Annotated in this window: 58 protein-coding genes (2 of these 58 cut by a window edge); 17 read left to right on the top strand and 41 right to left on the bottom strand. The window is 60.3% G+C overall.

Features of this window, described 5'->3' with window-relative positions; genetic code table 11:
* The 3 genes from BN1130_RS18420 to BN1130_RS18410 all read left to right on the top strand — a co-directional run.
* Positions 1-442, top strand: partial view of a Bax inhibitor-1/YccA family protein gene (locus tag BN1130_RS18420; protein WP_042043790.1) — the 3' portion only. 215 nt of this gene lie to the left of the window's left edge; only the last 442 of its 657 coding nucleotides appear in the window; the start codon falls outside the window, past its left edge; the stop codon is at positions 440-442.
* Between the two features lie 129 nt (positions 443-571).
* The gene (yccS, locus tag BN1130_RS18415) at positions 572-2,728 is read left to right on the top strand and encodes a YccS family putative transporter (RefSeq protein ID WP_042043789.1); all 2,157 of its coding nucleotides are present in this window, start codon (positions 572-574) and stop codon (positions 2,726-2,728) included.
* A gap of 20 nt (positions 2,729-2,748) precedes the next feature.
* Positions 2,749-3,093, top strand: coding sequence for a TusE/DsrC/DsvC family sulfur relay protein (locus BN1130_RS18410; protein WP_042043788.1), 345 nt, complete (start codon positions 2,749-2,751; stop codon positions 3,091-3,093).
* Between the two features lie 82 nt (positions 3,094-3,175).
* Here the strand turns inward: BN1130_RS18410 and dedD are convergent, their stop codons facing one another.
* From dedD to BN1130_RS18375, 7 genes are all read right to left on the bottom strand, one after another.
* A complete protein-coding gene (gene dedD, locus BN1130_RS18405) occupies positions 3,176-3,904 on the bottom strand; it encodes a cell division protein DedD (RefSeq protein WP_042043787.1) in 729 nt (242 codons plus the stop codon).
* A 50-nt stretch (positions 3,905-3,954) separates the two neighbouring features.
* Positions 3,955-5,223 (bottom strand): bifunctional tetrahydrofolate synthase/dihydrofolate synthase, encoded by a 1,269-nt coding sequence (folC, locus tag BN1130_RS18400; protein ID WP_042043786.1) that lies wholly within the window; start codon positions 5,221-5,223, stop codon positions 3,955-3,957.
* Positions 5,224-5,225: 2 nt separating this feature from the next.
* Entirely contained in the window at positions 5,226-6,089 is an 864-nt protein-coding gene (gene accD, locus BN1130_RS18395) for an acetyl-CoA carboxylase, carboxyltransferase subunit beta (protein ID WP_042043785.1), read from the bottom strand.
* A gap of 118 nt (positions 6,090-6,207) precedes the next feature.
* Positions 6,208-7,017, bottom strand: a complete 810-nt coding sequence (truA, locus tag BN1130_RS18390) for a tRNA pseudouridine(38-40) synthase TruA (protein WP_042043783.1) — start codon at positions 7,015-7,017, stop codon at positions 6,208-6,210.
* Between the two features lie 109 nt (positions 7,018-7,126).
* Positions 7,127-9,190 carry a FimV/HubP family polar landmark protein gene (locus BN1130_RS18385; RefSeq protein ID WP_042043782.1) on the bottom strand — a complete coding sequence of 688 codons (2,064 nt, stop codon included), beginning with the start codon at positions 9,188-9,190 and terminating at the stop codon, positions 7,127-7,129.
* Positions 9,191-9,435: 245 nt separating this feature from the next.
* A complete protein-coding gene (locus BN1130_RS18380) occupies positions 9,436-10,452 on the bottom strand; it encodes an aspartate-semialdehyde dehydrogenase (RefSeq protein ID WP_042043781.1) in 1,017 nt (338 codons plus the stop codon).
* Positions 10,453-10,582: 130 nt separating this feature from the next.
* Entirely contained in the window at positions 10,583-11,710 is a 1,128-nt protein-coding gene (locus BN1130_RS18375; RefSeq protein WP_042043780.1) for a 4-phosphoerythronate dehydrogenase, read from the bottom strand.
* Positions 11,711-12,126: 416 nt separating this feature from the next.
* Between BN1130_RS18375 and BN1130_RS18370 the strand changes: the two genes are divergently transcribed.
* Complete coding sequence (locus BN1130_RS18370) at positions 12,127-12,849, top strand: phosphatase PAP2 family protein (protein WP_042043778.1); 723 nt, start codon at positions 12,127-12,129, stop codon at positions 12,847-12,849.
* A gap of 236 nt (positions 12,850-13,085) precedes the next feature.
* Here the strand turns inward: BN1130_RS18370 and BN1130_RS18365 are convergent, their stop codons facing one another.
* Positions 13,086-13,922: a MetQ/NlpA family ABC transporter substrate-binding protein gene (locus tag BN1130_RS18365; protein ID WP_042043777.1), complete on the bottom strand. Its 837-nt coding sequence runs from the start codon at positions 13,920-13,922 to the stop codon at positions 13,086-13,088.
* A 398-nt stretch (positions 13,923-14,320) separates the two neighbouring features.
* Between BN1130_RS18365 and BN1130_RS18360 the strand changes: the two genes are divergently transcribed.
* Complete coding sequence (locus tag BN1130_RS18360) at positions 14,321-14,692, top strand: VOC family protein (protein WP_042043776.1); 372 nt, start codon at positions 14,321-14,323, stop codon at positions 14,690-14,692.
* A 103-nt stretch (positions 14,693-14,795) separates the two neighbouring features.
* On the opposite strand, the gene BN1130_RS18355 is transcribed toward BN1130_RS18360, so the two are convergent.
* Positions 14,796-14,993, bottom strand: coding sequence for a lipoprotein (locus BN1130_RS18355; RefSeq protein WP_052448262.1), 198 nt, complete (start codon positions 14,991-14,993; stop codon positions 14,796-14,798).
* A 272-nt stretch (positions 14,994-15,265) separates the two neighbouring features.
* Here BN1130_RS18355 and BN1130_RS18350 point away from each other — a divergent pair, with 272 nt between their 5' ends.
* The 4 genes from BN1130_RS18350 (at position 15,266) to BN1130_RS21385 (ending at position 17,330) form a co-directional block, all read left to right on the top strand.
* Positions 15,266-15,805, top strand: coding sequence for an isochorismatase family protein (locus BN1130_RS18350; protein WP_042043774.1), 540 nt, complete (start codon positions 15,266-15,268; stop codon positions 15,803-15,805).
* Between the two features lie 5 nt (positions 15,806-15,810).
* Positions 15,811-16,020: a hypothetical protein gene (locus BN1130_RS18345; RefSeq protein ID WP_042043772.1), complete on the top strand. Its 210-nt coding sequence runs from the start codon at positions 15,811-15,813 to the stop codon at positions 16,018-16,020.
* Positions 16,021-16,319: 299 nt separating this feature from the next.
* Positions 16,320-16,862: an SGNH/GDSL hydrolase family protein gene (locus BN1130_RS21390; RefSeq protein WP_306382054.1), complete on the top strand. Its 543-nt coding sequence runs from the start codon at positions 16,320-16,322 to the stop codon at positions 16,860-16,862.
* Between the two features lie 93 nt (positions 16,863-16,955).
* Positions 16,956-17,330: an SGNH/GDSL hydrolase family protein gene (locus BN1130_RS21385; protein WP_052448260.1), complete on the top strand. Its 375-nt coding sequence runs from the start codon at positions 16,956-16,958 to the stop codon at positions 17,328-17,330.
* Positions 17,331-17,400: 70 nt separating this feature from the next.
* Here BN1130_RS21385 and ppsA read toward each other — a convergent pair whose 3' ends face one another.
* The gene (gene ppsA / locus BN1130_RS18335) at positions 17,401-19,773 is read right to left on the bottom strand and encodes a phosphoenolpyruvate synthase (RefSeq protein WP_042043771.1); all 2,373 of its coding nucleotides are present in this window, start codon (positions 19,771-19,773) and stop codon (positions 17,401-17,403) included.
* Positions 19,774-20,077: 304 nt separating this feature from the next.
* Here ppsA and ppsR point away from each other — a divergent pair, with 304 nt between their 5' ends.
* Entirely contained in the window at positions 20,078-20,890 is an 813-nt protein-coding gene (gene ppsR, locus BN1130_RS18330) for a posphoenolpyruvate synthetase regulatory kinase/phosphorylase PpsR (RefSeq protein WP_042043770.1), read from the top strand.
* Positions 20,891-21,019: 129 nt separating this feature from the next.
* Here the strand turns inward: ppsR and BN1130_RS18325 are convergent, their stop codons facing one another.
* Positions 21,020-21,286, bottom strand: a complete 267-nt coding sequence (locus BN1130_RS18325; RefSeq protein ID WP_042043769.1) for a hypothetical protein — start codon at positions 21,284-21,286, stop codon at positions 21,020-21,022.
* A gap of 427 nt (positions 21,287-21,713) precedes the next feature.
* Between BN1130_RS18325 and BN1130_RS18320 the strand changes: the two genes are divergently transcribed.
* Positions 21,714-23,090 (top strand): amino acid permease, encoded by a 1,377-nt coding sequence (locus BN1130_RS18320; protein ID WP_042043768.1) that lies wholly within the window; start codon positions 21,714-21,716, stop codon positions 23,088-23,090.
* 136 nt (positions 23,091-23,226) lie between these two features.
* Here the strand turns inward: BN1130_RS18320 and BN1130_RS18315 are convergent, their stop codons facing one another.
* The 20 genes from BN1130_RS18315 to trmJ form a co-directional block, all read right to left on the bottom strand.
* On the bottom strand, positions 23,227-23,469 hold the full coding sequence (locus BN1130_RS18315; RefSeq protein ID WP_042043767.1) for a zinc ribbon domain-containing protein: 243 nt from the start codon (positions 23,467-23,469) through the stop codon (positions 23,227-23,229).
* 167 nt (positions 23,470-23,636) lie between these two features.
* A complete protein-coding gene (gene der, locus BN1130_RS18310) occupies positions 23,637-25,121 on the bottom strand; it encodes a ribosome biogenesis GTPase Der (protein WP_042043766.1) in 1,485 nt (494 codons plus the stop codon).
* A 74-nt stretch (positions 25,122-25,195) separates the two neighbouring features.
* The gene (bamB, locus tag BN1130_RS18305) at positions 25,196-26,389 is read right to left on the bottom strand and encodes an outer membrane protein assembly factor BamB (protein WP_042043765.1); all 1,194 of its coding nucleotides are present in this window, start codon (positions 26,387-26,389) and stop codon (positions 25,196-25,198) included.
* A complete protein-coding gene (locus tag BN1130_RS18300) occupies positions 26,382-27,032 on the bottom strand; it encodes a YfgM family protein (RefSeq protein ID WP_042043764.1) in 651 nt (216 codons plus the stop codon). Before BN1130_RS18300 ends, bamB begins: the two co-directional genes overlap by 8 nt.
* 3 nt (positions 27,033-27,035) lie before the next feature.
* A complete protein-coding gene (hisS, locus tag BN1130_RS18295; RefSeq protein WP_042043817.1) occupies positions 27,036-28,313 on the bottom strand; it encodes a histidine--tRNA ligase in 1,278 nt (425 codons plus the stop codon).
* A gap of 162 nt (positions 28,314-28,475) precedes the next feature.
* Complete coding sequence (gene ispG, locus BN1130_RS18290; RefSeq protein ID WP_042043762.1) at positions 28,476-29,591, bottom strand: flavodoxin-dependent (E)-4-hydroxy-3-methylbut-2-enyl-diphosphate synthase; 1,116 nt, start codon at positions 29,589-29,591, stop codon at positions 28,476-28,478.
* Between the two features lie 9 nt (positions 29,592-29,600).
* A complete protein-coding gene (locus BN1130_RS18285) occupies positions 29,601-30,527 on the bottom strand; it encodes a RodZ domain-containing protein (protein WP_042043760.1) in 927 nt (308 codons plus the stop codon).
* Complete coding sequence (gene pilW / locus BN1130_RS18280) at positions 30,517-31,293, bottom strand: type IV pilus biogenesis/stability protein PilW (RefSeq protein WP_042043758.1); 777 nt, start codon at positions 31,291-31,293, stop codon at positions 30,517-30,519. The genes BN1130_RS18285 and pilW overlap by 11 nt, the downstream gene beginning before the upstream one ends.
* Positions 31,294-31,320: 27 nt before the next feature.
* A complete protein-coding gene (gene rlmN, locus BN1130_RS18275) occupies positions 31,321-32,424 on the bottom strand; it encodes a dual-specificity RNA methyltransferase RlmN (protein ID WP_042043756.1) in 1,104 nt (367 codons plus the stop codon).
* A gap of 171 nt (positions 32,425-32,595) precedes the next feature.
* Positions 32,596-33,024: a nucleoside-diphosphate kinase gene (gene ndk, locus BN1130_RS18270; protein WP_042043753.1), complete on the bottom strand. Its 429-nt coding sequence runs from the start codon at positions 33,022-33,024 to the stop codon at positions 32,596-32,598.
* Positions 33,025-33,404: 380 nt separating this feature from the next.
* Positions 33,405-34,688, bottom strand: coding sequence for an aminopeptidase PepB (gene pepB / locus BN1130_RS18265; protein ID WP_042043752.1), 1,284 nt, complete (start codon positions 34,686-34,688; stop codon positions 33,405-33,407).
* Positions 34,685-35,974 carry an aminopeptidase PepB gene (pepB, locus tag BN1130_RS18260; protein WP_042043751.1) on the bottom strand — a complete coding sequence of 430 codons (1,290 nt, stop codon included), beginning with the start codon at positions 35,972-35,974 and terminating at the stop codon, positions 34,685-34,687. Before pepB (BN1130_RS18260) ends, pepB (BN1130_RS18265) begins: the two co-directional genes overlap by 4 nt.
* A gap of 184 nt (positions 35,975-36,158) precedes the next feature.
* A complete protein-coding gene (gene fdx / locus BN1130_RS18255; protein ID WP_005907038.1) occupies positions 36,159-36,497 on the bottom strand; it encodes an ISC system 2Fe-2S type ferredoxin in 339 nt (112 codons plus the stop codon).
* Between the two features lies 1 nt (position 36,498).
* Positions 36,499-38,346 carry a Fe-S protein assembly chaperone HscA gene (hscA, locus tag BN1130_RS18250; RefSeq protein ID WP_042043749.1) on the bottom strand — a complete coding sequence of 616 codons (1,848 nt, stop codon included), beginning with the start codon at positions 38,344-38,346 and terminating at the stop codon, positions 36,499-36,501.
* Positions 38,347-38,374: 28 nt separating this feature from the next.
* Positions 38,375-38,893: a co-chaperone HscB gene (gene hscB, locus BN1130_RS18245; protein WP_042043748.1), complete on the bottom strand. Its 519-nt coding sequence runs from the start codon at positions 38,891-38,893 to the stop codon at positions 38,375-38,377.
* A gap of 9 nt (positions 38,894-38,902) precedes the next feature.
* The gene (gene iscA, locus BN1130_RS18240; protein WP_005907034.1) at positions 38,903-39,226 is read right to left on the bottom strand and encodes an iron-sulfur cluster assembly protein IscA; all 324 of its coding nucleotides are present in this window, start codon (positions 39,224-39,226) and stop codon (positions 38,903-38,905) included.
* Positions 39,227-39,241: 15 nt separating this feature from the next.
* Positions 39,242-39,628, bottom strand: a complete 387-nt coding sequence (gene iscU / locus BN1130_RS18235; RefSeq protein WP_005907033.1) for a Fe-S cluster assembly scaffold IscU — start codon at positions 39,626-39,628, stop codon at positions 39,242-39,244.
* Between the two features lie 43 nt (positions 39,629-39,671).
* Positions 39,672-40,886: an IscS subfamily cysteine desulfurase gene (locus BN1130_RS18230; RefSeq protein ID WP_042043745.1), complete on the bottom strand. Its 1,215-nt coding sequence runs from the start codon at positions 40,884-40,886 to the stop codon at positions 39,672-39,674.
* Between the two features lie 52 nt (positions 40,887-40,938).
* Entirely contained in the window at positions 40,939-41,442 is a 504-nt protein-coding gene (iscR, locus tag BN1130_RS18225) for a Fe-S cluster assembly transcriptional regulator IscR (RefSeq protein ID WP_042043744.1), read from the bottom strand.
* 89 nt (positions 41,443-41,531) lie between these two features.
* The gene (gene trmJ, locus BN1130_RS18220; protein WP_042043743.1) at positions 41,532-42,260 is read right to left on the bottom strand and encodes a tRNA (cytosine(32)/uridine(32)-2'-O)-methyltransferase TrmJ; all 729 of its coding nucleotides are present in this window, start codon (positions 42,258-42,260) and stop codon (positions 41,532-41,534) included.
* A 157-nt stretch (positions 42,261-42,417) separates the two neighbouring features.
* On the opposite strand from trmJ, the gene BN1130_RS18215 reads away from it, so the two are divergent.
* Positions 42,418-42,825 (top strand): hypothetical protein, encoded by a 408-nt coding sequence (locus BN1130_RS18215; RefSeq protein WP_042043741.1) that lies wholly within the window; start codon positions 42,418-42,420, stop codon positions 42,823-42,825.
* Here BN1130_RS18215 and ubiT read toward each other — a convergent pair.
* Entirely contained in the window at positions 42,778-43,311 is a 534-nt protein-coding gene (ubiT, locus tag BN1130_RS18210) for a ubiquinone anaerobic biosynthesis accessory factor UbiT (RefSeq protein ID WP_042043740.1), read from the bottom strand. The genes BN1130_RS18215 and ubiT overlap by 48 nt on opposite strands.
* A gap of 185 nt (positions 43,312-43,496) precedes the next feature.
* Here ubiT and ubiU point away from each other — a divergent pair, with 185 nt between their 5' ends.
* A complete protein-coding gene (gene ubiU, locus BN1130_RS18205) occupies positions 43,497-44,492 on the top strand; it encodes a ubiquinone anaerobic biosynthesis protein UbiU (RefSeq protein WP_042043739.1) in 996 nt (331 codons plus the stop codon).
* Between the two features lie 79 nt (positions 44,493-44,571).
* The gene (locus BN1130_RS18200) at positions 44,572-45,444 is read left to right on the top strand and encodes a U32 family peptidase (RefSeq protein ID WP_042043738.1); all 873 of its coding nucleotides are present in this window, start codon (positions 44,572-44,574) and stop codon (positions 45,442-45,444) included.
* Between the two features lie 58 nt (positions 45,445-45,502).
* On the opposite strand, the gene nlpI is transcribed toward BN1130_RS18200, so the two are convergent.
* From nlpI to queA, 7 genes are all read right to left on the bottom strand, one after another.
* Complete coding sequence (gene nlpI, locus BN1130_RS18195; protein WP_306382045.1) at positions 45,503-46,453, bottom strand: lipoprotein NlpI; 951 nt, start codon at positions 46,451-46,453, stop codon at positions 45,503-45,505.
* 90 nt (positions 46,454-46,543) lie between these two features.
* A complete protein-coding gene (locus tag BN1130_RS18190; RefSeq protein ID WP_042043736.1) occupies positions 46,544-46,912 on the bottom strand; it encodes a rhodanese-like domain-containing protein in 369 nt (122 codons plus the stop codon).
* Between the two features lie 187 nt (positions 46,913-47,099).
* Positions 47,100-48,047, bottom strand: a complete 948-nt coding sequence (secF, locus tag BN1130_RS18185; RefSeq protein ID WP_042043734.1) for a protein translocase subunit SecF — start codon at positions 48,045-48,047, stop codon at positions 47,100-47,102.
* A gap of 9 nt (positions 48,048-48,056) precedes the next feature.
* Complete coding sequence (gene secD, locus BN1130_RS18180; protein ID WP_042043733.1) at positions 48,057-49,910, bottom strand: protein translocase subunit SecD; 1,854 nt, start codon at positions 49,908-49,910, stop codon at positions 48,057-48,059.
* 18 nt (positions 49,911-49,928) lie between these two features.
* Complete coding sequence (gene yajC / locus BN1130_RS18175; protein WP_005899993.1) at positions 49,929-50,261, bottom strand: preprotein translocase subunit YajC; 333 nt, start codon at positions 50,259-50,261, stop codon at positions 49,929-49,931.
* A 57-nt stretch (positions 50,262-50,318) separates the two neighbouring features.
* Positions 50,319-51,452 carry a tRNA guanosine(34) transglycosylase Tgt gene (gene tgt / locus BN1130_RS18170; protein ID WP_042043732.1) on the bottom strand — a complete coding sequence of 378 codons (1,134 nt, stop codon included), beginning with the start codon at positions 51,450-51,452 and terminating at the stop codon, positions 50,319-50,321.
* A 75-nt stretch (positions 51,453-51,527) separates the two neighbouring features.
* Positions 51,528-52,574, bottom strand: coding sequence for a tRNA preQ1(34) S-adenosylmethionine ribosyltransferase-isomerase QueA (gene queA / locus BN1130_RS18165; RefSeq protein WP_042043731.1), 1,047 nt, complete (start codon positions 52,572-52,574; stop codon positions 51,528-51,530).
* Between the two features lie 231 nt (positions 52,575-52,805).
* Here queA and BN1130_RS18160 point away from each other — a divergent pair, with 231 nt between their 5' ends.
* The 3 genes from BN1130_RS18160 to ahpF all read left to right on the top strand — a co-directional run bounded on the left by BN1130_RS18160 (position 52,806) and on the right by ahpF (position 56,258).
* Positions 52,806-53,270 (top strand): CBS domain-containing protein, encoded by a 465-nt coding sequence (locus BN1130_RS18160; protein WP_042043730.1) that lies wholly within the window; start codon positions 52,806-52,808, stop codon positions 53,268-53,270.
* Positions 53,271-53,965: 695 nt separating this feature from the next.
* Positions 53,966-54,532 carry an alkyl hydroperoxide reductase subunit C gene (gene ahpC / locus BN1130_RS18155; RefSeq protein ID WP_017411392.1) on the top strand — a complete coding sequence of 189 codons (567 nt, stop codon included), beginning with the start codon at positions 53,966-53,968 and terminating at the stop codon, positions 54,530-54,532.
* A 142-nt stretch (positions 54,533-54,674) separates the two neighbouring features.
* A complete protein-coding gene (gene ahpF / locus BN1130_RS18150; RefSeq protein WP_042043729.1) occupies positions 54,675-56,258 on the top strand; it encodes an alkyl hydroperoxide reductase subunit F in 1,584 nt (527 codons plus the stop codon).
* A 96-nt stretch (positions 56,259-56,354) separates the two neighbouring features.
* On the opposite strand, the gene BN1130_RS18145 is transcribed toward ahpF, so the two are convergent.
* Both BN1130_RS18145 and BN1130_RS18140 read right to left on the bottom strand, forming a co-directional pair.
* On the bottom strand, positions 56,355-56,837 hold the full coding sequence (locus BN1130_RS18145; protein ID WP_042043728.1) for a GNAT family N-acetyltransferase: 483 nt from the start codon (positions 56,835-56,837) through the stop codon (positions 56,355-56,357).
* A 107-nt stretch (positions 56,838-56,944) separates the two neighbouring features.
* On the bottom strand, positions 56,945-56,959 hold the 3' portion of the coding sequence (locus BN1130_RS18140; protein WP_042043727.1) for an MFS transporter. The gene runs 1,248 nt beyond the window's last position; only the last 15 of its 1,263 coding nucleotides appear in the window; its start codon lies beyond the right edge, outside the window; the stop codon is at positions 56,945-56,947.

The following is a 56,959-nucleotide window of genomic DNA, read 5'->3' as shown; positions in this document are numbered from 1 at the left end:
TGGCATGGGCCTGGTATTCACCTTCGCCCTGACCGGCCAGCTCGGTTACAGCCTTGGCCCCATCATCAACATGTACATGAACAATGGCGGCGGCGAGATAGTGATGACGGCGCTGGGCGGCACGGCGCTGACCTTCTTCGGTCTGTCTGCCTATGCCCTGACCACCAAGCGGGATCTCTCCTTCATCGGCGGCATGCTGTTCGTCGGTTTCTGGGTGCTGCTGGTGGCCATGGTCGCCAACATCTTCCTGCAGATGAGCGCCCTGAGCCTGGCCCTGTCCGCCATGTTCATGCTGTTCTCATCCGGTGCCATCCTGCTGACCACCCAGCAGATAGTGCGCGGCGGCGAGACCAACTACATCTCTGCGACCGTGACGCTCTATGTGTCCATCTACAACATCTTCCTGAGTTTGCTCAGCCTGCTCGGCGGCAACCGCAACTGATGACCACCAACCCCGCTTCGGCGGGGTTTTTTATTGCATGCTCCCCGGCCAGCCTGATCCAAATCAGGGTCATTTGATGGCGTTCGCGTTACACTGCTGACCTCGTATCGCAAGAGACTCTCTGCCCCCATGCCTGTTGAATACTCCGGCCTGCTGCGCCGCCTGCTCACCGACAGCCATGTCTACTTTGCCCTCAAGGTACTCATCGCCATACTGGGTCTGCTCGCCATCGCCCTCGTCGTGGGCGACATCCAGCTCACCGTGCTGCTCTCCCTCGGGGTGGTCGCCGGGGCCATCGCCGAAACCGATGACAGCCTCTGGGGACGGGTCAAGAACCTGACCATGACGCTGGCTTGCTTCTTATTCGCCTCCCTCTGCGTCCAGTATCTGTTTCCGACACCCTGGTTGTTTGCCCTCGGGCTGGCGGGCTCCACCTTCCTGTTCGTCATGGTCGGCGCCCTGGGGCAACGTTACGCCACCATCAGCTTCGGCTCGCTCTTGATCGCCATCTACACCATGCTGGGGGCCGCCAAGGCGCCGGATCTCTTCTACCAACCGCTGGTGCTGACTGCTGGTGCCCTCTGGTACGGGGTGGTGTCGCTCATCTGGCTCTGGCTCTTGCCCTACAAGACACTGCACGAACAGCTTGCCCAGAGTTACTTTGCCCTCTCCCGCTACCTGCGGGAGAAATCCCGCTTCTTCCCCGCCGATGAACATGGCGCCCAGGCCATTCGCCACAACCTGGCCCAGCTCAATATTCAGCTGGTCGGCTCCCTCAATCTCACCAAGACGGCGCTCAATGCCAGGCTGCATAGCCAGCGCCGCCAACCGGCCCCCGAACTCGCGGGTCTATTGCGCCTCTATCTGCTGGCCCTTGAGATGCACGAGCGTGCCACCTCGAGTCACTACCCCTATAGCCAGCTCGAGGCCGAGCTGAAGCAGGGGCTGGTCATCGATGGCTTCCAGGAGGTGCTGCTGCAACTGGCGGAAGCCTGCCAGCAGCTCGGCTACGCCATCCTGGTGCACAGCCCCTACCGCCATCCCAAACGCATTCGCTGGGCTTTGGAAGCCCTTGGTGATCAGCTCGAGTTCACCCATCTCAAGCAGCACTATCCCAAGAGCCTGCTGACACCGATGAAGTTCCTGCGCCGCAATCTGGCCAGCATCAATCAGCTGCTGACCAGCGCCGAGGAGCTGCAGAACCCGTCGGCGACGCAAGGAAGCCTGCCCCCCCTGGCCAGGCCGCCTCACATCCCCCTGCTGACCCAGTTGCGCCAGCACCTGAGCCTCGACTCCATGGTATTTCGCCATGCCTTGCGGCTGTCGCTCGGACTGGTGGTGGGTTATGGCATCTTGCAGGCCTTCCACCTGGACAAGGGTTACTGGATCTTGCTGACAGTGCTCTTTGTCTGCCAACCCAGCTACAGCGCGACCCGCCGCCGCCTGATGCAGCGCATGCTCGGCACCTTCGCAGGCCTGCTGGTCGGCGTGCCCATTCTCTGGCTGCTGCCCACTCTCCATGGTCAGCTGGTGGTGATGGGGCTGGCCGCCTTCTTGTTCTTCACCCAGGTGCGCAGCAACTACAGCGCCGCCGTCTGCTTCATCACCCTCTATGTGTTGATGGCATTCAACCTGCTCGATGGCATCGGCTTCGCCATCCTGGGGCCCCGCCTGCTCGACACCCTGCTCGGCTGCCTGCTCTCCTATGCCCTGGTCGCCTGGCTCTGGCCTGACTGGCAGTACAAGCGCCTGCCGCAGCTCATCGCCAACTCGCTGTCGGCCAATGCCCGCTATCTGGAAGCCGTGCTCGCCAGCTTGCACCTGCGCCGCGATGAATCCCTCGACTACCGCATCGCCCGCAAGAATGCCCACCTGGCCGACAGCGAACTGGCCATGGCCTGGCAGAGCATGCTGGTCGAACCCCAGCGCAGGCGCCGCTTCCTGGATCTCTGTTTCACCCTGACCTGGCGCAACCATGCCCTGCTCTCCTACATCTCGGCGCTGGGTGCCCACCGGGATCAACTAGAACCCATCCCAGGGCTCAGCCAGATCAGCCGCCACCTGAGTCATACCCTGGCCCTGGCCGCTGGCCAGCTGGCCGGTGATGACCCCCTGGCGGAGCAAGCCAGCTGTCCCCTGCCCACCCAGGAGAGCACGGAGGAGCAACTGATGTTGAGCCAGCAGTTGAATCTCATCAGCCAGCTGGCCGATGAGCTGCTGGCGCTGGCCAACCAGAGCCGGTTGCTCGCGGCGTCCCAAGACGCTACCATGCCGACCCCATCCTGACTTGCCCCAAGGAGGCACGCATGTCTGATAATCCGGTGCTGACATTCAACGGGCGCACTATCGAGACCGATACCAAGGGCTATCTGCTCAATGTGAATGACTGGAGTGAGGAGCTGGCCGTGGTGCTGGCCGCCCAAGAGAGTATCGAGCTGGGCGAATCCCATTGGGAAGTGGTGCGCTTCGTGCGGGCCTTCTATCTGGAGTTCAATACCTCCCCCGCCATTCGCGCCCTGGTCAAGGCGATGGAGAAGCAGTTCGGCCCCCAGAAGGGCAACAGCCGCTATCTCTACAAGCTGTTCCCCCTGGGGCCCGCCAAGCAGGCGACCAAGATAGCGGGTCTGCCCAAGCCGGTGAAATGCATCTAAGACAGCCAATAAAAAGACCGCGCCAAGGCGCGGTCTTTTTATTTGAGCTCTGTGCACAGATGTCGGTGGTTATCCCCTCTCATCAGGGGTTATACGCTACCACTGAGCCGCTCAGGCCGGTCTGCTGGCTCACCTTGGCCTGGATGCTCTGCAGCTTGGCCTTGGAGACATCCGGGCCGATGAAGACCCGGTTGATCTGACCCTGTACCGGAGTACGGGGCACCGTATGGGCCGAGTAACCCGAGGCTCGCAACTTGCCCACCAGCGCATTGACGCTGTCCTTGTTGCGGAAGGCGCCAAGCTGGAGGATCCAGCTGCCCTGAGCCGGTGCCGGCGCGGCCTGAGCCACCAGCTGCTTGCTCTGCAGCAGGTCGTCCATGCTCTTGATCTGTGGCTTGACGGGCTCCGGCTTGACCTGAGGCTTGGGCTTTGGCACGGGCTTGGGTTGCACCTTGACCGGCTCTGGCTGCTTGGCCACCACGGGCTCCGGCTTGACAACCGGCGGGCTGACCACGTGCGGCGCGCCACCTTGCTGGCCCAAGGTCACAGGGGACGAGACCTCCTCGACCTGCCACTGTTCGGCGGCCCTGGCCTGCTGCTTGCTCACCTCATGATCGCTGGGCAGGGTACTGGCGGCGGAGACCTGAAGCGCGGGCTTGGCGGGCTCGAGCTCGGGGCGCAGCGGGATAGTCGCGAACGCCTCATCCTTTTGCGCAATTTTCTGGCCATCGAGCATATCCGGCAAGAAGATGACCACCAGAGCCACCAGGATAACCGTGCCCACCAATCTGTTTTGGAACTTAGAAGCCAAACCTTACTCCTACCCTTGTGTTGCTATCCAGCCCGGCGCCCGTGGCGCATTCAGGCCGGTTGTGTCGCCAGAATATCGGCGACAGTGTAAAACGATCCAAAGACAATGACCACATCAGCGGGACTCGAATCAGCCAGTGCCTGCTGATAAGCCTCGGACACGGCATCATATTGGGTCGCGCTCCCCTTCCCCTGCCCCAGGGCATCCGCCAGCTGGCCTGCGGTCGCGGCCCGCGGCCCGGTGAGGCTCGCCAGATACCAGCAATCAACCAGGCCATCGAGCTCGGCAAGGGACCCCGCCATGTCTTTGTCCTTGAGCATGCCGACCACGGCGCGGCGTACCCCGCGGCACGGGATGGCGCTCAACTGACTGGCCAGATAGGCCGCAGAGTGGGGATTGTGGGCCACATCGACGATGACCAGCGGATCCGTCTGCAAGCGCTGCATCCGGCCCGCAAGACGCGCCTCACTCAAGCCCTGGCGAATGGCCGACTCGGGCAACGTCAGTCCGAGCCGCTCCAGGGCGGCCAGCACTGTCACCGCATTCATCAGCGGCAAGGCGGGAATTGGCAGGCCTTGATAGCATTGCAGCCCCCGATAATCCCAGCCAGCCGCGGCATCGTCATGGGCTTGACCACTGAAATCACGGCCTACCTGATAGAGATGAGCGCCCAGGCGCGCCGCTTCGCTGGCAATGGTGGCGGGGGGATTGGGCTCACCGCTGATGGCGGCTCGCCCCTTGCGGTAGACTCCCGCCTTCTCCACCGCCACTGCCTCGCGGGTATCGCCGAGCCAGTCGCAATGATCCAGGGCGATGCTGGTGATCATGGCCACATCGGACTCCACCACATTGGTGGCATCGAGCCGGCCCCCCAGTCCTACCTCCAGCAATACCACATCCGGGGCATGGCGGCGAAACAGCCAGAGCGCGGCCAGGGTGGCAAACTCGAAGAAGGTGAGCGCTATCTCGGCGCGGGCCGTTTCCACCTCGGTGAAGGCGGCGCAGTGCTCCTGCTCGCCCAGCTCCTGGCCATTGAGGCGCACTCGCTCGGTAAAACGCAGCAGATGGGGGGATGAGTAGACCCCGACCCGGTAACCGGCGGCCATCAGGATACTGGCCGCCATGGCACAAGAAGAGCCCTTGCCATTGGTACCGGCGACGGTGAGCACCTTGCCGGGCAAGGTGGTCAGCCCCATGCGCCGTGCAACGATGCCGACCCGTGTCAGACCCATGTCGATGTTGACCGGATGGATCTGCTCCAAATAAGAAAGCCAGTCGACCAGCGACCGGCTTTGAGATTGTTGCATGTTTGAACTCATGTTCAGTCTTCGACGACCTGGGTATTCATCAGCTTGGCGAGCAAGCTGGCCAGACGATCGCGCATCTCGCGGCGGTCGATGATCATGTCGATGGCACCCTTCTCCAGCAGGAACTCGGAGCGCTGGAAGCCTTCTGGCAGCTTCTCGCGCACCGTCTGCTCGATGACACGGGGGCCGGCAAAGCCGATCAGCGCCTTGGGCTCACCCACGTTGATGTCACCCAGCATCGCCAGACTGGCAGAGACGCCACCCATGGTCGGATCGGTCAGCACCGAGATATAGGGCAGACCCGCCTTGGTGAGCCTGTCCAGCGCCGCACTGGTCTTGGCCATCTGCATCAGGGAGAACAGGGCTTCCTGCATCCGCGCCCCACCGGAGGTGGAGAAGCAGACCAGGCCGCGGCCCTCCTTGATGCTCTCCTCGACGGCACGCACGAAGCGGGCACCGACCACGGAGGACATGGAACCCCCGATGAAGGAGAACTCGAACGAACAGGCGACCACGGGCACCCCCTTGAGGGTTCCTTTCATCACCACCAGCGCATCTTTTTCCCCCGTCTCTTTCTGGGCGGTGGACAAACGATCCTTGTAGCGCTTGGAATCCTTGAATTTCAAAATATCCTGCGGCTCCAACTCGGCGCCGATTTCACTGCGACCATCAGCGTCGAGGAAACACTCGAGGCGGGCACGGGCGGTAATGCGCATGTGATGGTTACATTTGGGGCAAACCTCGAGGTTGCGCTCCAGCTCTGCCCGGTAGAGCACCTGTTCACAAGATCCGCACTTGGTCCACACCCCTTCCGGGATGTTATGACGACGGGGGGTAGTGATCTTGCTCTTGGGAAGGATCTTCTCAAGCCAGCTCATGGAATTCCTTAATGCTTTTGTGCCTGACAATACGCATCGAGCCTTGATAGTTCAATGACTTACGGCTCGATGGCAATAAACGACGGATCATTAAACCACAATTTTTCGGGCGCAGTTACTAAAAACTGGTCGTACCCGGTGCCGAGTCCGGCAGCCAGAGCGGGCCGAGCGGCAGCCTGGGCAGTCCCTGTTCGGCGGGATAATCGACGTCGACCAGATAGAGACCACCGGCTTTGGCGGTGGGGCCTGCCATGTCGCGATCCTTGGCGGCCAGCACCTCGGCTATCCACTCCACGGGTTTGAGTCCCTGCCCCACCAGCAGCAAGGAGCCGGTGACGTTGCGTACCATGTGGTGCAAGAAGGCATTGGCACGGATATCCAGCACTATGTAGGGGCCGCTGCGACTGACGCACAGATGGGTCACATTGCGCCAGGGGCTCTTGGATTGGCAACCTGCGGCGCGAAACGAGGTGAAATCCCGCTCGCCGAGCAGGCTCTGGCCCGCCTGATGCATCAGGGCCGCGTCCAGAGTCTCGTGGTAGTGGCTGACGCCGCTGCCGAGGATGGCGGGGCGGAAGTTGTGGTTATAGATGACATAGCGGTAGCGACGGGCGGTGGCGCTGAAGCGGGCATGGAAGCCCTCATCCACCTCCTTCACCCAGCGCACCCCGATGTCGGGGGGCAGGTTGGAGTTCACCCCGAGCGTCCAGGCGCTCTCGCTGCGGATGGCCTGGGTATCGAAGTGGATCACCTGACCGGTGGCATGCACCCCGGCGTCGGTGCGCCCGGCGCACTGTATGCTCACCTCGTGGTTGGCGATGCGGCTGAGGGCCTTCTCCAGCTCCTGCTGGACGCTGATCACTTCCCGTTGACGCTGCCAGCCAAAATACCGGCTGCCGTCATATTCAATACCTAAGGCAATTCGCATGAGTCTGATTATCGCTCTGTGAGAGAAAACGCGGCGAATTATACCCACACCGCCGCCAATATCCCAAAAAGAAGGGCGACCCTGGGGTCGCCCTGCTTGCATCCGGCCATCAGGCCAACCGCTTGAGCAGCTTCTCGGCCTCGCTGCGTTGCTTGTCGTTGCCCTGCTCGGACGCCTCGACCAGCAGCTCGCGGGCGCTCTCCTTGTCATCTATCTCGAGGTAAGCCCGGGCCAGATCCAGCTTGGCACCCACGCCGCCATCATCGGCATCCACGTCGAAGCCGCCAGACTCTGGCAATACCTCGGGGAAACCATCCAGCCCCACATTCAGGGAGAAGCCCTGGTACGGCTCCTGCTCGCTCTGGTTGGCATTGGCATCGGCCAGCAGGCTGTCTATCTCGACAAAATCATCGGCCGCGGCCTGGGCCCTGGGTTTGAGCTCCTCGCTAGGCTCGACTTGTGCGAAGGCATCCTCGAAATCGGCAAGGGCCAGCTCATTGGGATCCTTGACGGGCTCAGGGCTCATGCCCCACTCAGCCAGCAATTCGTCGGCGGTCTGGGATGCTTGATGGACACTGGGCGCCGGCTCGTCGTCCAGGCTGGTGTCGAGGTCGCTGAAGTCCAGCTCCGGCAGATCATCCTCGTCACGGGCCCCACGGCCAGCAGGGGATTGGGCGGCGAAGCGATCCTCTTCGGCATCAAGCTCGGCATTGAGATCCGCAAACAGTGCGGCCTGCAGCTCCTCCTCGCTCATCAGCGCCTCATCGGCAGCCGGGTTGAACTCGCTGGCGAGATCCATCTCGGGCCGCTCGGGTCGCTCAAACTGCTCGTCGGCGGCGAGATCAAGCTCGGGCACCAGCTCAGGATCCCGCATCTCGGACTCCCGCACCTGCTCCCCTTCGTCGCTAAAGACCAGATCCAGATCCTCCTCAGGCTCATGGGCTGCGCCTTCATTGAGGTGGGGCGCGGCACGGGCGACAGGCTCTTCATCAATGTCGGCGCCGATGAGCTGATCGAACTCGCTCATCTCCTGCCCCATCACCACGGAGGTGGTCTCGGAGAGGTTCTTCTCCTGCTCTTCCAGCTCGCGGCGAGCACGGGCCCGCAGCCAGAGGGTTACCAGCGCCAATACCAGCAGCACGGGCAACAGGATGACCATGGCCAGGTTCAGAGGGGATGCGAGCAAGTCCGTCAGCCAATTCTGGGGCGGGGGGGCAACGGCCACAGGTGGCACGGGATTGGCCCTGAGTTCGGCCACCTCTTTTTGCAAGACAAGCTGATCTTGCAGCTGCGCCTTGAGGGTCTCGACCTCTTCGGTCAGGGACTGCAACCGCAGCTTGAGCCTGTGGTTCATCTCGGTGACTTGACCTAGCTGGGCATTGGCATCTTCCAGTGCCAGGGCCATCTCGGTACCTGGCTTGCCCTGAACGGTTTCGGTGGCGACCGGCAAGGGCGCAGGGGCACCGCTGGCGGCATTGGCCAATACCGGTACCGTTGGCTGTGCGCCGCTGGCGAGGGGGTTGACCTCACCGCCTGCCTTGGCGGCGGTCACCGCCAACACCGGGGCCACAACCGGGGCAGGAATGGGGGCAGCCGATGGGGCGGCGGGCTTGGTGGTCTGCTTGGGGGCTGGCTTGACAGGCTGCCTGGCCTGGGGCTGGGCACTCTGCTTGCTGGCGAGATACTTGGGACTCAAGCCTTTCCAGCTGGCGTTATCGCTGTTGAAACGTTGGCGAGCCTGGGCGTCCGTATGGCGGCGCGCTTCGGCTTCGCTTGGCAGGGTGATGCTGGACCCCACCAAAATATGATTGATGTTGCCATCGGCGAAGCTGCCGGGGTTCTTGTCATAGATGGCAACCATGGTCTGATAGACGCTCACCCGATTGGAGGGGCGATGCTTGCTCGCGAGACTCCAGAGCGTATCGGTGGGACGAACCGGGCCATAGCGGCGGCCGCTCTGAGGGGCTGCTGCTTGTGGCTGGCGCACAGGCTGGGCCTGACGCTGCACCGGCGTCGCGGGCTGAGTCGGCTGGATCACCTGACTGGCAGGCTCATCCGGTCCCTTCAACTCCACGAAGAAGGGATCCCGGCTGGCCTCTTCGGCGGAAGCAGAAGTGGTGTTGAGCAGACTTAACGCGAGAAGCGTCGCCAGTGTTATGCGGGATTGTCCCATGTTCGTTCCTTCGTATGACGGCCTATCACATTGAAAAATCTGGATAGTTGCCCCAAAACAGTCGGTTCAATATAAATCAGGCTCGAGTCTCAAGCCAGTCATCCGACGCAAATAGCACCCAATTCGTGCCCGAGTGTAGGGGCAAAGTTAATTAATTGATATTAAGGGGGAATGTCGAGGCCGCTTCCTGCAACTTCGATCACACTCGGCCCCCCTTGGACGAGAGGCCGAGTGTCGACAGGAACTTACAGGTAGTCGCGGATCAGCAATTCGGCAATTTGCACACTGTTGGTTGCCGCGCCCTTACGAACGTTATCGGCCACGATCCACATATTAATACCGCAAGGGTGAGAAATATCCTGACGGATGCGACCAACCATGACGTCATCCTGACCGGTGGCGTCGCCAACCGGGGTCGGATAGCTGGCATCCTCGTCAAACAGGCTGATACCGGGGGCCTCGCGCAGCAGCGCTTTAACCTGCTCGGCATCCAGGGGCTGATGCAGCTCGACGTGCAGCACCTCGGCGTGGCAGTAGAACACGGGCACCCGCACACAGGTGGGGTTCACGGCGATGCTGGCATCCCCCAGGATCTTCTGGGTCTCCCACACCATCTTCATCTCTTCACGGGTGTAGCCGTTGTCGGTGAACTCATCGATCTGCGGGATCAGGTTGAAGGCGATCTGCTGAGGGTAGAGGCTGGGCTCTACCGGCAGGCCGTTGAGCAACTTGGCGGTCTGGCCAGCCAGTTCGCTCACCCCCTCCTTGCCCGACCCCGAGACCGACTGATAGGTCGCCACATTGATGCGGGCAATGCCCACCTCGTCATGCAGGGGCTTGAGCGCCATCAGCATCTGTATGGTGGAGCAGTTCGGGTTGGCGATGATGTTGCGATTGCGAAAATCGGCCAGGGCATCCGGATTCACTTCCGGAATAACCAGAGGCACATCGTCTTCATAACGGAAACAGGAGGTGTTATCGATGACGATACACCCCTGTTCGGCGGCGATAGGCGCCCACTTGGCGGACACCTCGGATCCTGCGGAGAAGAGGGCTAGCTCGACCTTGCTCCAGTCGAACTCTTCCACATCCAGAATATCGAGGTGCTTGCCACCAAAACGCACTGTGTCACCGGCGCTGCGACTGGAGGCCAGGGGATAGAGGGTGGCGACCGGGAAGTTTCGCTCTGCCAGGATCTCGATCATGGCTTGACCCACGGCGCCACTTGCGCCCAATACCGCTACGTTAAACTGCTGGCTCATCATTCTCTCCTCTCAAATGATCAGGAGGGCTCTGAGCCCTCCTGCGGCAGGACGAGTCCTGCTTATCTATGACTGTAAATCGGTGGTACTTGTCATTCGCGCTGGCAAAAGCCAAACGCCCGGCATGGGGTCAGGGTTGGCAGTCAAATCCCAGTGCCGCCAGGGCTGGGGACGCGGCAAAGGGACCGGTCAGACGCAGGGCTGACAGCTCACGCCGCTCCGGGTAGTCCTTGCGCTGGCCATCGAAGCTGCCCTGAATGCCGAGTCGGTTCCGAAAGCGGGCATCATCGCGGCGCACATCGTAAATCAGATGGACCAACTGCTTGATGAGCCCCTGATCCACCCCTCGTCCAGGGCTGAGTGCACTCACCTCCGGGGCGGGCAGCAACGTGTGCAGATCCCCGCGCGGATTGCGTCCCGTCTGCTCACAGAGAGCCTGATAGAGCATCCAGGTACCGCGCGCCTTGCCCTCCAGGCTGTAGCCGGCAATATGGGGCGTGGCAAGCTCGGTATGCGCCACCAGCGCCGCCAGAATATGGGGCTCGTTTTCCCACACATCCATCACCAGCCGCAGCGGGCGTTCACCGCGCTGGCGGGTGAGCAGGGCCTGATTGTCCCACACCTCACCCCGTGACGCATTGATGAGGATCTGCCCCCCAGGACACGCGGCTATGTGGGCGGCATCGAGCAGGTGGTAGGTCGCATCGGGCCCCTCAGAGGTGATGGGCACATGGAAGCTGACGATGTCGGCCGACAGGGCTGTCTGGTAGTCGACAAACTCGTGCCCCTCCTCCGTCTGCGCCCTCGCCCGGGGAGGATCGCAGCGCAGCACCTTCATGCCGAGTGCTTCGGCCTTGTCCGCCACGCACTCTCCCGTGTTGCCCGCCCCTATCACGGCCAGGCTCATGCCCGCCAGGGTCAGCTCATAACGCTCGGCCAGCACCAGCAGGGCGGAGAGCACATAATCCCCCACCGACTGTTTGTTGCAACCGGGAGCACTGAAGAAGGGGATATTGCGCGTCGCCAGCAAGGCTTTGTCGATATGATCCGTGCCTATGGTCGCGGTGCCAATGAAGCTCAGCCGCGGGCAGTCGGCGAGCAGGCTGGCATCCACCCGGGTCACGGATCGCACCAGCAGCACCTCGGCATCCTGCAGATCCGCCGCGCTGATATGCCGCCCGGGCAAGGGGATCACCTCGCCAAATTCGGCAAACAACTCGCAGGCATGGGGCATATTCTCATCGACGACGATCTTCATTGGGCTCTCTTCATGTTCAAGACTGATGTGCGCAATCGGCCAGGGGCGCGCCATTCTAGCCCATACAGGCCAAGTGGTCAGACACTTATTCGTCTCTCTTCTGCCGCCACAGTCGCTTCGTCCCCAATCCGCACAGGACAACGGGTCAGACACTTATATTCATGCCCCTGCTGCTGCCGCAGCCGCTTCGCCGCCCTGGCCCACACAGGGCAACTGGTCAGGCACTCAGATTCATGCCTCTGCTGCCGCCACAGTCGCTTCGCCGCCCTGACCCACACAGGGCAACTGACTGCTGGTGCCCCTGATTTGTAACACCATGTTGTTGGCCGCCTCTCGCGACTTGACCGCCAAGCCGGGGCTGGCACAATGTCGCCTCTTTTTATCTGCCGCGCCACGGCACCGTTACGAGCCTTGTTATGTCGACGCACTCCTCTTCACTGCCGCGCAGCCAGGCGCTTGCATTCAGTGCCGCCCTGATCCTGCCGCTGGTGCTGCTGGTCTGCCTGCCCTGGCAGCCTTTTAGGGTCAATGCCCTGCAATCGGAGTGGTTGTGGTGGCCCTACGCCCTCACCCGTATGGTGGATATTCCCGGCCTCGCCATCAGTATCCTGGCCCTGCTGCTACTGACCCGCTACAAGCTGGCCCTGAGCCTGCCCGCCCTGCTGGCCTTGAGTGGCGCCCTCTTTGCCGTGCTCGCTGGCGACTGGGTCATCAAGAGCCTGATCAAGCACCTGACCCAGGAGCCGCGCCCCTATCTGCTCTGGCTGGAGAGCCAGCAGCTGATCCCCGCCATCGAGCAGTTCTACGCCAGCCAGGTCGAGGTGCGCAGCGAACAAGTGCATGCGGCGAGCCAGCTGCTGGCCCTGCCCCAGTGGCTCGGCAACCACTGGCAGGCGGAGGTGAATTACGCCTTCCCCTCCGGGCACAGCATCGCCGCCATGAGCCTCGCCCAGTTCTTCGGTCTGATCTGGCTGGCCCGCGCGCCCCGCGGAGTCTGGCTGCTGCCGCTGTGGGCCCTCGCCATCGGCCTGTCACGCACCCTGATCGGCATGCACTGGCCCCTGGATGTGCTGGCCAGCGCCCTGCTCGGCAGCCTGACCGCCCTGTTTGCCGCCCGCTGGTGGCTACGCCACCACTGATCCCTCTCCAGATGCTGCACCAGGGCGCGGCGCATGCCCTGTCACAGACCTCACCCTGCATGGGTTGACGAGCACTCTGCTCGGCAACCTGACACGCTGTTTGCCGCACCGTCTGCGGGTGGCTACGCCACCACTGATTGCCCGTCGCCATCGGCGGCCCACACTGCGGCGAATATGAGCACGGGCACCCCTGGGTGCCCGTGCTCATATCAAACCAGCCGTCATGGGGGGTCGGCTCACCCCTTGTTCTGCCCCTGCCAGCCTTCGGGGTATTTGTAGCCAGCGAAACGCTTGGCGGCATAGGCCTTGAACGCGGGGGAGTTGTAGGCGGCAGCCACATCCTTGGCGAACGGGGTGTCGGCATCGCCGCGCTTGACCACCACCCAGTTGATGAAGTCATAGCTGCGCTCGAGGAAGAGCCCCTCGCTAAAAGGGATTCCGCTCGACGCCGCATAGTTGCCATTGATCACCGTGAAGTCCACATCTTCCCGCGAGCGGGGCAGCTGGGCCGCCTCCAGCAGCACCAACTTGATGTCGTGCGGATTCTTCACCACGTCGAACTCGCTCGCCTTGAGCGGGTTGATGCCCTCTTTGAGGGTGAGCCAGCCCATGTCCTGCAACATCAACAGCGCCCGCGCCTGGTTGCTGGGATCGTTGGGCAGCGCCACTGTGCTCCCCTCTTTCAGCGCCGATAGTGTCTTGATCTTGCCTGAATAGAGACCCATGGGGCCGGTCGGCACCTGGGTTATCGGGGTCAGCGACAGGCCCCTGTCCTTGGCAAAGCTCTCCAGATAGGGCCTGTGCTGGAAGCAGTTCACATCGAGGGAGCCATCGGCCAGGGCGATATTCGGGCTCACATAATCGGTGAACTCCACCAGTTTCACTGTGTAGCCTTTGGCTTCCAGCTGCGGCTTGATGGAGTCGGTCACCATGTCGGCAAAATCCCCGACCGTGGTGCCAATCACTATCTCTTGCTTGACGGGAGCCGTCGCATCGGCGGCAGTGGCAGAAAAGGCGCTGCTGGCGGCCAGCAGGGCAAAGGCGGAAAATGTGAAGAAGGAACGACGCTGCATAAGAAACTCCCTGTCAACATGGTCAAAACGGTGGCCTGGCCGCGGGGATTGCCACTGCAGGCAGCCTCACAACAACCATCTAGCCATCCAAATGGCTAATTAAGATCACCATAACAGAGCCTCCTCCCTTCGCCAAGCGACAAAATCGGCTGAGCTTGCGCAAAGATGGCGAGCACCAGTGCAGATGCCGAGCCGCGGTCCGTCACCGCTCCTCGCGCGAAAATCTTTGATAAGCCACACAATAATGATGAGCAGGATCTCGCCATCCCGGCCTCATCCGGCATAGGATGGTCATTTGGTGCCCTTTTTCTACCGGGTACCCAAGAGCGGGCCTGTGAGCGCAGGCATTATTCAGGGGCGGTAGCGTCTTGCCCGCCCAGTCAGCAACAGGAGTGGCTGTGTTCGATCACGTTGAAATCAAGACCGTCAGATTTCAGGCATGCCGGCGCTTCTATGAAGCTGTCTTCACTCCCCTGCAGATAGAGCTCAAGTGGGCGGATGAGCAAGCTGCGGGGTTTGGCCAGATTGAGCAAGACAAGGTGAGCTTTCTGATAGAAGGCGGCGAGCAGAGCACCCCCGGCCACATAGCCTTTCGCGCCAGACACCCCGCCGAGGTGGATGCCTTCCATCAGGCCGGTATCGAGGCGGGTTTTCGCTGCAATGGGCAGCCAGGGCTGCGCCCCCACTATGCCCCCAACTATTACGCCGCCTTTCTGCTCGACCCCGATGGCAACAATATCGAGGCGGTCACCTATCTGGGCGACGAGTAGCGCAGTCCGACCGTGCGGGCGCCATGCCCTCCATAGCAAAAAGCCCCGGCGTCATCGACACCAGGGCTTTGGGAATGCACCGACGGATTGAACCGACAACGCCTTACTTGACCGCCTTGCTGGCATTCTCCATCGCCTGCTTCTCGGCGGCGCCGAGGATGGCAGTCTGGCGATTTTGCTCCGCGATGTAGCAGGCATCCTTGCTGATCCCCTGCGCCTGGCAATTGGCCATGCGCTCTGTGGCGGTGGAACATCCGGCCAGCAGGCTGGTGAGCGACATAAACAGGATGATTTTCTTCATGGTGATCCCCCTCGTTAATGAAATAGCGGTCAACGGCGAACACAGGATCATGTCCTGCGGATGCCCCCTCTGGCAGGGGCTCGGCAGTCGTTTGGCAAGGGCGGGGTAGAAAGGCTGCGCTCGCCGGTGACAGGTCCGGATCCGACCTCAAGATGGCGTGGATGTTAACCCCACCGGCCATGGGCGTCAGCGCAAGATATGTTTCTAGATGTACAAGGCAACGGGTCGCATGATGGTATTGCTTCCCATCCGCTATTTATCAAGGAGACAGTATGCTGAGTCGCAATCACACCGGCCTGTTGGTCGTCGATATTCAGGGCAAGCTGGCACGACTGGTTGAGGGGAGTGCTCCCCTGATCGCCAATACCGCCCGGCTGGTGCAAGGCGCCCGGGCGCTGGGCTTGCCGGTTGTCTGGCTGGAGCAAAATCCGGACAAGCTCGGGGCCACGGTGCCCGAGCTGCAGCCGCTGCAAGCCGGGGCACAGGTGCTGCCCAAGTTCAGCTTCGGCGCCCTGGGGGAGCCGCAGGTGGCGGCGGCCATCAGCGAAACCGGGGTGAACCACTGGTTGGTGTGCGGCATTGAGGCACATATTTGCGTCTACCAGACGGTGCTGGGGCTGCTGGAAGCCGGGCTGGCTGCCACCCTCGTCGTCGATGCGGTTTCATCTCGCCTCGCCGCCAATCGGGAGCTGGCGATCACCAAGCTGGCCGCACGGGGGGCCGAGCTCGGCTCGGTGGAGATGTGTCTCTATGAGCTGCTGGGGGATTGCCGCCATCCGGCTTTTCGCCAGATCTTGTCCCTGGTGAGGTAGGCGCCATGATGGATAGCATGGCGCCCTTTATGTTTGGGCTGATCGCTTTCCAGGTCGCACTGGCGGTGAGCATGCTCGGCATGGTGCTCACTTGTCGCTATTTGGCTTGGCTCTGGGCAGGCGTCGTGATCTGCTACTTCCTCTGGTGGATCCTGCTCGGCTGCCCCGCATTCCTTCCTCACGAATGGCCTGGCCCTGATGGGACAGCGGGCTGAGGGGACACTTATTAATCTTCGAATAAAAATCTTGATGGCCCCCACAGATCCTGACGATGCTGCTTTTATGTGCCGATGTTAACCATCTATCTTCATTCGGCGCCCATACCAAGGGCGTCAAGTGGCAGCGATGAGAACACATGCCTGACCGACTCCTGTCGCTCACGGGATCGGCGCCGGCGTCATGGCCTTCCCTGCCCCCACTCAATGAAACAGCACAGGGATCAGCATGAAGACAGTGAAAGGACTCCTCCTGCTCGCCGCTATGGGGCTGGCCGCCGAGGCACAGGCCGGCCCGCATCGAAGCCACGGATCATCGCCTCAATTACGAGGGGCGCATCGTGCGCGACTGGGTCAAACAGGACGTGCGGCTCAACTGGCCGGCGACCCGGCTCACCTTTCGCTTCGAGGGGCGGGAGCTCGCCATCGCCATGGACGGCCAGCAGAGCCAGTTCGATCTGCTGATCGATGACCAATTGCAAGGCGTCATCAAGACCGGCCAGGGCATGCACACCTATCCCCTGCTGCAGTGGCCGACGCCTCGCTCGGTCAAGGTCGAGCTGGTCAAACGCACCGAAACCTATGACGCCATGCTGACCCTGGACGCCCTGGTCACCGACGGAGTAGTGAGCGGCCTCTGGCAGCAAAAGCCCCACCTGCTGTTTGTCGGTGACTCCATCAGCGCCGGCATGGGCAGCGAGTCGAACAAGCGCGAATGCAGTTGGGAGGAGAACCTCAACAGCTCCAACGCCAGGCTTGCCTTCCCGGCCAAAACGGCGGCGCTGCTCGGGGCCACCCATAGCCAGGTCTCCTACTCGGGGCTCGGACTCTTGCGCAACTAGGACGGCAACCAGCCCCATCATGCCCTGCCCCATTATCTGGACAAGGCAGGCGCCGTCTATCGGGGGGGCACGGATTTCGAGAGTCAACACCCGGTGCTGATCGTCGTCGAACTCGGCACCAATGACTTCAGCTCCGAGCTGCAACCCCCCGAACCCTGGCCGGATCAGGAGAGCTTCCAGCAGGCCTGGATCGATGGCTATGTCGAGCTGCTGCGGGATCTGCGCCAGCGCTACGACAGCCCCCCCATCATCCTGATGGGCCAGTATCTCTGGCCCCACGACCGGCTGAACCAGACCCTGATCCGGTTGCAGCAACAGCTTGCCCTGCTGGGGGAGCCTCCCGTGCTGATCGAGCAGATGCGCTCCGACAACTCAGGCTGCCTCTGGCACCCGACCGCCGCCGAGCATGACGGCATAGCGGCGAGCCTGACCAGGCTTATCCGCCAGCAAGGGCTCTTGCCTGAATAGAGATCCGGCTGGCAACCCATAAAAAACGGCGCCCTTGCGGCGCCGTTGTATCGAGAGCGGATTGGCTGACTTAGCCGGCCTTGTGCTGCTCGGCCAGATAGAGCCAGGTATCGACGACCGTATCGGGGTTGAGCGACACCGAGTCGATGCCCTGCTCCACCAGCCAGGCGGCGAAGTCCGGGTGATCGGACGGGCCCTGACCGCAGATGCCGACATACTTGCCCGCCTTGCGGGCGGCCTGGATGGCCATGGCCAGCAGCGCCTTGACCGCATCATTACGCTCGTCGAACAGATGGGCGATGAGGCCGGAATCCCTGTCCAGTCCCAGGGTGAGCTGGGTCATGTCGTTGGAGCCGATGGAGAAGCCATCGAAGTGCTGCAGGAACTGATCTGCCAACAGGGCGTTGGAGGGCAGTTCACACATCATGATGACTTTCAGGCCCCGTTCGCCACGGCGCAGACCGTTCTCGGCCAGGATCTCGATCACCTGCTCGGCTTCACCCACGGTGCGCACGAAGGGGATCATCACCTCGACGTTGGTCAGCCCCATCACATCGCGCACCCGCTTCATCGCCTCGCATTCGAGGGCGAAACAGGGACGGAAGCTGTCGGCGATGTAACGGGAGGCACCGCGGAAGCCTATCATGGGGTTCTCTTCATGGGGCTCGTAGCCACGGCCCCCCACCAGATTGGCGTACTCGTTGGACTTGAAGTCCGACATCCGCACTATCACCCGCTCCGGCCAGAAGGCGGCGGCCAGGGTGGCGATGCCTTCGGTCAATTTGGCGATGTAGTACTCGCGGGGGCTCTCGTAGCCGGCGATCATCTTGGTGATGGTGGCCTGCAGCGCCGGGCTCTGCTTGTCAAATTCCAGCAGGGCCTTGGGGTGTACCCCTATCATGCGGTTGATGATGAACTCGAGTCGCGCCAGACCCACACCGGCGTTGGGCAACTGGGCAAAGTCGAAGGCCCTGTCCGGGTTGCCGACGTTCATCATCACTTTGATGGGCAGGCGCGGCATGTTGCCCACTTGTGTCACCGCCACCTCGAAGTCGAGCTGGCCATCATAGATGAAGCCGGTATCGCCCTCGGCGCAGGAGACGGTTATGAGCTGGCCCGGCGCAATGTGATCCGTGGCATCGCCACAGCCGACCACCGCGGGGATACCCAGCTCGCGGGCGATGATGGCGGCGTGGCAGGTGCGGCCACCGCGGTTGGTGACGATGGCCGAGGCCCGCTTCATGATGGGCTCCCAGTCCGGATCCGTCATGTCGGTGACCAGCACGTCACCGGGTTGCACTTCGTCCATCTGGCTGATGGAGCTGATGACCCGGGCCGGGCCCGCCCCTATCTTGTGACCGATGGCACGCCCTTCGATCAACACCTTGCCCGCTTGCTTGAGGGCAAAACGTTCGAGGGTGTTGGCCTCCTGGCGACTGCGTACCGTCTCGGGACGAGCCTGGACGATGTAGAGCCTGCCATCCTGACCATCTTTGGCCCACTCGATGTCCATGGGACGGCCATAGTGTTGCTCGATGATGAGCGCCTGCTTGGCCAGCTCCATCACCTCGTCATTGTTGATGCAGAACTGGTTGCGCTCCGCCTCCTGGGTATCTTCAATCTTGACCTGACGGCCATGACCCGCATCGCTGGAGTAGGTCATCTTGAGCAGCTTGGATCCCAAGGTCTTGCGCACCACGGCGGGGCGACCCGCTTTCAGGGTTGGCTTATGGACATAGAACTCGTCCGGATTGACCGCACCCTGCACCACCATCTCCCCCAACCCCTGGCTACCGGTGATGAAGACCACATCGTTGAAACCCGATTCGGTATCCAGGGTGAACATGACACCGGAGGCGGCCAAGTCCGAGCGCACCATGCGCTGGATGCCGGCGGAGAGGGCCACACCCTTGTGGTCATAGCCCTGGTGCACCCGGTAGGAGATGGCGCGATCGTTGAACAGGGAGGCAAACACATGCTTGACGGCGGTCATGACGGCATCGATGCCGCGCACGTTGAGGAAGGTCTCCTGCTGGCCCGCGAAGGAAGCATCCGGCATGTCTTCGGCGGTGGCGGAGGAGCGCACCGCAAAGGAGGCCTCCAGCCCGGCACTGAGCTTGTCATAGGCGCTGCGGATGGCTTCTTCCAGCTCCGGCTGGAAGGGGGCATCGATCACCCATTGACGGATCTGGTTACCGGCGGCGCCGAGGGCCGCGATGTCATCCACATTCAGGCGGTCGAGCAAGTCATGGATCTGATCATTGAGCCCGCTGCGCTCCAGAAACTCATTAAAAGCAAACGCCGTGGTAGCAAATCCACCCGGCACGGACACACCGGCACCAGACAGGTTGCTGATCATCTCGCCAAGGGATGCATTCTTGCCGCCGACTCGTTCTACATCTTGCATTCCGAGTTGTTCGTACCAAAGTACGTACTGTTGCATTTGCATGTCTCCAGGTTGGTGGGCCAGGGTGCCGGTGCACCATCTGTGCCTTGTTGTGTGCTTTTTTTGTTAGTTTGTGCTGTCGCCGCCCGCCGAGAAAACGTTTTCTTCTCCCGGTCAAAAAAATCCCCACGCAAGATTTGGGGATAGGCCGAATGACACAGACATTCTACAATGCGAACACAAAAAGGTAACGATTCAGGTTTGCAACCGAGTTCACAACTTGGAAACGGCAGATCGGTTGACAATAGTCGTTTGGTATCGAGAGATACTTTCTTCGCAGCAAGTAAAAAGGGAGCGGCCAGTGCACACCGTTTTTTATGTTTCAGATGGCACTGCCATCACCGCCGAGGTGTTTGGCCACGCGGTACTCAGCCAATTTCCCATGATCTTCGAGCAGGTCACCATCCCTTTCGTGGAGACCCTGGAGAAGGCGCGTCTGGTCCGCATGCGCATCGACGAGCAGTTCCGCCAAACCGGGGTTCGCCCCATACTGTTCCACACCATCGTCGACCCGCAGGTGCGTGAAGAGGTGCTCAAAGCCCACGCCAGCAGCCATGACTTTCTCAATACCTTCGTCAGTCCCCTGGAGCAAGAGCTTGGCATCAAGGCCACCCCGCGTCTGCATCGCACCCACGGCATGGAGAACCGCAAGCTCTATGACGACCGCATCGAGGCGGTCAACTTTGCCCTGGCGAACGACGATGGCATCACCACCAAGGAGTATGACGAGGCGGACATCATCCTCATCGGCGTCTCCCGTTGCGGCAAGACACCGACCAGCCTCTATCTGGCGCTGCAATTTGGCGTGCGTGCCGCCAACTACCCCTTCATCGAACAGGACATGCAGGCCCTGGAGCTGCCCGCCGCCCTCAAAGCCAATCGCCACAAGTTGTTCGGGCTGACCATCACCCCGGACAGGCTCCATGAGATCCGCAACCAGCGCCGGGCCAACAGTCGTTACTCCTCCCTGGAGCAGTGCCAGCAGGAGCTGGCGAGCGTCGAGCGCCTCTATCGCCAGGAGGCGATCCGCTTCCTCGATACCAGCGCCCACTCGGTGGAGGAGATCAGCGCCAAGATCCTCGAGGGCACCGGCATGCGCCGCCAGCTCTATTGAGAGCGGCGCTCATCCGCAACAAAAGTCAGCCCAGCTTGCCATGCAAAGAGCCCTGTTCCCGCCAACGCGGGTTCAGGGCTCTTTTTCATAGGGCTGGCCGGGGAAACACCCCGGGTTCCCCTCCCGTTGTCAGCTCTTTGGCAGGTTAAGCTCACGGTTACTCATCAGCTTGCCGTAGAAGGAGATCAAACCATAACCACCGCGCACCCGCTCCGCCAGCCAGATCCCCAGTCCAAGGCCGAGCAGGCCAGCCCCCGCCATCACCCAGGGCCAGCTGGCCTGGGCCAGGAACCCGAGGCACAACAAGACACCCAGGGCCAGCAACAGCAGCAGCGGCGCCAGACACAGCACTCCCCACAACAGGGCCATCATGACCCAGCCCACCATCTTCATCATCCCAGAACCCGCCTCTCCTCGTCATAACAGTGATGGATACCGCTCTTGCCACTGATTGCCCTGCCCCACCTGCCACTGACATGGGCAGGCAAAGCGGGAGCGGATGCAAAAAGCCTCCAATGAATCTCGACACCATTAATCACGGATAGTGCAGAAGATCAAGATCGGCATAATCAGTCGACCAGATAGTGAGCAATGACCAGAAAAAGTGAGAAGAACCTCAATAAAAGACTGATAAGAGGCGAAAAAGCCAGCGAATGATAGCAAAAACAGGTGCAACACGGGTCGTTTATCACTATTCTGCTGCGGTTGGTAGCCACCATGAAAAACAACAAATGGCACCATGTAACGAAATAAATACAGGTTACGTCAGCTTTTGGCTACGAAATGACGAAAGCGACGGACTGACGAATCAAAAGGACTCAGTATGGATCTTCAACCACAAGGCGATGAGCTCAAGCGCGGCCTCAAGAACCGCCATATCCAGCTCATCGCCCTGGGCGGCGCCATCGGCACCGGCCTGTTTCTGGGGATAGCCCAGACCATCAAGATGGCCGGCCCCTCAGTGCTGCTCGGCTATGCCATCGGCGGCTTCATCGCCTTCCTCATCATGCGCCAGCTCGGCGAGATGGTGGTGGAAGAGCCGGTGGCAGGCTCCTTCAGCCACTTTGCCTATAAATACTGGGGTGACTTCGCGGGCTTCGCGTCTGGTTGGAACTACTGGGTACTCTATGTGCTGGTCAGCATGGCCGAGCTCACCGCAGTCGGCATCTATGTCCAGTACTGGTGGCCCGAGATCCCGACCTGGATGTCGGCGGCCCTCTTCTTCGTGCTGATCAACGCCATCAACCTCACCAACGTCAAGGCATTTGGCGAGATGGAGTTCTGGTTCGCCATCATCAAGGTGGTCGCCATCGTCGGCATGATTGGCTTTGGTGGCTACCTGCTGGCCAGCGGCAGCGGCGGCCCCGAGGCGAGCGTGACCAACCTCTGGGATCAGGGCGGCTTCTTCCCCAACGGTATCAGCGGCCTGGTGATGGCCATGGCGGTGATCATGTTCTCCTTCGGGGGTCTGGAGCTGGTCGGTATCACGGCGGCCGAAGCCGACGATCCGCAAAAGAGTATTCCCAAGGCCACCAACCAGGTGATCTACCGCATCCTCATCTTCTACATCGGCGCCCTGGCAGTACTGATGTCCCTCTACCCCTGGGGCAAAGTCGTCGAGGGCGGCAGTCCCTTCGTGATGATCTTCCATGCCCTGGACAGCGATCTGGTGGCGACTGTGCTCAATATGGTGGTACTGACCGCGGCGCTCTCGGTCTACAACAGCTGCGTCTACTGCAACAGCCGGATGTTGTTTGGCCTGGCCAAGCAGGGCAATGGTCCCAAGGCGCTGCTCAAGACCAGCAAGAGCGGTGTTCCCATGGTCGCCATATCCATCTCGGCGGGTGCCACCTTGCTGTGCGTGCTGATCAACTACCTGATCCCGGGCAAGGCCTTCGAGCTGCTGATGGCGCTGGTGGTGTCGGCCCTGGTCATCAACTGGGCCATGATCAGCCTGGCTCATCTCAAATTCCGCAAGGCCAAGCAGGCCCAGGGGATCGAGCCTCAGTTCAAGGCGTTCTGGTACCCCTTTGGCAACTACCTCTGCCTCGCCTTCATGGCGGGCATCCTGGTCATCATGTATCTGACCCCCGGCATCCAGATCTCCGTCATGCTGATCCCGGTCTGGATACTGGTGCTCGCCATCGGTTACCAGTTCAAACGCAAACGCCTGGCCGCTGCCGCCGTGAATCCGGCCTGAGGTCAACACAAGCCCGACAAGAGGCCGAGTCAAACCTGCATAAAAGAGGCGCCCGGTGGGCGCCTCTTTCCTATCTCATTTGGCTGGTCTGCGAGCGATTGAAAGGACGAGCTGTAACGGCTACATGGCCTCTCCTCTACTCGCCATCCCCTACCCGCCTGACCTCATAGATCACCCGACGCTTGGAGATGAGGCTGCTGCACCCCTGACAGAAATAGTCGACCGCACCGCATGCCTGCAGCCGCTCCAGCGGGGCGCCACAATCGGGACAGCTGGCCTCAAAGCACAACTCGGCGTGACAGACGGGGCAGCGCTGTTCGCTATGGCGAGGATCCAGGGCCGCCGCACACGCGGGACAACTGGGCGTGGAATCATTCATGGTGATGCTCCTGATAATATGAGTCTGGCTTGAGCCTGCCGCAGACCCGCTCCTTCTCTTATCAGCATGGCTGCTGCCTATTGTCAGGGTCAAGATAACATGGGGAGCGCCTGCGGGAATTGCACTGCATCAATGTAAAACGGCTGCCCTGAGGCAGCCGCGTTGTCTTACTTCTTCATCTTGAGCAGGCGCTTGCGTTGCCGCTCCTGACTCAGGGTCATGGTGTTCTTCCTGCCCTCGAAGGGGTTGACCGACTCCTGGAACTCGACCCGGATCGGGGTGCCCATGATCTTCAGGGACTTGCGGAAATAGTTGATCAGATAGCGCTTGTAGGAATCCGGCAAGTCATTGAGCTGGTTGCCGTGGATGACGATGCGCGGCGGGTTGTAACCACCGGCATGGGCATACTTCAGCTTGACCCGGCGACCATTGACCATGGGCGGCTGGTGATCTTCCTGGGCCATCTGCATGATGCGGGTCAGCATGGCGGTGCTGGTCCGGCGGGTGGCGGACTGGTACGCCTCCTGGATGGATTCGAACAGGTGGCCGACCCCGCTACCGTGCAGGGCAGAGATGAAGTGCACCCGGGCGAAATCGATGAAGCCCAGACGACGATCCAGCTCATTCTTGATGCTGGTCTTCACTTCGGTATCCAGACCATCCCACTTGTTCACCACCAGCACCACGGAGCGACCGGTGTTGAGCACGAAGCCCAAGATACTCAAGTCCTGATCGGTGATGGTCTCGCGGGCATCGATCACCAGCAGGCAGACGTTGGCATCTTCGATGGCCTTGAGGGTCTTGATGACGGAGAACTTCTCCACCGTCTCATGCACCTTGCCACGACGACGCACACCGGCGGTGTCGATGATGACGTACTTCTGCTCATCACGCTCCATGGGGATGTAGATGGAGTCGCGAGTGGTACCCGGCATGTCATAGACGATGACCCTGTCTTCACCCAGCATGCGGTTGGTCAGGGTGGATTTACCGACGTTGGGGCGACCGACGATGGCGAACTTGATAGGCAAGTCGGCAAAGGGGGTCTCCTTGGTGTCTTCCCGGGTGTCCAGATCACCGGCGGCTACCATGCGCAGCAGGGCTTCTTCATCGAAGTCCTCTTCTTCCTCTTCCTGCACATCGTCTTCACCGACCAGGGTTTCCAGGTGCGGGGCCAAAGAGAGCTCCAGCAGGCTCAGCACGCCGCGACCATGGGCGGCGGCTATCTGATAGACCTCACCCAGCGCCAGGGAGTAGAACTCGGACACGGCGGAATCACCATCGATGCCGTCGGTCTTGTTGGCGACCAGGAACACCTTCTTCTGGGCCTTGCGCAGGTGCTCGGCGATCGCCTGATCCGCGGCGGTCAGACCGGCACGGGCATCGACCATGAACAGCACCACATCGGCTTCTTCGATGGCCTGCAGGGATTGCTCGGCCATCTTCAGCTCGATACCCTCTTCAGTGCCATCGATACCGCCGGTATCGACCACGATAAATTCCAGCTCGCCCAGCTTCGCCTGGCCGTATTTACGATCCCGGGTCAGGCCGGGGAAATCGGCCACCAGGGCATCCCGGGTACGGGTCAGGCGGTTGAACAGGGTGGATTTCCCCACGTTGGGGCGGCCCACCAGGGCTACTACAGGAGTCATAAAAGCCTCATTCTCAAGACGACAAAGGCTCCGGGTCCGAAGACCAGGAGCCGGATAATCAAAATATCGGACAGTTAGGGACGCTTAAGGGCGTACAACTTACCGTCACGGCTCTGTACATAGAGTACATCTTCATCCACCAGAGGGGCGGCATAGAGACCACTGCTATCGAGCTGCTGCATCGCCTTGATGGACCCATCGGTACGATCCAGCCAATACAGGTAACCTTCCACATCGCCCACCACCACATAGTCGCCAAAGACGACGGGGGCGGTGACGCTGCGATTTTCCAGCTGGGTGTTGGACCACAGCTCCAGACCGTTGCGACGGTCGATGGCAAACAGGTGACTGCGGCTGTCGGTCAGCACGATGGCATCACCGCTCACCGCCATGTCGCGATAACCGGAATATTTGCGCTTCCACACCTCGTCACCTGTCATCAGCTTGCGGGCCATCAACTGGCCGTTGTAAGCGATGGCATAGAGTTCATCACCGGCGATGAGCGGAGCGGCATCCACGTCCACCATGCGATCCAGTTCGGTGGCACCGCGCGGGTCGGCAACCTTGGACTGGCGCACCGGTTGACCGTTGCTGAGCAGGGCGATGCCCACCTTGCCATCGGCGCGGCCGTACAAGACGGCGCCATTGGTGATGACGGGGGAGCCCGTGCTGCGCAGGGTCAGCGGAGGCTGCTCTTCGGAGAGTGTCCATTGCAGCTTGCCTTCATCGCTATCCAGCGCGACCAGACGACCCGAGGTAGTCAGTACCACGACCCGGCCATCTTCGACCGCAGGGCTGGCAACCACTTCACCCGGCACTGTGGTCTGCCAGAGTACGGCACCGTCTTTTTCGTCCAGGGCATAGACCTGGCCGTTTTCGGAGCCGAGGAACAGCTTGCCATAGCGAGACACCAGACCGCCGGAGAGGCGGGCGCTGCGCTTGTCTGCGTTGACCGGCAGATCCGCCAAGTCCACGCTCCACAACTCCTTGCCGCTCGCACGCTCGAAGGCGGTCACGTCACCGCCACGGGCGGCGGCATAGATGACATCATCCTCGACCGCCGGGCGCAGCTGAGAGTAGAAGTTGCCAATGCCATCGCCTACCGAGCTGCTCCACAGGGTATCTGCCTGGAAGCTGGACTCAACCTGGGGCAAGGCTGCCATGGGGTTGAGATCTTCATCCTTGCTGAACAGGGAACAACCTTGCAGCGCCACGGCGATGGCGGTACCCAGCGCTACCCGTTTGAGGTCACGTTTCAGATCACGCATCCGGCGCTCCTGCATTGACGTTGGCTGGCAGCGCCAGATCGTCCATCTTCAGCTTGAGCTCCGGGCTGGCTTGCAGACCACCGGCATCGGCTGCGGCCTGATAGGCATCGCGGGCCTCTTCCGGCTTGCCCTGCTTGAGCAGCAGATCGCCGCGCACTTCGGCAAGCTGCGCCTTGAAGGCCTCGCTCTTGATCTTGTCGAGCTGAGCCAGGGCCTCGTCAAACTTGCCCTGATCGCCCAGCACCCGGGCCAGACGCAGGCCAGCGATGGGCTGTACGCTCTCGTCACCTTGCGCAACCACCTGGCTAAGCTGCTGCTCGGCCAAGTCCAGCTTGCCCGCCTTGACGGCGGCAGCGGCCAGCTGCAGGGCCGCCAGCTCACTGTAGGATTCCCCCTTGTGCTCGCCGATGAAGCTCTGCGCCTGGGTAAAGGCGCCATCGTCCCCCTTGGCCAGGGCCTGGGTCAGCTGGTTGTAAGCCTGGGAAGCTGTCTCCTTGCTCGTCTGCTGATATTCGTTGTAATAGCGCCAGCCAAACAGGCCGACCAAGCCGATGACGGTCCCGGCAATCACCGAGGTACCGTTCTCTTTCCACCAGCTCTTGATAACTTCAACCTGTTGATCTTCGGTGGTATAAACTTCCACGGCTTACTCTCCTTTGACTGCCAGCAGGGCAATGACGGCGTCGACCTTCAGGGTCTGTTGTTCCCCCTGGCCACGCAGATATTTGATGGTCACTTCCCCGTTTTGTGCCTCGGACTCGCCGAGGATCAGGGCAATGGACGCGCCGCTCTTGTCGGCACGTTTGAGCTGTTTCTTGAAATTGCCGCCACCGCAGTGGCTCATCAGACGAAGATCGGGCAACGCATCGCGCAGTCGCTCGGCCAACTGGAAACCAGCGGATGCTATCCCCTCGCCGACCATGGCCAGATACACATCCACCCCAGGGCGGATGTCGGCATTGAGCTCGAGGGTCTCGAGCATCAGCACCAGACGCTCTATGCCCATGGCAAAACCGACCGCCGGGGTGGCTTGACCGCCGAGCTGCTCGACCAGACCGTCGTAGCGGCCACCGGCCAGCACTGTGCCCTGGGCGCCCAGACTGCTGGTGACCCACTCGAATACGGTGAGGTTGTAGTAGTCGAGACCACGCACCAGCCGCTCATTCACTTCATATTGAATGCCGGCGGTATCGAGTAGCGTCTTGAGCCCCTCGAAGTGGGCCAGGCTCTCTTCGCCCAGGTGATCGAACAGACGCGGGGCACCCACCAGAATTTCCTGAACGCGCTCACTCTTGGAGTCGAGCACCCGCAGCGGGTTGCTGTACATGCGGCGCTGGCTATCTTCATCCAGCTCATCCTTGTACTGCTCCAGATAAGCAACCAGGGCATCGCGATAGGCGGCACGCTCTTCGCTCTGGCCCAGAGTATTGAGCTGCAGGCAGACATGATCCTGGATGCCAAACAGGCGCCACAAACGGTGAGTGAGCATGATGAGTTCGGCATCGATGTCCGGGCCATTGATCCCAAACAGCTCGACACCGAATTGATGGAACTGGCGATAGCGGCCCTTCTGGGGGCGCTCGTGGCGGAACATGGGGCCCATATACCACATGCGGCGTTCCTGGTTATAGAGCAAGCCATGCTCGATACCGGCACGGACGCAGCTGGCCGTCCCTTCCGGGCGCAGGGTGAGGCTGTCACCGTTGCGATCCTCAAAGGTATACATCTCTTTTTCGACCACGTCGGTCACTTCACCGATGGCGCGTTTGAACAGATGAGTCTGCTCGACGATGGGCATGCGCACTTCGCTATAGCCATAGCTGGCGACGACCTGACGCAGGGTCTGTTCCACTTTCTGCCATACCGGGCTCTGCTCCGGCAGGCAGTCATTCATACCGCGAATCGCTTGAATCTGTTTTGCCACGTTGCTACTCGAGAAAAAGACGTGAAATGTGGCCGCATTATAGGGATTTTCGACCCCGAGGTAAAATCGGGGCAGTTCCAGTGCGGCATGATGGCTGAACCGGCTCAGCGAGGCACCCAGGCCTTCTCTATCGGATCTGGCCAACCGGGATCAGCCGGGTAGTTAAGCCTTGTCTATCCGGATCTGGTTAGCGGGATCCAGCATGGCGGCACGGGCACGGATGCGGCGCTCCAGCACGGGGATCAGATCCTTGTTGTCCAGGCGGTCGACCCGCAGGCCACCCTCATAAAAGGCGCTCTTGTTGGCCGCCCCCGCCAGACCGAGGTCGGAGACTAGGGCTTCACCCGGACCATTGACCACGCAGCCGATGATGGAGACATCCATGGGGGTGATGATATCTTCGAGCCGCTCTTCCAGGGCATTGACCGTGCTTATCACATCGAACTCCTGACGGGAGCAGGAGGGACAGGCGATAAAATTGATGCCACGGGAGCGAATGCGCAGGGACTTGAGGATGTCGAAGCCGACCTTGACCTCCTCCACCGGATCGGCGGCCAGGGAGATGCGCAGGGTGTCACCGATACCATCGGCCAGCAACATGCCCAGACCGATGGCCGATTTGACGGCGCCGGCCCGAAAGCCACCCGCTTCGGTAATACCCAGATGCAGGGGCTGGTCTATCTGCTTGGCCAGCAGGCGATAGGCACCCACGGCGAGGAAGACATCGGATGCCTTGACGCTCACCTTGAAGTTATCGAAGTTGAGACGATCCAGGTAATCCACGTGGCGCATGGCCGACTCGAGCAGTGCCTCTGCGGTCGGCTCGCCATATTTCTCCTGAATATCGCGCTCCAGAGAGCCCCCGTTGACGCCGATGCGGATCGGGATATTGAGGTCCCGCGCACAGGCCACCACGGCCCGCACCCGCTCTTCACTGCCGATATTGCCCGGGTTGATACGCAGGCAATCGGCGCCGTATTCGGCCACTTTCAAGGCGATACGGTAGTCGAAGTGGATGTCGGCAATGATGGGGATATTGGTCTGCTGCTTGATGAGCTTGAAGGCTTCCGCAGCCTCCATGGTCGGCACAGAGACCCGGACCAGGTCGGCGCCCACCCGCTCGATGCGCTGGATCTGCTCGACGGTGGCGGCCACGTCTGTGGTCTTGGTGTTGGTCATGGTCTGAACCGTGATGGGGGCATCGCCCCCAACCGGTACATTACCCACCATGATCTGCTTGGATTTACGACGAATGATCGGGGATTGGTGAGCGGACATGGGTAGAACTTACTCCTGCGGCAACGCGAACTTGGCGGTCCGGCCGTTGTTGTAACGGCTCATGTCGATGGACTTGCCTTCAAATTCAATCTTGACGGCCATGGGCGCACCAATGATGAACTTGAAGGGGGCTGTCCCGGCGAGGGTCAATTCATCATTGGCCTTCTTGAGACCGCTGAACAGGGTCTTGCCCGTGCTGTCTTTCACATCGAGCCAGCAATCGGCGGCAAAGTTCAACTTGAGTTGCGGCACGCTGGTCGCAGGTTCAGTCGCAGAGTCAGGCACAGTGGCCACAGCGTCGCTCACCACAGTCTCTTCAACCGGGGCCGTGTTGACGGCTGCACTCGCCGTGGTGTTCTGGTCAACGGCGGGAGCAGCGGGCTCCACCTCGGCAACAGGCGCTGTCTCTGCGACAGGCAGTTCGCCCTGAGTCGCCTCATTCACGTCGGTTGCAACCTGTGGTTCGGCCGGTGCGCTGATCTCGCTGGCGGCGAGCGCGTCCTCCCCTGCAGAGCGCTTGGCCGTACTCTGCCACCACCAGGCGACAGACAAGCCGATCAGCGCCAGGATCACCAACCAGGTCACCAGCTTGAGGCGACTGTCATTGGCCTGCTGACGGGAGCGGCGCGAGAAGCTCTGCATATCAATGTTGTCCGGCGGCGTCAGTCCCAACTTGGTGTAGGCAGCCAGGACTGTCTCTTCCGGTACGCTGACCAGCTTGGCATAAGTGCGCAAGTAGCCACGGATAAAGGTGTGCGACGTGTTCTTATCGTAAGTATCTGATTCGATAGCCGCAATCAGGGTCAGACGAAGATGAAGGCGTGATGCAACCTGTTCACGGGTCCAGCCAAGCTGTTCGCGAGCGGTGCGCAGCAGCTGGCCTGGGCCTGCTGCCTGAGATTCGTCTTGAGAGTCGTGTTGCTGTTCAATAGTCATTGGCTAAGTAACGCTTGGCTTGTGGCGAAGAGGGAAAGCGCTGTACCAGCTCAGTCCCGAATTGGTGAAGTAATGCCGGTTTGTCCATCGACTGGGCGAGACGCAGTCTCAACCAGAGACTCTCTTCGTTCTCATCGGCCACGGCCGCAAAACGAACGAGATAATCCTGCACATCGGTCAGCTTGTCATCTTTCATGGAAAGCTCGGCCAAGTCCAGCAATAACCTTGGATCCCGGGGATTATACCCCAAGGCAAGATGATAGTACTCGCTCGCTTTCTCTTTTCGATTGTTTTGCAATGCACAAATCGCCGCATTCTCATAGGTATTGGCCACCTTGACGTAGTCAGGTTGCGCAATCGCCTGGTTGAATGCCTTGTCGGCCTCGTCGAAACGGCCGCGATTGCAGAGGAAGGCCCCATAGTTGTTCATCGCGTCAGCATTGGTCGGATCCATGGCCAAGGCTTTCCGATAACTCGCCTCGGCCGACTTGTAATCCTGCACCTGCTGGAAGAAATAGGCAAAGCCAACCTGGATCTGGGCATTGTCAGGATCGTACTGCAGTGCCTTGTCCAGATTGAATTTTGCCTGTTCGGCATTGCCCTGACGCAAATATTGGAGGCCCAGATCCAGTCTGGTCTGGGCTGCCGCCTTGAGGTCGGGGCCAACTTCGCGTTGTGTCGAGTTCGGGCCAACGTAGCTAGTCTCGGTCACGCAGCCGGACAGCGCACAAAGCGCCGCCACCAGTATCAATTTACGTGTATCCATTTCCCTGACTATACAATGGCTTAGCGGTTAGACCATTTTGACGGAAATCCCTTCCTGTTGCATCCGATTTTTCATGGTGCGTTTGGTGCGATCGATCACCTCCCCCACCAGCTGACCACAGGCCGCATCGATGTCCTCTCCCCGGGTCTTGCGCACTATCACGGTGAAGCCGTACTCCATCAGCACCTTGGAGAAACGGTCGATGCGACTGTTGCTCGGCTTGCCAAAGGGGTTGCCCGGGAAGGGATTGAACGGGATCAGGTTGATCTTGCAGGGGGTGTCTTTAAGCACCTTGGCCAGTTCGTGAGCCTGCTGCATGTCGTCATTGATATGATCGAGCAGCACATATTCCACCGTGACCCGGCCACCGTTGGCATTGGACTTGGCCAGATAGCGGCGGACCCCGGCCAGGAAGTTCTCGATATTGTACTTGTCGTTGATCGGCATGATCTCGGAGCGCAGCTTGTCATTGGGCGCATGCAAAGAGATAGCCAGCGCCACATCAATCTGATCGCCCAGCATGTCCAGCGCGGGGACTACCCCTGAGGTTGAGAGCGTGACGCGGCGCTTGGAGATGCTGAAACCGAAATCATCCATCATCAGCTTCATGGCCGGCACCACGTTGGCCAGGTTGAGCAGCGGCTCACCCATGCCCATCATCACCACGTTGGTGATGGGTCGTTTGCCCCCCACCACCTTGGCGGCGCGCCAGACCTGGCCGATGATCTCGGAGACCTTGAGGTTGCGGTTGAAGCCTTGCTGGGCGGTGGAGCAGAAGGTACAGGCCAAGGCACAACCGACCTGGGAGGAGACGCACAGAGTCGCCCTGTCCCCTTCCGGGATATAGACGGTCTCGACCTCTTGATCGCCGACCTGCAGTGCCCACTTGATGGTGCCATCGGAAGAACGTTGCTCGCGGCTGATCTCCGGGGCCCGGATCTCGGCGATGGTCTTGAGGCGTTCACGCAGCGCCTTGTTGACGTTGTTCATCTGATCGAAATCATCACAACCAAAGTGATAGATCCACTTCATTATCTGATCTGCCCGGAACGGCTTCTCGCCTAGCTCAACGAAGAAGGCACGCATGGCATCCCGATCGAGATCCAGCAGGTTGGTTTTTGTTTCGCTCATCAAAGGCCTCAGTCCACAAACTACAAAATTATTGCTGACAGTCGTCAGGGGGCGGCATTGTACAAATAATGTGTCCGCCTTTCCACCCGCAGCATACGGGGTTATCGGGCTTTTCGCCAAAAAACGAAAGGGAGCCGAAGCTCCCTTTGCTAAATGTCACTGCCGGCATCATCAGGCGCGTGGGCAGATCTCGTCATCGCTGAAGAAGTAGGCGATTTCACGGGCAGCAGAAGCCGGGGCATCGGAGCCGTGCACGGCATTGCGGTCAATGCTCTCGGCGAAGCAGGCGCGCAGGGTACCCGCAAGGGCATCGGCCGGGTTGGTGGCGCCCATGATTTCGCGATTGCGACGAATGGCATCTTCACCTTCCAGCACTTGCACCATGACAGGACCGGAGGTCATGAAGGCTACCAGTGCGTTGTAGAAGGGACGCTCTTTGTGCTCGGCATAGAAACCACCGGCCTGCTCAGCGCTCATGTGGATCATCTTGGCTGCGACGATACGCAGGCCTGCGCTCTCAAAGCGGTTGTAGATGGCACCGATCAAGTTCTTGCTGACAGCATCCGGCTTGACGATAGAGAAGGTACGTTCGATAGCCATTAGATCTTCCTTAAACTACAGAGATTTATGATGAGAATTCGTGTTCGGCGGCGATTATACGTAAACAAAAACCGGAATAACACACAAAAAGGCAACTTTTTGTTAAACAAATTCATCGTTAAAACAACATGCCCGCCTATCTTGCCGCAGCTCAAGCACAAAAAATGTGCTCTTCCCCACGATATCTTGGTAAAGGCCGTAAAAGCTAGCGTCTCTTGCTGGCATCGTAGCCCGCTATCCGGCGGCGACTGCACCCTTCCTTCCGACTCGCAGGCGGCTATTGGCTCAAAAATGGGTAGTGTGGCTCTTGGCAAAGCAAGAAGGCGCCATCATGGCGCCTTCTGATCACAATGCTACAGGATCCCTCACTGGACCGTGCCTCAGCGGGTCTCTTCCTGCAGGGCACGAGCTATGGTGCGCATCCCCAGGGTATTGGCCCCCGGCGCCCACAGGCCATCGCCGTTCTCGTTGAAGCACGCGGCGAGATCGATGTGCAGCCAGCCCTGCCCCTCGTTGGCAACGAAGCGGGAGAGGAAACCGGCCGCGTTGGAGGCGCCACCCGGGCCGCCACCCGGCACCGGGCGACTGTTGGCTGTGTCGGCATAGTGGGACGAACACTGCTGGCTATGCCAGGGTTCGAGCGGCAACGGCCAGGCCGGCTCCTGCTCCGCATCCGAGTAGGCCATGGCCCGGCTCACCAGCCCCTTGTCCAGGCCGAACAGGGCATTGTAACGCCCCCCCAGCGCCATCACCGCCGCCCCCGTCAGGGTGGCGCCATCGATGATAAGCGGCGCACCGGATTCACCGGCGAGCTGCAGGCCATCGGCCAGCACCAGGCGCCCTTCGGCATCGGTGTTCACTATCTCCACCGTGGTGCCGTTCTTGTAGGTCAGAATATCTCCCAGCTTGTAGGCATGGCCCGAGACCAGGTTCTCGGCGCAGCACAGGATCAGCTTTATCCGCTTGTTCAGACCGCGCAGCATGGCCAGCGCCAGGGCGCCAGTGACGATGGCGGCGCCCCCCATGTCATGCTTCATGGTCAACATGCCCTGGGAGGTCTTCATGGAGTAGCCGCCCGAATCGAAGGTGATGCCCTTGCCAACCAGGGCCGCCGCGACCGGGGCCTTGGGATCCTTGCTCGGGTTGAAGTCCAGCTCCAGCATGACAGGCTCGCGATCGCTGCCGCGCCCGACCTGATAGAGGCCGACCCAACCAGCCTGGGCCAGGGCTTCTCCCTTGAGGATGCGATGGCTCACTCTGTCCGGTGCCAGTTCGGTAATAAAAGCGGCTGCTTCGACCGCCAAGTCCAATGGCCCCAACTGCTCGGGGGTGGCGTTGGTCATCTCGCGCACCCAGCGTCCGCACAGCCAGCGAGCCTCCAGTTCGGCCCTGTCCTCCTCGCTGCAGGTGGCCCATTGCAGTTCCACTTCCCGTTTCGGGGTCTGCAACCCTTGGGCGAAAGCCCACTGCTGCTCCCTGTCCCAGTGACCAGCCAGGCTGACCTTGTAGATCCCCTGGTTGCAGAGACGACGCGCCGCCTGCTGGATATCCTGCAGAGGGCTCGCACTCACCAGATGGATCTGGGCGCCATCGGCGCGGTGGGAGACCAGCGCGCCCTCACCCCATTCGGCGCTGGCAAATTCACGACTTAACCAGATGTTCATGCAGAAACCTCTTCGAGCCAACGTGCAATGGTGCGCAGGCCATGACCCTTGGCACCGGTGGCCCACAGATCGTTACCCGCTTTCTGATAGGCGCCCGCCAAATCCATGTGCAGCCACCCCTTGCCTTCGTCACGGACGAAGCGCGACAGGAAGGCGGCGGCCGTGGTGGCGCCGGCTGTGCCCTCGGCCGTGGCCACGTTGCTCATGTCGGCAAACGAGGAGCCGAGCTGGCCCTGGTGCCAGGTCTCCAGCGGCAGCACCCAGGCTTTCTCATGCTCCGCCTTGGCGGCAGCCAGGCCACGGGCATGTTCGGCCTCATCCAGGGCGAACAACGCATTGTAATCACGCCCCAGCGCCATCTTGGCGGCGCCAGTCAGGGTGGCGGCATCCAGGATATAAGGCGCGCCACTTTCGCCCGCCGTCAGCAGGCCATCGGCCAGCACCAAGCGGCCCTCGGCGTCGGTATTCTGGATCTCGACACTGATGCCGTTGCGATAGGTAAGGATGTCGCCGAGTTTGAAGGCGTGGCCGGAGACCAGATTCTCGGCGCAGCAGAGGATGAGCTTGACCCGCTTGTCCAGGCCACGGGCGATGGCCAGTGCCAGGCCCCCGGTTACCATGGCGGCGCCACCCATGTCCGATTTCATCGGCAGCATGCCATCGGATGACTTCATGCTGTAGCCGCCGGAGTCGAAGGTGATCCCCTTGCCGACCAAGGCCGCCGCCACCGGCGCGTCCGGGTTGCCAGTCGGGTTGTAATCGAGCTCCAGCAGCACGGGTTCGCGCTCACTGCCCCGTCCCACCGACCAGATGCCGATGTGACCCGCCTCCTTCAAGGCTTCACCGCTGGTGATGCGCGCGGTCACCTTGTCACCGGCCAGACCACGAATGAGCAGCAGGGCTGATTCCGCCAGGCTCATGGGGTAGATCTCTTCCGGGCAGCCGTTGGTCACGTCCCGCACCCAGGCACTCGCCTTGAGCAGGCCATCGAGGGCCTTGGCATCCTCGGCCGACTGCTCGCCGAACTCCAGCGCCCGCTCGCCCTTGGCGGCATAGAAACCTTGGGCAAAGGCGAAACGGCGCTCCAGATCCCAGGCTTCACCAGCCAGGCGCACCCGCTTGATGCCGGAGGACTCCAGGCGACGACCGGCACGCTGGATGGCGCGCAACGGCTCTTTATCAAGATGCACCAGGGTCTCATCGCCATTAAAACTCAACAGGGCACCCTCGCCCCAGTGGGCAGGGGCGGCCTGGGTGGACAACACTACATTCATCATCTCAGCCATCTCTCTTGCTTCCTTTTCTTTGGCATACTCTTTTTGGCAAATTGTCGGCTTCTCGCCCTGCAATCCGAACTGGCGGAACACGGAAAATCGGGCGATAAAAAAGGCCGTCCCCTTTCGGGTCACGGCCTTCACCATATCACTTTTATGTCAGGACTGACTGCATGCTCAATTAACCAGTGCGCAATCAGTGCCGCTCGGAGGCGAGGTTGAGGGTGTACTTGGGCAGCTCCACCACCAGATCCTCATCCGCCAGACGCGCCTGACAGCTCAGACGGGACTCGGGCTCCAGACCCCAGGCCTTGTCCAGCATGTCATCTTCCAGCTCATCGCTCGGCTCAAGGGAATCAAACCCCTCACGCACCACGCAGTGACAGGTGGTGCAGGCGCAGGACTTTTCGCAGGCATGCTCTATCTCTATGCCATTGCGCAGGGCGATGTCCAATATGGTTTCACCGCTTGCCCCTTCCAGGGCAGCCCCTTCCGGGCAGAGTTCGGGATGGGGCAAAATGATCAGTTTTGGCATATCACACCTTGTTAACGTCTTGGCCAGTCAGCACCTTGCGGATGGAGGCATCCATGCGACGGGAGGCAAACTCGCCACTGGCAGCATCCGCCGCCTCGATGGCATCTTTGATTTGATTGGTTGTTCCTGTGGCACGCATGGCCAGCAGGTGGGCGATGGCCCCGTCGATTTGGCTGCGTTCGGCCGGGCTCAACAGCGCCTCACCATCCACGGCCAGCGCGGCATTGAGGCTCTCGATCACCCGGTCCGCGTCCACTTGCTGCTCGGCCAGCATACGGGCGGCCATATCCTGCTCCGCATGCTCGAAGGAGGCGGTCAGCATGCTGAGGATGTCATCCTCGGCCAGTCCGTAAGAGGGTTTGACCTGAATGTCAGCCTGAACCCCGGAGGATTTCTCCATGGCACTGACCGAAAGCAAGCCATCGGCATCCACCTGGAAGGTGACTCTGATATGAGCCGCGCCTGCCGCCATCGGCGGGATCCCGGTCAGAGTGAAGCGGGCAAGGGAGCGGCAATCTGCCACCAGTTCCCGCTCACCCTGCACCACATGGATTGCCATGGCAGTCTGGCCATCCTTGAAGGTAGTGAACTCCTGGGCGCGAGCCACCGGTATGGTGGTATTGCGCGGGATCACCTTCTCGGCCAGGCCGCCCATGGTCTCGAGTCCCAGGGAGAGCGGGATCACATCCAGCAACAGCATCTCGGCATCGGGTTTGTTGCCCACCAGAATATCGGCCTGAATGGCGGCGCCGATAGCCACCACCTTGTCCGGATCTATGCTGGTGAGCGGCGTGCGGCCAAAGAAACTACCGACTTGCTCACGCACCAGCGGCACGCGAGTTGAGCCGCCGACCATGACCACTTCCAGCACCTCATCGGCACTGAGACCGGCATCTTTCAGGGCCCGGCGACAGGCCAGCAGGGTCCGCTTGACCAGGGGCAGAATCAGTTCGTCAAACTGGCCGCGGGAGCATTCGCCCTGCCAGCCGGCGAAGGCACAGGAGACAGTGTCTGCATCGGTCAGCCCATGCTTGATGGCGGTTGCGGCATCGAGCAGTTCCCGTTGCAGGCGCGCATCCAGTTGCCCTTCCAGCCCGGCCCGGGCCTTGAGCCAGTCGGCAAGCAGGTGATCAAAGTCATCGCCACCCAGGGCGGAATCACCTCCGGTGGCCATCACTTCAAACACGCCACGATGCAGACGCAGTATGGAGATGTCGAAGGTACCGCCGCCGAGATCGTACACGGCAATCACCCCCTCCTGCCCCGAATCCAGGCCATAGGCGATGGCGGCGGCGGTGGGCTCATTGAGCAGACGCAGCACATGCAGACTGGCAAGGCGAGCCGCATCCTTGGTGCCCTGGCGCTGGGCGTCATCGAAATAGGCGGGTACGGTAATCACGACGCCGTCGAGGTCGCCGCCCAGGGTCGCGGCGCCACGGGCGGCCAGCGCTTTGAGAATTTCAGCCGAGACCTGCACCGGATTGACCAGCCCCTGGCGAGTGAGGATCTGCGGTGATCCCTTGTCGCTTGCCACGAATTCGTAGGGCTGTTGACGGGTATCCAGATCCGCCAGCGCCTTGCCCATCATGCGTTTGACCGAAATGATGGTGTTCTGGGGATCCTGGGCGGCCTCGGCTTTCGCATCGAAACCGACTCGGATGCTGTCAGCCTGATAGTGGACGGCAGAAGGCAGCAGGGCGCGACCCTGTGCGTCATTGAGCGTATCGGCCTGACCGCTACGCACCGCGGCAACCAGCGAATTGGTGGTGCCCAGATCGATGCCGACGGCACGTTTATGCTGATGAGGCGCGGCGCTCTGGCCGGGCTCGGCGATTTGCAGTAATGCCATGGGGTATCACATTTCCAGCGTTAGAAGATCAATATTCGAACAGCGAGTCTTCGAAGCGCTCCAGCTCTTCGAGCAACTTGTCGACGAACTTGAGTTTGCGCACGCAATCGGCCGCCTTGAGATCCTCGCCCGTGGCGAGCGTCTCGGTCAGCTGTTGCATCAGGTGGTGATGTTCCTGATCGATTTCGCGGCGAAAATCCGCGATGGCCCTCTCAGGTTGCGCCTCGGACTTGAGGTCTGCGAGGCGTTCACGCCACTCCAGTTGCTGCATCAGAAACCCCGTATCTTGCAGGGTTTGCTGTTCGGCGCGAATGTCGGTGCCACGCAGGGAGAGCAGATACTCAGCACGGCGCAAGGGGGCTTTGAGGGTAGAGAAGGCATCATTGATGCGAGCGGCTTGCTGCACTGAAGCCAGCCGCTCCCGTTCGGGAGCGGTGGCGAAACGATCTGGATGGAACTGAGTTTGCAGTTGGCGGTAGGTATCCCCCAGCTGGCGGATATCAAGTTCGAACCCCTGCGCCAGACCGAACAACTCGAAATGGTTCATGAGGTACCCTTAGACACTGAAACTTTCGCCACAACCACACTCGCCCTTGGCGTTGGGGTTGTTGAACTGGAAGCCCTCGTTGAGGCCCTCCTTGACGAAGTCCAGTTCGGTGCCATCCAGGTGGGCAAGGCTCTTGGCGTCGACGATGATCTTGACACCCTCTTGCTCGAACACCTTGTCCCCGTCATTCAACTCATCGACGAATTCCAGCACATAGGCGAGCCCAGAGCAGCCGGTGGTCTTGACGCCGAGGCGCAGGCCCAAGCCCTTGCCCCGGTTGATCAGAAAACTGGATACCCGCTCTGCCGCGGATGCTGTCATGGTAATGGCCATACTGCTCTCCGGACCTTAAACGAGACCTTTCTTCTGCTTGTAGTCGGCGATGGCTGCCTTGATGGCATCCTCAGCCAGGATGGAGCAGTGGATCTTGACCGGTGGCAGTGCCAGTTCTTCGGCGATGTCGGTATTTTTGATGCCAGCCGCTTCGTCCAGGGTCTTGCCCTTGACCCATTCGGTCACCAGGGAGCTGGAGGCAATGGCAGAGCCACAACCATAGGTCTTGAACTTGGCATCTTCGATGATGCCAGCATCGCTGATCTTCAGTTGCAACTTCATGACGTCGCCGCACGCAGGGGCACCGACCATGCCGGTGGCAATGCTGGGATCGTTCTTGTCGAAACCACCGACGTTACGGGGGTTTTCGTAGTGGTCTATTACTTTTTCACTGTAAGCCATGATTAACTCCTGCTAATTCCGTTGTAGCCACTGACCTTGAGGATCAGTGGTGTGCCCATTCGACCGTGTTCAGATCGACGCCGTCCTTGTACATCTCCCACAGGGGAGACATCTCGCGCAGACGACCGATGGAGCCACGGATAAGCTCGACTGCATAGTCGATCTCTTCTTCTGTCGTGAAGCGACCCATGGTGAAACGAATGGAGCTGTGTGCCAGCTCGTCGTTCAGACCCAAGGCGCGCAATACATAAGAGGGTTCCAGGCTGGCGGAGGTACAGGCTGAGCCGGAAGAGACCGCCAGATCCTTGAGTGCCATGATGAGGGATTCCCCTTCCACATAGGCAAAGCTGACGTTGAGGTTGCCCGGCACGCGCTGCTCGAGGTCACCGTTGATGTAAACGGCCTCCATGTCTTTCACCCCGTCCCACAGACGCTGGCGCAGGGCCATCATCCGCGGCGCTTCACTGGCCATCTCTTCTTTGGCAATGCGGAACGCCTCGCCCATGCCGACTATCTGATGAGTCGGCAGGGTGCCGGAGCGCATGCCGCGCTCATGACCGCCACCGTGCATCTGGGCTTCCAGACGAACCCGGGGCTTGCGGCGCACATAGAGGGCACCGATGCCTTTGGGGCCATAGACCTTGTGAGCGGAGACGGAGAGCAGGTCGACCTTGAGGGCCTCGACATCGACCGGGATCTTGCCCGCGCTCTGAACGGCATCGACGTGCAGGAAAATCTTGCGCGAACGGCACAGGTTGCCGATGGCCGCGATATCTTGTACCACGCCGATCTCGTTATTGACGTGCATGATGCTGACCAGCACGGTGTCATCACGCATGGCGCCTTCAATCTGCTCAAGGGTGAACAGACCGTTGGGCAGCGGCTCGAGGTAAGTCACCTCATAGCCTTCACGCTCCAGCTGACGGCAGGTGTCGAGCACCGCTTTGTGTTCAGTCTTGGAGGTGATGATGTGCTTGCCCTTGCTGGCATAGAAGTGTGCTATGCCCTTGATGGCCAAGTTATTGGATTCAGTCGCACCAGAGGTGAACACGATCTCGCGGGGATCGGCACCAATGAGCTCTGCCACTTGATTACGGGCCAGGTCGACCGCCTCTTCAGCCTGCCAGCCGAAACGGTGAGAACGGGAAGCTGGATTGCCGAACAGGCCATCCATGGTGAGGCACTGCATCATCTTCTCTGCGACTCTGGGGTCAACAGGGCAGGTTGCCGAATAATCAAGGTATATAGGCAGTTTCATCTTTTTCTCCGTTACAGACCCACCACACATCGGTTGGCTGTGGAAAGCACGTTTATAGTTGGACTTTCAAGCTCACATCGCCGCGTTCTACCCGATCAACCAGGGACAACACGGTCTTCATCTGTTCATCTTGCTTGTCAGCAATGCGGCGTACATCTGTCTGCCCGACCAGTTCGGCCAGGGAGATATCACCGAGGAAACTGGAGATGCGCTCACTGAGATCGCGCCACAGGGAGTGGGTCAGACACTGGGTGCCACCGTGGCAGCCACCTTTCCCCAAGCACTTGGTGGCATCGACCGACTCATCGACTGCGGTGATCACCTGGCCGACCGAGATGGCCGCCGGATCCAGACCGAGTCGATATCCGCCGCCGGGGCCGCGCACACTGCTCACCAGACCATGCTTGCGCAGGCGGGCAAACAACTGTTCCAGATAGGAGAGAGAGATACCCTGGCGCTCGGAAATATCGGCCAGGGGCACAGGCCCCTGATCAGCATGCAACGCCACGTCGAGCATGGCGGTTACTGCATAACGTCCTTTGGAAGTCAGTCTCATATCCGTTACCGTCTTGCGAACCAATTGGCAATAATGGTCACATACCCGACTAATTCAGTCAAGTATATAGTTGACCGTTTTAGTCGGGATTAATCCTGCGGTCTTGGTTTCTGAACCGACGTCAATATGCCGCGCAAGATGTTGAGTTCGACCGCCTCGGGACGGGCCCGATTGAACAGGCGACGCAGCTTGTTGATCACCTGCCCCGGATGCTCTTCGCTAATGAAGCCGGTCTGCAGCAGTGTCTGCTCCAGATGGCGATAAAAACCATCAAGCTGTTCACCACTCGGGTAGGCGACCTCATTCATGGGCTCTGGGACCTGCTCCTGGCTCGCCAGCCAGTGCATGCGTATCTCGTAGCAGAGGGTCTGCACCGCCATGGCGAGGTTGAGGGAGCTATATTCGGGATTGGCCGGAATGGCCACATGGAAGTGGCACTTCTGCAGTTCGTCATTGGTGAGACCCGTGCGCTCACGGCCAAAGACCAAGGCAACCGGATGCTGGTTCGCCTCCCTCACCAGCTGCTCTCCCGCTTCGCGCGGATCCAGCATGGGCCAGCTCAGGGTACGCGAACGCGCGCTGGTTCCGATCACCAGGGCGCAATCGGCGATCGCCTCATCCAGGGTCGCAACGACACGGGCATTGGCCAGTATGTCGCTGGCACCCGCCGCCAGGGCGTTAGCATGGCTATCGGGCAGCTCCTGGGGATCAACCAGTATCATATTGCTCAGGCCCATGGTCTTCATGGCGCGAGCGGCCGAGCCCATGTTGCCGGTGTGAGAGGTGTTTACCAAGACGATACGAATCTTATCCAACATTCCCGGTCAATCTTTCGTGAAAAATGGCGCGCAATTGTAACATAGCCAATCCCCCTTTTGGCATCGTAAATACCGATCCATTTCACGGTAAGCGGGAACTAATCCCCCAGGGAGTCGGGACTAACAAGATAGGGAGACGGTTCAGAGGTACGCCGGCATGTTGCCACGCAGGTTATACGAAAGTTTGCCAAGCGTTTATCTGGGCGGGGGGAGCCTGCTGCTACTGCTTGGTCATCACCCCCTGCTATGGGGGGCTGGTGCCCTGTTGTTTGGCTGTGGCGCCCTGATCTGGATGATGCGCTCCAGCTACAGGCGCACCGATCTGGTGGTCTATCCGCGGCATCGCTGGTTTCGCCCCGAGTGGCTCTATGAAGCGCAGCCCTTTCTCCTGCTCGGGCTGGCCATTGCCCTGGGCCAGCACGAGCAAGGGCGTTGGCTGGCGCTGCTGGCCGCTTGCTGGGCCCTGCGCTGCCTCTGGGCAAGGCACTTGCATCGCCACCATACCCCGGGGCTGGCGTCACAACTGAAGCGCTGCACCCTGCGCCGTCGCCACCGTTTGTTCTGAGGCTCCCTTTCCGCGCTCGATGAGGTGCGCCAGATCCAGCAAGGGGTACTTGAGCAAGGCAGGCAGGGAGGCCAGATCCAGGCTATCTATCAGGTTCTTGAGCTCGAGGCCAAGTTCGGTATCCCCTTCAATCTTGAGGCGCCGCTGGAAGAAGAGCGTGTCCGGATCTTCCTTGCGCGCCGCGATGAGGATGAGATCCTCGGCGCCACCGCTGAAGCTGACATCCACCCGAGGCGCCCCCTTGACCACCGCCAGCTGACCTTCGCGCAGGCTGATGAACCAGGACAGTGCCAGATCCGTCACCTCAACCTTCAGCCACTTGTCCGTCAGGAAGTCGAGATCCCCGTCCGCGATAGCCTCCCGAAACACCCGGGCCAGCAAGGGTTCCATCAACCTGCGCTGCAGGGTAAAGGGCACCAGCCCCAAAGGGCGGCGCAGCAGTTGGGGGGCCCGTTCGACCAGACGGTGCTGCAGTTGTTGAAACACGATTCACTCCTCATGAGGTTTTCGGGCATTCAAACACAGGCCGAGGAGATGGATCCTGTTGAAAATCAAACTTGTGCGCGGTTAACCCTCTCTGGGTAAAGCCACCGAAAACTGCCTCAGGTCAAAAAGCGTGACGACAACCCTGCATACAATCGGGACACTTTTGCGTGATCGGAGCACAACCGATGGAATTACTCTGCCCGGCAGGCAGCCTGCCGGCCCTGAAAAGTGCCGTGGATAACGGCGCAGATGCCGTCTATATCGGCTTCAAGGATGACACCAATGCCCGCCATTTCGCGGGGCTCAATTTCGATGGCGGCAAGCTGGAAAAAGCGGTCGACTATGTCCATCAACATGGCCGCAAGCTGCATATCGCCATCAACACCTTCGCCCACCCAAACCAGCATGCCAGGTGGCAACAAGCGGTAGACAGAGGGGTGGAACTCGGCGCCGATGCGCTCATCATCGCCGATCTGGCCGTGCTCGATTATGCCAGCCGCCGCTACCCCGAGATGGAACTCCATGTCTCGGTGCAGGCCAGCGCCACCAATGCCGCCGCGATCCGCTTCTATCAGCAAGCGTTCAAGGCGACCCGCATTGTGCTGCCCCGGGTGCTCTCCATGCATCAGGTCAGGCAGTTGTCCCGCGAGACCGACGTCGGCCTGGAAGTCTTCGCCTTTGGCAGCCTCTGCATCATGGCGGAGGGGCGCTGCTACCTCTCCTCCTACTTGACCGGGGAGAGCCCCAACACCGTCGGCGCCTGCTCACCGGCCAAGTACGTGCGCTGGGAAGAGACCCCAAAAGGGCTCGAGTCCAGGCTCAACGAGGTGCTGATCGATCGCTACGGACCCGGTGAAAACGCCGGCTACCCGACCCTGTGCAAGGGGCGCTTCGAGGTGGATGGCCAGACTTATCATGCCCTGGAGGAACCCACCAGCCTCAACACCTTGGGGTTGTTGCCCGAGCTGTTTGGTGCCGGCGTGCAGTCAGTCAAGATTGAGGGGCGCCAGCGCAGCCCGGCCTACGTCGAACAGGTCACCCGGGTATGGCGCGCGGCCATCGACAGCTACCTGAGCGATCCCGAGCACTACAGCGTCAAGCCCGAGTGGGATGCCCAGCTCGCCCGCGTCTCCGAGGGCAGTCAAACCACCCTCGGCGCCTATCACCGCAAATGGCAATAAGGAGAGGCCCTATGCCCCGCTCTCTCAGACAAGACGGCAATATCTTCCACCGCCAGCATGACGGCAAGGAGCACAACTAATGCAATTTTCTCTCGGGCCCCTGCTCTTCTACTGGCCCAAGACCGATACCCAGGCTTTCTATCAGGCCGCCATGGCCAGCGATGCCGACATCATCTATCTGGGCGAGACGGTGTGCAGCAAACGCCGTGAATTCAAGGTCGAGGAGTGGATAGCCCTCGCCAAGCAGATCGCGGCGAGCGGCAAACAGGGGGTGCTCTCCACCCTGGCGCTCATTTCGGCTCCGTCCGAGCTCAAGGAACTCAAGCGGCTGGTCGACAATGGCGAACTGATGATAGAGGCGAACGATCTGGGCGCCGTACAGCTCGCCCGGGAGGCTGGCGTGCCCTTCGTCTGCGGCCCCGCCATCAACGCCTATAACGCCGAGGTGCTGCGCATGCTGCTCAAACAGGGCATGACACGCTGGGTGATGCCGGTGGAGCTCTCCCGCGACTGGCTGGTCACTCTCACCCAGGACTTGGCAACGGATCGCCAGCATTTCGAGGTGGAACTGTTCGGCCATGGCTATCTGCCGCTGGCCTATTCGGCCCGCTGCTTCACGGCCCGCGCCCTGGATAAACCCAAGGATGGCTGCGAGCTGGCCTGCATCCACTATCCGACCGGCCGCCAGGCCCTGAGTCGGGAGGGACAACCGCTCTTCAACCTCAATGGGATCCAGACCCAATCAGGTTACTGCTACAACCTGGGCAATGAACTTGGCGGTATGGCGGGTCTGGTGGATGTGGTGCGCCTCTCCCCACAAGGGATGGATACCCTGGATACCTTGGCCCAGTTCAGGGCCAACCAGCAGGGCCTGGCTCCCCTGCCCCTCTCGGGGGATCGCGAATGCAACGGCTACTGGCACCAGATCCCGGGCATCCGCCTGGCGCAATGAGCACGGCACCAACAACAATAAAGGCCTCGCAATGAGGCCTTTATGTTAACAGCGCAACTTAGAGCGCGGCGGGTTTGCCGCTTTGCTCGCCCTGGGGCTGACTGCCCGGGGGCGGCGACTTTCTCGCCATCAACTCCAGCTCCAGCAACGCATATCTGTGCTCGATGAAGTCATAGACGTTGTTGGCCAGCGCCAGCTTGAAGTAGCTGATCGCCTCTTTGCGGTTACCCTTGAACAGCTCGAACTTGCCGAGATAGAAGTAGGTCTCGCACAGGCGCTCGGCCAGTTCACGGTTGTCCTTGACCCCTTTCACCACGCTGCCCATCAGCTGGGTCGCATTGATCTGGCCGGTGTAAAGGCGCACCAGATCCCAGTTCCAGGCATCATCACCCTGCTTGTTCAGGTGATCCCGCAGATGGCTCATGGCCGTCGACTCGTCGAGTTTGCGCTCGGCCAGATAGAACCAGAGGGCCCGATAGGGATCTTCGGGCTGGGCATCATAGAAACGCTTCATGTCCGAGACGGACAGGGCGGCTCTGTTGCCGTAATAGAGGGCGATGCCACGATTCAAATAGGCATAGTCATAATCCGGGGCCAGCTCCAGCGCCGAGTCGAATGCCTCATAGGCCTCGTCATAGTTCTGCTGCTGAACCAGATAGACACCGATAAAGTTGTAGGCCTCGGCAAAGTCCGGCTTCTCCCGCAAGGCGCGGTTGAAGTCGAGCCGGGCCAGGGAACGCAGTCCCACCCGATCGAACACCACGGCGCGCTCGTAGAACAGCTCGGCACGTTGCTCAGGAGTCAGCTCCATCTCACCCAGCATCTGTCCCAGACGGGCCAGGGCCAGTTCGCTCTGATAGGAAACCTGTAACGGCGTCGCCAGCACCAGCGATGTGGGCTGCGGTTGGGTAACTTTAGGGGGCTCTACCTGACTACTACTGCTGCATCCCCACAGGGGCAGCAACACCAGGACACCGAGCAGGTATCCCATCCCTTTACTGACGCTCAATGAACACTCCGACCCAGACCCTTGACCTGGCATATGGTAAAGAGGAAGCAAGGCTTTGTCATGTGGCTGGCCTGCTTCTCGACAAATAAATCAGGATTCGACAGGGTATCCAGCCTCGGACCAGCCCCGAAAGCCTCCATCGACGCTGACCACATGGCGATATCCCATCTTCTGCAGGGCATCGGTCGCCAATATGGAGCGAAAGCCGCCACCGCAGTAAAGGAAGAGTTCCGTATCAGGATCCGGGTAACGGAGCTCGATATCGCGCTCGATCACCCCTTTGCCGAGGTAACTGGCCCCCGGCAGATGACCCTTGGCCCACTCGCTCTCCTCGCGGACATCAATCAGGTGAAAGGTGCGCCCCTCATCCTGCCAACGTTTTATCTGGTGCACATCGGTTTCGGTAATCTGGCCACGAATGGCCTCAACCAAAGCGAGGAAACGGGGACTGTGTTGCATGGAAGGCTCCTTGCGGTCAGGAATGGCGGATCACGGCTGGCATGGGAGCCCGCCCGGAAGATAGCAAGCCATGACCATACGGGGGATGGGCGCATTTGTCACCCCCCTCCTTGTGCAACCCATAGCGCCGCTCAAAAAAAGAGAGCGCCCGGAGGCGCTCTCTTTCATCAAGGCTGTCGACCAGCAATCAGGGCATGATCTCTGGTAGATCGGCTCCTTCTTTATCGACTTGGGTCGGCAGCATGTGCTCCCGTTTGATGCCGAAGAACATGGCGGAGGCACTCGCCACATAGATGGAGGAGTAGGTCCCGAAGGCCACCCCGATCACCATGGCGATGGCAAAACCATGGATCAAGGGTCCACCCTTGAGCAGCAGCGCCACCACCACCACGAAGGTCAGCCCCGAAGTGATGATGGTCCGGCTCAGGGTTTCGGTCATGGAGAGATCCATGATGTAGGGGGTATCTCCTTTGCGCACCTTGCGGAAGTTCTCCCGCACCCGGTCAAACACCACTATGGTGTCGTTCAGGGAGTAACCCACCAGAGTCATCAAGGCCGCCAATACGGTCAAGTCGAACTCGTACTGGAAGTAGGCAAAGATGCCGAGGGTGATGATGACATCGTGCGCCAGGGAGAGGATACCCCCCATCGCCAGCCGCCACTCAAACCGCACCGCCACGTAGGCCAGGATACAGAGGATGGAAGCCAGCATGGCCAAGGCCCCGTCTGTCGCCAGTTCATCACCCACCGAAGGGCCGACGAATTCGACTCGCTTGAGAATGGCGCCTTCATCAACCAGCTTCGCAGCTGCCAAGACTTCGTTGCCCTGTTGCTCCACCTTGACCCCCTCTTTCGGAGTCATGCGCACCAGTACGTCACGGCTGGAACCGAAGAATTGCAGGGTCGCCCCTTCAATCTTCCGCTCTGCCAGTGCTTCGTGCATCTTGTCCAGGCTCACCGACTGCTGGAACCCCACCTCGATGGTGGTACCACCGGTAAAGTCCAGCCCCCAGTTCAAACCCCGATCGAACAGGCAGAACAGGGCGAGTATCGTCAGCAAGGCAGAGAACACCATTCCCGACTTGGCAAAGCGCATGAAGGGGATGGGCTTTTCAAAATGTAGAATCTGAAACATGTCTCTTCCTTAGATCGGCAGCTTGTCGATGCGCCGTCCACCCCAGGCCAGGTTGATAATGGCGCGGGATACCGTGATGGCCGTAAACATGGAGGCGGTCAGACCTATACCCAGGGTCAGGGCGAAGCCCTTGATGGCCCCGGTGCCGATACCAAACAGGATCACACAGGTGATGAGCGAGGTGATGTTCGAGTCGGCGATAGTCGAGAAGGCGCGGTCGAAGCCCATGTGAATGGCTTGCTGCACCCCGCGACCATTGCGGATCTCTTCACGAATACGCTCGTAGATCAGCACGTTCGCATCCACCGCCATCCCCAGCGTCAAGACGATACCGGCGATACCCGGCAGAGTCATGGTGGCCCCCGGTATCATCGACATGATGCCGACGATCAGCACCAGGTTCATGGTGAGGGCCAGGTTGGCCACCCAACCGAACGCACGGTAGTAGATCCCCATGAACAGCACTATCACCAGCATGGCCCAGCCGATGGCTTCCATACCGTTGTCGATGTTCTGCTGACCGAGGCTCGGGCCTATAGTGCGCTCTTCCACTATCTGGATGGGCGCAATCAGGGCACCGGCACGCAGCAGCAGCGCCAGGTTGTGGGCTTCGTTGGCGTTGTCTATGCCGGTGATGCGGAACTGGCTTCCCAGCCGTGACTGGATAGTCGCGACGTTGATCACCTCTTCCTGCTTGCGGAACTTGCGCTTGCCGTCCGGACCGGGTTGACCCACCGGCTTGTATTCGATGAATACGGTGGCCATGCCTTTACCCACATTGTCCTTGGTAAAGTTGGCCATCTTGTTGCCACCCTGGCCATCGAGCTTGATGTTGACCTGGGGACGGCTGTACTCGTCGAAGCCCGACTGGGCACCGACAATATGGTCACCGGTCAGGATGATGCGTTTTTGCAGCACCACGGGGCGGCCATTGCGATCGGTATAGACCTTGGAGCTCGGCGGTACCCGGCCATCGGCGGCAGCCTGGGGATCGGCGGTCTCATCCACCATGTGGAATTCCAGGGTCGCGGTGGCGCCCAGAATTTCCTTGGCACGGGCGGTATCCTGGATACCGGGCAACTCGACCACGATGCGCTCGGCACCCTGTTGCTGCACCAGCGGCTCGGCGACGCCCAGCTCGTTGACCCGGTTACGGATGATGGTGATGTTCTGCTCGAGAGCGTACTTCTTCACCTCCTTGATCTTGGCTTCACTCAAGGTAGCCAGGATCAGGAAGTCATCACCCTTCTGCTCGCTGTTGAAGGTCAGATCCGCATTCTGGCGGCGCAGATGGGCGATGGCCTTCTCTTGATCCGCTTCATCACGGAACAGGATTTCAACCTGATCGCCGCTGCGGCGCACCCCAGAGTAACGGATCTTCTGGGTACGCAGCTCGGTACGGAAATCCTGCACCATCTGATCTTGCTGCTTGACCAGCGCCTCGGCCATGTCCACTTCCATCAGGAAATGCACACCACCGCGCAGGTCGAGACCCAGCTTGAGGGGAGCGGCACCGATCGCCTCGAGCCAGGCGGGCGTGGACGGCGCCAGGTTCAGCGCGGTGACAAAGTCATCACCCAGCTTGGACGCAACCAGGTCGCGGGCCTTGAGCTGATCTTCGGTATTGGTGAAACGGACCAGGATCTGGTCATGTTCGAAGGCGGCATGTTTGACCGGAATAGCGGCCTCATCCAGGATCGCTTTAACCTGATCCAGCGTCTTGAGCTGAACGTCGGCACCGCGACTGGCGGAGACTTGCAGAGCCGGATCTTCACCGTACAGGTTGGGGGCTGCATATAGAAAACCGATGGCGATCACGATGATCACCATCAGGTATTTCCACAGCGGATAGCGGTTTAACACGCTGTGCTCCTTGGGAGATTAAAGGGACTGGATAGAACCTTTGGGCAGAACGGCGGTGACGAAATCACGCTTGATGGTGACCTGGGTCTGATCGTTCAGGGCCAGTACCAGATAGTCGTTCTCGGTGGAGACTTTGGCGATTTTACCGACCAGGCCACCGGAGGTGAGCACTTCATCGCCCTTGGCCAGTGAGCTCATCAGGTTTTTATGTTCCTTTACACGCTTGGCTTGCGGACGATAGATCATGAAGTAGAAGATCAGGCCAAACACGGCCAGCATGATGATCATTTCCATGCCGCCACCCTGGGGACCGGCACCGACGTCTGCATAGGCCTTGGAGATAATGCTCATTTAACAACCTCTTATTGATATGGATTTAAGACACAACGCGCTGATACGTTGTTGTTATTACACGTTTTCTTCAGCTAATGGAGGCACGGCCTTCCCTTGCCGACGATAAAACTCAGTCACAAAGTCGTCTAATTTACCCTGCTCGATCGCGTCCCGCAAACCCTGCATCACTCGCTGGTAATAACGCAGGTTGTGAATGGTGTTCAAACGGGCACCTAATATCTCGTTGCACTTGTCCAGATGGTACAAATAGCTGCGGGTGTAGTTCTTGCAGGTGTAGCAATCGCAGTCCGCATCCAGGGTGCTGGTATCCTCGCGATACTTGGCGTTGCGGATCTTGACCACCCCGTCCGTGGTAAACAGATGACCGTTGCGGGCGTTGCGGGTCGGCATCACGCAGTCGAACATGTCGACGCCGCGGCGCACCCCTTCCACCAGATCCTCCGGCTTGCCCACCCCCATCAGGTAGCGCGGCTTGTCGGCCGGGATCCGTGGGCAGACGTGCTCGAGGATGCGATGCATGTCTTCCTTGGGCTCACCCACCGCCAGGCCGCCGACCGCGTAGCCGTCAAAACCTATCTCGAGCAGGCCGTCGAGGGAGACATCCCGCAGCGGCTCGTAGACGGAGCCCTGGATGATGCCAAACAGGGCATTCTTGTTGCCCATCTCATCAAACTTGTCACGGGAGCGCTTGGCCCAGCGCAGGGACATCTCCATGGACTTGCGGGCTTCTTCATAGGTCGCCGGGTACGGCGTGCACTCGTCGAAGATCATCACGATGTCGGAGCCCAGATCGTACTGGATCTCCATGGACTTCTCGGGGTCGAGGAAGATCTTCTCACCGTTGATGGGGTGACGGAAGTGCACGCCCTCCTCGGTGATCTTGCGGATGTGACCCAGGCTGAACACCTGGAAGCCACCGGAGTCGGTCAGGATAGGACCCTGCCAGTTCATGAAGTCATGCAGATCCCCGTGGGCGCGCATCACCGCCTGCCCCGGCCGCAGCCAGAGGTGGAAGGTGTTGCCGAGCAGGATCTGGGCGCCGGTCTCGCGCACCTCTTCCGGGGTCATGCCCTTGACGGTGCCGTAGGTGCCGACCGGCATAAAGGCCGGGGTCTGCACAGTGCCGCGCTCGAAGACCAGTTGGCCGCGACGGGCGCGGCCGTCAGTGGTTTTCAGTTCAAATTTCATCACTACCTCTATTCAGTCAGAGAAACAGTCTGACAGCAGGGAGCCCGACGGGCCCGATATGGGACTGAACGCGGCTCAGCCCCGGCGACGGGTGACGAACATGGCGTCCCCGTAGCTGAAGAAACGGTACTGCTCGGCCACGGCCGCCTGATAGGCCGCCATCACGTTCTCATACCCGGCGAAAGCACTGACCAGCATGATCAGGGTCGATTCCGGCAGATGGAAGTTGGTGACCATGGCATCGACCACCTGGAACTGGTAGCCGGGGAAGATGAAGATGTCGGTGTCGCTGAAAAACGGCGCCAGCGGCTTGCCCTGGGCCAGGGTCACCTTGGCCGCACTCTCCAGGGAACGCACCGAGGTGGTGCCCACCGCAATCACGCGACCACCACGGGCCCGGGTCGCGGCTATGGCGTCCACCACCTCCTGGGGCACCTCGGCATATTCCGAGTGCATGTGGTGATCTTCAATCTTGTCGACCCGCACCGGCTGGAAGGTGCCCGCTCCCACATGCAGGGTGACGAAGGCGGTCTCCACCCCTTTGGCCCGGATCTTCGCCAGCAGGGGCTCATCGAAGTGCAGACCCGCGGTCGGCGCCGCCACGGCGCCCGGCTTCTGGTTGTAGACGGTCTGGTAGCGCTCCTTGTCGGCATCCTCGTCGGGCCTGTCAATATAAGGCGGCAACGGCATGTGGCCGATGGCTTCCAGGATCTCCAGCACCGGACGGGAGTCCAGGAAGTGGATCTCGAACAGGGCGTCGTGGCGGGCACGCATCTCGGCTTCCACACCGCCATCGAGTATGAGACGGGTGCCGGGCTTGGGCGCTTTGGAGGCGCGCACATGGGCCAGCACGCTCTTCTCATCCAATATGCGCTCCACCAGCACCTCCAGCTTGCCGCCGCTGGCCTTCTGGCCAAACATGCGAGCCGGAATGACCCGGGTGTTGTTGAACACCAGCAGATCGCCGGGATTGAGCAGGTCGAGTACGTCGACAAATTGGCCGTGACGCAGGGCGCCGCTGTCGCCATCGAGTTGTAGCAGACGGCTGGCCGTGCGCTCGCTCATGGGATAGCGGGCGATCAGCGCATCGGGCAGCTCAAAGGAAAAATCGGATACTTGCATCGTGACTACTTGGCTTGGCAATAGGATCGGCGGCTAGTCTAGTTATCCCCTCCTGGCATGGCAACCGAAAAGGCCAAAAACACAAGGGATACAAGGGGTACAGACCGACTTTGTGAACCAGGAACCGTTAATTCGGCTATCGCCTTTCCCCTTGACTCCGATCATGTTTCGCCCCTCGGCGCTGGGCTAGGGTGAAGTGAGCCACACAAGGTTGGCCCCAAGGAGGTTTGCATGATGACCCTGAGCGAGATAATGACAGAGCAGCCCTTCACCCTGGGGCCGAACAACAGCGTCAAACAGGCAATGGATCTGATGCAGCAGGAGCGGATCCGCCATATCCCCATCGTCAATGAGCAGCAACAGTTGCTGGGCCTGGTCACCCTCACCGACATACTGGCGACCCGCGAATCCAAACTGTTGCTGATTGACCCTGAGCGGGAGGCCGAATTTACCGACAGCGTGCGCCTCGAGGAGATCATGACTCGCAAGGTTTCGACCGTCAGCCCCCATGCCGGCATCAAAGAGGCTGCCCTGTATCTGCAACGGCATCGCTATGGCTGCCTGCCGGTACAAGACAAGGGAGAGCTGATCGGCATCGTCACCGAGTCGGATATGATCACGGTGGCGATCAATTTGCTGGAGCTGATGGAAGATCGCGATCTCTCCCCCATCGGGGATACCACTGACGATCACTGAGTCAATCGCCCCATAATTTGGTAATAAAACTACAAAACACACCAAATTTGACGATCATTTCGCCATAAAGGCCTTGGTGACGCACATATTTGATATAAAAAGAACATAATGGGGTTGCAGTGTGACATGGATCACACTATTATTCCTCCCCTGCAATGTTTGCCGAGAGAATGCCAGTGGCGCGTGCAACCACCCTAGCGTTCTCTCATTGTCTGCAAGTTTGCACACCCCGTAGTGAGTCTTTATTTTTATTGCCATTCCTTTGTTTTGATACCCCGGCCCTGGCGCCGGGATTTTTTTATCTCCCCTCCCCCTGCCGTATCGCCAGACCCTTTGCCAGCGACAGGATCGATGCCGGCATTGACTCGCACCCGCTGAGGCAGCCCTCCTCAGCAAACCTCTACCGCTGCTCATCCAACCGCTCTTCCCGGCGCGACATCACGCCCACCTCACCATTCCCCTCCGACATGAGAGAAAGATGGATTGAACATCTGCCTTATCTTTATAAAACATATGTTTATTCTAAATTGATCGGTATATTCATCCTGGGTACAGGCAAGACGGTTAATCTAAAAAACAGATTTGTCCGATTCATAATTGCCGCTTTAACCGATTGGGGAATGGCCCTATCATCATCCCAGTCAACTAACCCAGGGTCGCAAATCGTTGCCCCAGGGACACACAGGAGCAAATAGATGTCTACCTATATCAATACTGAAATCAAGCCGTTCAACGCTACCGCCTACCATAATGGCAAATTCGTTCAGGTCTCCGACGCTGACTTGAAAGGCAAGTGGTCCGTGGTGTTCTTCTACCCGGCTGACTTCACTTTCGTTTGCCCGACCGAGCTGGGTGACCTGGCTGACAACTACGCCGAATTCAAGAAGCTGGGCGTCGAGATCTACTCCGTCTCCACCGACACTCACTTCACGCACAAAGCGTGGCATGACACCTCCGACACCATTCAGAAGATCCAGTATCCGATGATTGGTGACCCGACTGGCGCCATCACCCGCAACTTCGGCGTGATGATCGAAGAAGCTGGCCTGGCTGACCGTGGCACCTTCGTGATCGACCCGCAGGGCATCATCCAGATCGTTGAAATCAACGCTGGTGGCATCGGCCGTGACGCCCTGGAACTGCTGCGCAAAGTCAAAGCTGCCCAGTACGTTGCTTCCCACCCGGGTGAAGTGTGCCCGGCCAAGTGGAAAGAAGGCGATGCCACCCTGGCCCCGTCCCTGGATCTGGTAGGCAAAATCTAAGCCTCCCTCCTCCAAGACCGGCCCACTCAAGGGCCGGTCTGCTTTCTGGCCCAGTGCTTTCTGCATTCGGTGTTTTCTGTATCCCGTACTTTCTGTTTTCAGTAATGGCGCCGACCCGCAATCAGTAAGAAGGAATTCGACCATGTTAGATACCAACCTCAAACAACAACTCAACGGTTACTTGCAGTACATCGTCAATCCCATCGAGATCAGCGTGTCCGGCAATGACAGCGACAAATCCGCAGAGCTGCTGGCCTTAGGCCAGGAAATCAGCGAGATGTCCCCCAAGATTTCCATGACCGATGGCACTGCTACTCGCAAGCCTTCCATGAGCGTGGCGCCACAAGGCCAGGCCCCGCGCGTGCATTTTGCCGGCATTCCCATGGGTCATGAATTTACCTCCCTGGTGCTCGCCCTGCTGCAAAGCGGCGGCCACCCCTCCAAGGCCGATCCGGCCGTGCTGGAGCAGGTCAAGAACCTGAAGGGCGAGTTCCACTTCGAGACCTATATCTCCCTCTCCTGCCACAACTGCCCGGACGTGGTGCAGGCCCTGAACCTGATGGCGACCCTGAACCCCGGCATCACCCACACCATGATCGACGGCGCCCTGTTCCAGGACGAAGTGAACGAGCGTCAGATCATGGCCGTGCCGAACGTCTATATGAACGGTCAGCCGTTCAGCCAGGGCCGTATCTCGCTCGAAGAGATAGTCGCCAAGCTCGATACCGGCGCGGCCGAGCGCAAGGCCGAAGAACTCAACGAAAAGGCCCCCTATGACGTGCTGGTGGTGGGCGGTGGCCCGGCTGGCGCCGCTGCCGCCATCTATGCCGCCCGTAAAGGCATCCGCACCGCCATCGTCGCCGAGCGTTTCGGTGGCCAGGTGATGGACACCGTCGGCATCGAGAACTTCATCTCCGTGCCCTACACCGAGGGCCCCAAGCTGGCCGCCAGCCTGGAGCAGCACGTCAAGCAGTATGGCGTTGAGCTCATCACCGAGCAGCGTGCCGCCGCCATCAGTAAAGATGATTATGTGAACCTGGAGCTCGCCTCCGGTGCCACCTTGAAGAGCCGCGCCGTGATCCTGGCGACCGGCGCCCGCTGGCGCGATCTGAACGTGCCGGGCGAGCTCGAGTACCGTACCAAGGGCGTGGCCTACTGCCCCCACTGCGACGGCCCCTTCTTCAAAGGCAAGCGGGTGGCGGTCATAGGTGGCGGTAACTCCGGTATCGAAGCGGCCATCGACTTGGCCGGCATCGTCGAACACGTCACAGTGGTGGAGTTCGCCGACACCCTGCGCGCCGACGACGTGCTGCAGAAAAAAGCCCGCTCCATGGGCAACATCGACATCATCATGAGCGCCCGCACCACGGAAGTGATAGGTGATGGCAGCAAGGTGGTCGGCATGGATTACGAAGATCGCACCACGGGCGAAATCAAGCACCTTGCGGTGGCTGGTATCTTCGTGCAGATCGGGCTGGTGCCAAACACCGAGTTCCTGAAAGGGAGCGAAGTGGCACTGACTCGTTTCGGCGAGATAGAGATCGACGCCAAGGGCGCGACCTCCCTGCCCGGCGTCTACGCCGCGGGCGACGCCACCACGGTGCCGTTCAAGCAGATCATCATCTCCATGGGCGCCGGCGCCACCGCCGCATTGGGGGCCTTTGATTACCTCATTCGCACGCCTGAGCCCACTCAGGTGCAGCAGGCTGAGCCCGCTCTGGCCTGAGCCCCGTCAACCTGATCGCAAACCGGTGCCTTGGCACCGGTTTTTTTATTTCCATTGTCGGACAACGTTGCCGACCCCATGATGGCAGCGCCCCTGTCAACCGCGCGGGCCGAGCCACTTGCTCATGGCGATATTGGTCACCTCATAACCCAATCTGCGATAGAGGGCCAAGGCCGCTGGATTGTTGGCGAACACATTCAACCCAATGCTAATCAGCCCCAAGTCGCGGGCCAGAGGTTCGAGCAACTCGAAGGCTCGCTGACCATGCCCAAGACGCCTGGCTTGGGGCAAGATGGTGATGTCGAACACGAAGCCAGTGCGAGTCTCCCCGGATCCCCGCAGGGCAAACCAGAGTCCCCCCACCGTCTCTCCTTCCCCGTCGAGGATTTCGAACAAGCGATGATCGGCAGTCTCCAACCCTTGAGGCAGCAGTGCCTCGTATTCGGCCTGGGCGCGTGCGAGCGCCCCCACCAGTGGCCAACGGCCGGTCGCCACATTCTCCTCGGCGTAATCACGCCAGGATTGCGCCACATAGCGCTCATAATAAGCCTGGCTCATGGCCACCAACTCGGTCTTCATAATGGACTCCTCCATGATCTGTTAGCCTCCCTTGTGCCTGGATTCCCCGTGGCTCCCCCCTCTGTGTCACTGCTCGGTTCTGAGCCAGACGCCCTGTCAACGTCCGGCTAACTCGTCTGCCC

The sequence above is a fragment of the Aeromonas rivuli genome (assembly GCF_000820045.1).
GTDB classification, from domain to species: domain Bacteria; phylum Pseudomonadota; class Gammaproteobacteria; order Enterobacterales; family Aeromonadaceae; genus Aeromonas; species Aeromonas rivuli.
Note: the sequence above shows the minus strand (reverse complement) of the source record. Positions and strands in the feature narration are given on the sequence as shown.

Coding starts and splice junctions, on each gene's coding strand:
- trmJ (WP_042043743.1), bottom strand. CDS start 42,260: ATGTTGGATAAGATTCGTATCGTCTTGGTAAACACCTCTCACACCGGC.
- yccS (WP_042043789.1), top strand. CDS start 572: ATGCCTGTTGAATACTCCGGCCTGCTGCGCCGCCTGCTCACCGACAGC.
- BN1130_RS18365 (WP_042043777.1), bottom strand. CDS start 13,922: ATGCAGCGTCGTTCCTTCTTCACATTTTCCGCCTTTGCCCTGCTGGCC.
- BN1130_RS18145 (WP_042043728.1), bottom strand. CDS start 56,837: ATGAAGACCGAGTTGGTGGCCATGAGCCAGGCTTATTATGAGCGCTAT.
- BN1130_RS18370 (WP_042043778.1), top strand. CDS start 12,127: ATGTCGACGCACTCCTCTTCACTGCCGCGCAGCCAGGCGCTTGCATTC.
- BN1130_RS18230 (WP_042043745.1), bottom strand. CDS start 40,886: ATGAAACTGCCTATATACCTTGATTATTCGGCAACCTGCCCTGTTGAC.
- BN1130_RS18215 (WP_042043741.1), top strand. CDS start 42,418: ATGTTGCCACGCAGGTTATACGAAAGTTTGCCAAGCGTTTATCTGGGC.
- pepB (WP_042043752.1), bottom strand. CDS start 34,688: ATGAACATCTGGTTAAGTCGTGAATTTGCCAGCGCCGAATGGGGTGAG.
- der (WP_042043766.1), bottom strand. CDS start 25,121: ATGACTCCTGTAGTAGCCCTGGTGGGCCGCCCCAACGTGGGGAAATCC.
- hscB (WP_042043748.1), bottom strand. CDS start 38,893: ATGAACCATTTCGAGTTGTTCGGTCTGGCGCAGGGGTTCGAACTTGAT.
- BN1130_RS18410 (WP_042043788.1), top strand. CDS start 2,749: ATGTCTGATAATCCGGTGCTGACATTCAACGGGCGCACTATCGAGACC.
- rlmN (WP_042043756.1), bottom strand. CDS start 32,424: ATGAGCGAAACAAAAACCAACCTGCTGGATCTCGATCGGGATGCCATG.
- bamB (WP_042043765.1), bottom strand. CDS start 26,389: ATGCGTGATCTGAAACGTGACCTCAAACGGGTAGCGCTGGGTACCGCC.
- tgt (WP_042043732.1), bottom strand. CDS start 51,452: ATGAAATTTGAACTGAAAACCACTGACGGCCGCGCCCGTCGCGGCCAA.
- ppsA (WP_042043771.1), bottom strand. CDS start 19,773: ATGCAACAGTACGTACTTTGGTACGAACAACTCGGAATGCAAGATGTA.
- BN1130_RS18315 (WP_042043767.1), bottom strand. CDS start 23,469: ATGAATGATTCCACGCCCAGTTGTCCCGCGTGTGCGGCGGCCCTGGAT.
- pepB (WP_042043751.1), bottom strand. CDS start 35,974: ATGGCTGAGATGATGAATGTAGTGTTGTCCACCCAGGCCGCCCCTGCC.
- BN1130_RS18160 (WP_042043730.1), top strand. CDS start 52,806: ATGATGACCCTGAGCGAGATAATGACAGAGCAGCCCTTCACCCTGGGG.
- secF (WP_042043734.1), bottom strand. CDS start 48,047: ATGTTTCAGATTCTACATTTTGAAAAGCCCATCCCCTTCATGCGCTTT.
- ahpC (WP_017411392.1), top strand. CDS start 53,966: ATGTCTACCTATATCAATACTGAAATCAAGCCGTTCAACGCTACCGCC.
- BN1130_RS18200 (WP_042043738.1), top strand. CDS start 44,572: ATGCAATTTTCTCTCGGGCCCCTGCTCTTCTACTGGCCCAAGACCGAT.
- ispG (WP_042043762.1), bottom strand. CDS start 29,591: ATGTCCGCTCACCAATCCCCGATCATTCGTCGTAAATCCAAGCAGATC.
- iscR (WP_042043744.1), bottom strand. CDS start 41,442: ATGAGACTGACTTCCAAAGGACGTTATGCAGTAACCGCCATGCTCGAC.
- pilW (WP_042043758.1), bottom strand. CDS start 31,293: ATGGATACACGTAAATTGATACTGGTGGCGGCGCTTTGTGCGCTGTCC.
- iscA (WP_005907034.1), bottom strand. CDS start 39,226: ATGGCCATTACCATGACAGCATCCGCGGCAGAGCGGGTATCCAGTTTT.
- BN1130_RS18375 (WP_042043780.1), bottom strand. CDS start 11,710: ATGAAGATCGTCGTCGATGAGAATATGCCCCATGCCTGCGAGTTGTTT.
- fdx (WP_005907038.1), bottom strand. CDS start 36,497: ATGCCAAAACTGATCATTTTGCCCCATCCCGAACTCTGCCCGGAAGGG.
- folC (WP_042043786.1), bottom strand. CDS start 5,223: ATGAGTTCAAACATGCAACAATCTCAAAGCCGGTCGCTGGTCGACTGG.
- hscA (WP_042043749.1), bottom strand. CDS start 38,346: ATGGCATTACTGCAAATCGCCGAGCCCGGCCAGAGCGCCGCGCCTCAT.
- ahpF (WP_042043729.1), top strand. CDS start 54,675: ATGTTAGATACCAACCTCAAACAACAACTCAACGGTTACTTGCAGTAC.
- BN1130_RS18380 (WP_042043781.1), bottom strand. CDS start 10,452: ATGAGCCAGCAGTTTAACGTAGCGGTATTGGGCGCAAGTGGCGCCGTG.
- accD (WP_042043785.1), bottom strand. CDS start 6,089: ATGAGCTGGCTTGAGAAGATCCTTCCCAAGAGCAAGATCACTACCCCC.
- BN1130_RS18320 (WP_042043768.1), top strand. CDS start 21,714: ATGGATCTTCAACCACAAGGCGATGAGCTCAAGCGCGGCCTCAAGAAC.
- BN1130_RS18355 (WP_052448262.1), bottom strand. CDS start 14,993: ATGAAGAAAATCATCCTGTTTATGTCGCTCACCAGCCTGCTGGCCGGA.
- queA (WP_042043731.1), bottom strand. CDS start 52,574: ATGCAAGTATCCGATTTTTCCTTTGAGCTGCCCGATGCGCTGATCGCC.
- BN1130_RS18285 (WP_042043760.1), bottom strand. CDS start 30,527: ATGACTATTGAACAGCAACACGACTCTCAAGACGAATCTCAGGCAGCA.
- ubiU (WP_042043739.1), top strand. CDS start 43,497: ATGGAATTACTCTGCCCGGCAGGCAGCCTGCCGGCCCTGAAAAGTGCC.
- iscU (WP_005907033.1), bottom strand. CDS start 39,628: ATGGCTTACAGTGAAAAAGTAATAGACCACTACGAAAACCCCCGTAAC.
- BN1130_RS18325 (WP_042043769.1), bottom strand. CDS start 21,286: ATGATGAAGATGGTGGGCTGGGTCATGATGGCCCTGTTGTGGGGAGTG.
- BN1130_RS18385 (WP_042043782.1), bottom strand. CDS start 9,190: ATGGGACAATCCCGCATAACACTGGCGACGCTTCTCGCGTTAAGTCTG.
- BN1130_RS18345 (WP_042043772.1), top strand. CDS start 15,811: ATGATGGATAGCATGGCGCCCTTTATGTTTGGGCTGATCGCTTTCCAG.
- truA (WP_042043783.1), bottom strand. CDS start 7,017: ATGCGAATTGCCTTAGGTATTGAATATGACGGCAGCCGGTATTTTGGC.
- yajC (WP_005899993.1), bottom strand. CDS start 50,261: ATGAGCATTATCTCCAAGGCCTATGCAGACGTCGGTGCCGGTCCCCAG.
- BN1130_RS18350 (WP_042043774.1), top strand. CDS start 15,266: ATGCTGAGTCGCAATCACACCGGCCTGTTGGTCGTCGATATTCAGGGC.
- ndk (WP_042043753.1), bottom strand. CDS start 33,024: ATGGCTATCGAACGTACCTTCTCTATCGTCAAGCCGGATGCTGTCAGC.
- BN1130_RS18190 (WP_042043736.1), bottom strand. CDS start 46,912: ATGCAACACAGTCCCCGTTTCCTCGCTTTGGTTGAGGCCATTCGTGGC.